The sequence below is a fragment of the Candidatus Limnocylindria bacterium genome, assembly GCA_036523395.1.
In the GTDB taxonomy this organism is placed as follows: Bacteria; Chloroflexota; Limnocylindria; order P2-11E; family P2-11E; genus CF-39.
In genome coordinates, this window is sequence record DATDEH010000044.1 from 1 (window position 1) to 57,671 (window position 57,671).

Here is a 57,671-nt window from a genome sequence, read left to right on the forward strand (position 1 = left end):
CGTGGCTTCGGCGCGTCATCGGGTCGGCGCGCCTACCTCGATCGCTGGTCCCAGTACCACGACGACGTCGAAGATCAGCTGACGGCGATCCGCAATGTGTCTGAACGTCTCCCCGTCGTTCTCTACGGTCACTCGATGGGCGGCCTCATCGCGCTCGGCTATGTGCTCGCCGACGTGCCGCGGCCGCAACCGGATCTGTTGGTGCTGTCGGCGCCGGCCATCGCGGGAAGAGTCGCGCAGTGGAAACGAGGCCTCGCCGACGTGCTCGGTCGGATCGCGCCTCACATGGAGATCGCCAACGACCTGCCGCCGGGTGGCCTCTCGCACGACCCGCAGGTCGAGGTGGCGTATCGGTCCGATCCGCTCAACGTGCATCGGACGACCACGCGCCTTGGCCTCGAGCTGTTCCGCGAACAGGCGCGCGTCGAGGCTGGCCTCGAGCAGATCCGCGCGCTCCCAATGGCGACGTACGTACTTCATGGCAGCGATGACCCGATCGTGCCGGTCTCGTCGAGCGCATCGCTCGAGGGCCGTGAGAACGTGACGCGCCGCGTCTATCCCGGTCTACGGCACGAGATGCACAACGAGCCGGAGGCCTCGGCGGTCATCGACGACACCATCGCCTGGATCCTGGCGCAACTCGGCACGTGAGTCCGGCGGCGTCGCTCGAGGCGGTGGTCATCGGCGCGGGCCATGCGGGCCTCGCTGTGAGCAGGCGGCTCACCGATATCGGCATCGAGCACGTTGTGCTCGAGCGCGGCGAGATCGGAGAGACCTGGCGGACGCAGCGCTGGGATTCGTTCAGGCTCAATACGCCGAACGCGATGATCCGCCTCCCCGGCGGTCCCGAGCACGCGCGCCCGGAAGGATTCCTCGGCTGCGACGCTTGGATCGCGGAGCTGGAGACCTATGCGCGAGGGGGATCTCTGCCCGTTAAGACCCATGCGAATGTCACAGCGGTGACCGCGGACGGGAACGGCGGCTTCCTCGTCACGATCGGCAGCGACGAGACCGTTCACGCGCGAAGCGTCGTCGTCGCGTCGGGGATAGCCAACACGCAGAAGCTTCCCCCGGCGGCCGCGAAGATCGATCGACAGATCGAGGTCCTGACGACGGGGACCTACCGGCGGCCGTCGCAGCTCCCGCCCGGCCCGATCCTCGTCGTCGGCAGTGCGCAGTCGGGTTGCCAGATCGCCGAGGACCTGCTGGACGCGGGGCGCGAGGTGTACCTCGCCACCGGCACTGTCGGCCGCGCGCCGCGCCGCCTGCGTGGCCGCGACACGCTCGTATGGCTCGCCGAGTCGGGATGGATGGCGCAGCGCCCCGAGGATCTTCCCGACCCCGCCGCGATCCGGACGCCGCAGCCCCAGATCTCCGGCGTCGGACCGCGCGGTCACACGGTCAGCCTCCAGTCGCTCGCGCGCCGCGGCGTCACTCTGCTGGGGCACTTTGAGGGCGCCGATGGAACGAGACTGCGATTCGGGGACGACCTCGCAAGACATGTGCGCTCCGGCGATGAAGGCTCGGCGAAGATCCGCAAGCATGTCGACGATTACATCGCGCGTTCTGGCATCGATGCGCCTGCGTCCGATCCCGATCCGGCGGACGAGCCGGCCGATGCGGAGACCTTTCACGCGCCGACCGAGCTCGACCTCGCCGACCGCGGCGTGCATGCCGTCATCGTCTCGACGGGCTTCGGTACGGACTACTCCTGGCTGTCGGTGCCGGTCGTCGGCCCCGACGGATCGATCGCGCACCGCGAGGGACGGACGGCCGTGGACGGTCTGTTCTTCGTCGGCCTCTTGTGGATGCGGGTTCGCAGGTCCGCGATCATCGCCGGCGCGATGGACGACAGCGAGCACGTGGCGGCACAGGTCGCCGCGCGTCGCGACACCGCGCAGGCCGCGCGCCCATGACGCCTCCCGTCACCCTGCGCACCGAGCGACTCCTGCTCCGTCCGTGGCGCAGCAGCGACCGCGTGCCGTTCGCGGCCATCAACGCGGACCCGAGAGTGATGGAGCACTTCCCGAGGACCAGCACGCGTGAGGAGACCGAGACCTGGGTCGACCGGATCGTCGCGCGCATGGAGCAACAGGGCTTCGGTCTCTGGGCCGTCGAGGTGCCCGGCGCCGCGGACTTCATCGGCTTCATCGGCCTCAATCCGGCGGACGCCGTCCTCGCGCGCCCGGTGCTCGAGATCGGCTGGCGGCTCGCCGCGGAGCACTGGGGCCACGGCTACGCGACCGAGGGTGCCCGCGCATCGCTCGCCCACGCCTTCGATGTACTTGGCAGGGATGAGGTCGTCTCCTTCACGACCACCGCGAACCAGCGCTCCCGTCACGTGATGGAGAAGCTCGGTCTCGTGCGGCGGCCCGAAGACGACTTCGACCATCCGGGCGTCCCGCCGTCATGGTCCGGCCGGCGCCACGTGCTGTACCGCATCACCCGCGAGCAGTGGCGGTCGTCGCGACACTGACTACGCGGCGCGCTCCGCGCGCAGGCTCACCGGCCGCAGGTACTCGTCGACGCGCGAGCGCGCCCACCAGGCGCGCGACTCGCGCCGCTCGCGCGGCGTCGTGAACCGATAGAGGTAGAGCGTCGCGCGGACGAAGCGCGGTCGAGCGCCGGCGAACGGGTCGGTGCGCAGGAGCCGCAGCGTCGGCGGATCGGCCTCGAGCAGCTTCACCACCAGCGGCACGAACCACGGGTGATACATCGGTGAGGACATCGCGGCGAACCACATGAGCCAGTCCAGACGCAGGTGGTACGGCGCGTACTGCGGCGGCCGCCGCCGCACATCGCCCGGCTTCGCTTTGAACTCGTACTCACGCCACGTCGTGCCCGGCGTCAGGACCACTTCTTCGGTGCCTTCGATCACGATCTCGTAGCGCTCCTTCGTGATCGACCCGAAGGCGCCGTACGTGTTCACCAGATGCAGCGGATCGAAGCTCGTGTTCATGAGCTGGTGACGTGATAGGAGGTTTCGCGCGGGTCGATAGCTCAGCAGGACGATGACGATCGTGACGCCGACGACGAGCCAGGCGTGCCAGGAGTCGGTCGCGATCCAGCGCGGCTCCAGCGTGAGGACGCGTCCGAGCGCCGCATCGTCGAGGCTCGCCACCGCGAGGGTCATCGTGAGCACGTTCAGCCACGAGAAGTTGCCGCTGAGGAGCAGCCAGCTCTGCGTGACCAGGATCACGAGGCCGGCCACCGTCGCGATCGGCTGCGGGAAGAACAGGAAGAACGGCACGACGAGCTGCGCGAAGTGGTTGCCGAGGACCTCGGCGCGGTGCAGCGCCTTCGGCAGGTGGTGGAAGTACCAGGACAGCGGATTCGGCATCGGCTGCGTCTCGTGGTGGTAGTAGAGACACGTGAGATCGCGCCAGCAGCGATCGCCGCGGATCTTGATCATCCCCGCGCCGAATTCGACGCGGAAGAGGAGCCAGCGCAGGAGCCAGATGAGCGTGAGCGGCGGGGCTGTCCACGCCGGCCCCAAGAAGATCGCCAGGAAGCCGGTCTCGAGTAGGAGCGTCTCCCATCCGAACGAGTAGAAGGTCTGGCCGACGTTCACGATCGAGAGGTACAGCGCCCACAGCGCTGCCCACAGCAGCATCGTGAGCGGGATCGGCCATCCGTCGGGCAGCCCGAGCAGCGCCGCCGCGCTGAGAACCACGCCGCCCCACGCGACTGCCGCGAAGAGACGGTCCGAGTACCGGAAGTGGAAGAGGCTCGGCGAGCTGCGGAATGGAACGGCGAGCACGAATTCGGGGACCGGCAGGAGGCCGCGCTCGCCGAGTAGCGGCAAGAACTGGCGCGCCGCTACCAGGAACGCGATGAGGTAGACCGCCGCGAGCGCGCGCTGGAACACCAGGCGCGCGAGCCAGTAGTCAGGTGCGTCGAGCCCGGTCACCGGGCGTCATCATCGCTCGGCTGGGCTAGTTCCTCCGGCGGGCCGTACTCCTCTTTACGACCTTCTTGCCGCCGCGCAAGCCGCGCTTGGTGCGGACGTGCCTGAGCGAGCCTGCGCGCCGCGCGACCGAATCGTCCTTCGCGACCTCGATCCCATGGCGCTTTGCCGCCGCGAGAATTTTGCGTCGGGCCTTCTCCTTGGCGTCGACGCTCTCGAACGCGGTCTGGTTGAAGCGCGCGATCGCGTTCCGAACGTGCTCCTCGTCGTGGATCGGAAGGTGCTCGGCGCCTTCCTTGTCGACGTAAGCGAAGTTCTTGCGCGCGATGTGCTTGCGACCGGTCTCAGTGAGTTGTGACATCTTCGCCTCCTTTACCGTGTGCGCTCGCGGCCGGCGACCTCGCTCTCGCGGCCGGCCTCGTCGGTCGGACGAGACGGCTCGGCCATGGGCGCGGTCTCCCTTTCGGTCACCGGGAAGAGATGGCTACCCGCCGGAAAGCCCGAAACGGTCGGCGCGACCCACTCCGCCGGTGGCGCGGCGTAGTCGGCTGACTCGTAGTGCGCCAGCTCGTCAAGCTCGTGTTTGCTGATGTTCAGAACGATGTCGTTGCGATCGCGTGCTTCACGTGTCCGGCGTCGTGGCCGTCATTGGGCCTTACCGTGGCTGCGTGGTAGATGGGCATGGCGTCCTCCCGCGACTACTTCGCGACTGCCGCCTTTCCCGCATAGCGAGTGCCAGCCCACGGCTGCAGCGCGACGATGACCGCGATCAGGACGACCACCGCACCGATGTAGGACTCCGGCGAGCGCTGCTCCTGCTTCGCGACGGCGCCGAGGATCACGGCCAGCACCGGCACCACAACGCCGACCATGCTCGCGTTCGTGACCGACCAGTGCTGGACGAGCCAGGTATAGAGGACGTACGCGCCGAGCGACCCGGCGAGCGTGAGATAGACGATCGGCCACCATCCCGCGAAGGTCGTCGGGAGGGCGTGATCCTCTCTCAGGGCGAGGCTCACGACGGCGCAGACCACGAAGCCGATCGCGGCACCGACCGCGTTCGCCGCGAACGCCGATGGCTGAGGTGCTCGCTTCAGGAACACGCTGGAGAGCGACGCCGCCGTCGCGGCGAGGAAGACCGCGACCAGGCCTTCCACCGGAACGTCCAGCTTCAGCTCGCCGGCGAAGATGATCGCCACTCCGAGGATGGCCACGACCGCGGCGAGGATCTTTCGCGGTACCAGGCGCTCCACACCCAACGCCGCTGCGATGAGCGCCGTCGAGAGCGGCACGGTCGCGTAGAGGACCGCGGCGATCCCGCTCGGCACAACGCGCTCACCCCAGTAAAGAAGCGACAGGTTCATGCCGAAGTTGAAGAACCCGAACAGGAGCGCGCCGCGGAGCGCGGGTCCTCGCGGGAAGTGCTGTCGGGTCGCGAAGACGAGTCCGGCGAGGAGCGGCGCGGCGAGCGCCAGGCGGATCGTCGCGGCCCAGACCGGCGGCACGGCCTCGTTGCCGATGCGGATCGCGAGGAAGGTGCTGCCCCAGATGAGGCAGCAGCCGATAAAGACGAGATACGGCATCGTCCGACCATATTCGCCCACGCCTCATTTGAACGCCGCTTGGCCGGGCGCTGTGAGACGGTATCCTCCCAAACATTCCGGGAGGTCACGATGCAGGAAGCCATGCGCCGCCTCGACGCGCTCACCCAAAAGCTGATCGAAGCCGACCAATCGGGTGCTGGCTTCGAGCCCATTGACGCCGCACACGAGCTCGGCAAGATCCGGCAGCTTCTCGCACAGGCTCCTGCCGTCATCCCCGCCACGGGCGGCCAGCACCATTTCCGCTGCGAGTCGTGCGGCACGATCACGCACGGCGCCGCGGCACCGCTGAAATGCGCGCAGTGCGGCGGCAAGACGTTCTTCTCTGCCGACCTCGAGCAGCCTGCCGTCGAGTCCGCCGGCGGCTAGAGCGCCCTCACGGCTAGCGCGCTTCGTTAGAAGAGATACGTTCAGCGAGGTTGACGCCAGACCCTATGGGCGGCGATACTTCGGCTTCCGAACTATTCAGGGACCGAAGGAACTGTGACAAAGATTACACCCAACGACGACCTCTCTCTAGCGCGTGCTGTCCTCGCGGTCATGCCGCGATTCGGCCGTGTCGCGTGGCAGGCTGCACAGGACTGCCGCATGACCTCCCCCGAGCGCGGCCGCCTGCTCTGGGTCATCGGTGACAAGTCGGTGCGCGCCGGCCTTGTCGCGCAGCAGCTGAAGCTCAGCGCGGGCGCGGTCACCGAGCTTGTCGAGATCCTGGTCCGCGAGGGCCTGGTGCGGCGCGAGACGGATCCGGATGATCGCCGCGCCGTCGTGCTATCGCTGACCGCCGAGGGTCGTCGCGTTTGCGAGCGTTACGAGCTCGCCGCTTCGGCCGCTCTCGCGCAGGTGCTCGGTCGGCTCACGCCGCCGCAGCGGCGCCGAATGCGCGCCACGTTCGCGGATCTCAACGCGGCCTTCGCCGCGGCGGACGGGGCGACTCCGAAGGTCCTCCGCCGCCCATTCATCGCTTCTTCATCATCCCGGCGCAGCGTGCGCCGCATCACCCACAAGGAGAACGCAGGTGCCCGCTGAGATGGACCGCACTGCCCGCATCCTCGCGTCGGTCGGGGTCGGCCTCGCCCTGTTCCTCGCTGCGCTCGACCAGACCATCGTGGGGACGGCGCTCCCGCGCATCGTGGGAGAGCTCAATGGACTCGAGTACTTCGCCTGGGTCGCGACGGCGTACATGGTCACGTCGACCACGATGACCCCGATCGCCGGCAAGCTCGGTGATCTCTTCGGCCGCAAGCCATTCCTGCTCGCGGGCATGATCGGATTCGTCCTCGCATCGGCGCTCTGCGGCCAAGCGCAGGACATGATGGAGCTCGTCATCTTCCGCGGGATCCAGGGCATTTTTGGCGGCGTGCTCTTCGCGAGCGTGTTCGCCTCCATCGCCGATCTGTTCCCGCCGCGGACCCGCGCGCGGATCCAGGGCCTCTTCGGCGGCGTTTTCGGCATCGCGTCCGTGGTCGGGCCGACACTCGGTGGCTACCTCACCGATAACGTCGGCTGGCGCTGGGTCTTCTACGTGAACATCCCCGTCGGCATCCTCGCGGTGGCGGTCGTGTTCCTCACCATGCCGCGTACCAAGCACGACGCGTCGTGGCGCGACATCGACTTCCTGGGCGCTGGCCTGCTCGCCGCGACGTTGGTGCCTCTCCTGGTCGGCTTCTCGATCACGCGCGACCACGACTTCGGCTCGCGCGAGGTGCTCGGGCTCATCGGCTTCGCCGCCGCGATGGCGGTGGTCTTCTTCATCGTCGAGCAGCGCGTCGCGCACCCCATCGTTCCGTTCGTGCTCTTCAAGAACGTCACGTTCGCCGTGTCCTCGATCACCGGATTCCTCGTCGCGTTCGGCATGTTCGGGGCGATCGTCTACATCGGCCTCGTGTATCAGGGCGTGCTGGGCATCGGGGCCACGAACTCCGGTCTGCTGGCAACGCCGATGATGGTCGGCCTCGTCGGCGCCAGCCTTCTGACCGGGCAGCTGATGACCCGCATCACGCGCTACCGGTACCTCGGGACCATCGGGCTGATGATCATGGTCCTCGGCTTGTACGGTCTCGCGCAGGTGCGCGTCGGAACGCCCGAGATCGATGTCGTTCGGGATCTGATCATGGTCGGCATCGGGCTCGGCGTGTCGATGCCCCTGTACATCAACGCGACCCAGAGCGCGCTCCCGCGCGAGTACCTGGGCGTGGCGACGAGCCAGATCCAGTTCTGGCGGAACGTCGGCGGAACCGTCGGGGTGGCGATCCTCGGCGCTGTCGTGTCACACGAGCTTCCCCAGCGGATCCAGGCGCAGGTGGCGGCGCTGAACCTGCCGCCTCAGATCTCCGCGTCCCTGCCGAGCGGCGGGAGCGCCCAGGCGATCTTCGATCCCGTGAAGATCGCCGCCACCAAGGCAGCGCTGCCGCCGCAGGTCCAGCTGCTCTTCGATCAGGTCCTCGAGGCGATCCGCAGCGCGCTCGCGCTTTCGCTCCACGATGTGTTCATCTACGCCGCGGCAGTCGTGAGCGTTGCCGTCGTTGCGTCGCTCTTCCTCAAGGAAGTGCCGCTCAAGGCCCGCGAGAGGCCGAGCACCGAAGAAGTTCGTGAGGGCGCGCCCGCTTTCGGCGACTAGATCCTGCGACGGGTGGCCGCCTGCATCTCGCGGGCGGCCTCCCGTTCCTTGATCACCTGACGTTTCTCGTAGCGCTTCTTGCCACGTGCGAGGCCGATCTCGACCTTCGCACGGCCGTGCTTGGTGTACATGCGTAGCGGGACGAGTGTGTAGCCCTTCTGCGAGACCGCGCCCGCGAGCTGGGCGATCTCCTCCTTGTGCATGAGGAGCTTTCTCGGGCGAAGGGGCTCGTGGTTGTCATGCGCCGCATGCGTCCACGGAGCGATATGCACGTTCCTGAGCCACGCCTGCCCCTTCTCGATGAGCGCGTAGCCGTCGCGCAGGTTCACGTGTCCAGCGCGCATCGACTTGATCTCCGTGCCGGTGAGGGCGATCCCCGCCTCGATGCGATCCTCGATCGAGTAGTCGAAGAGGGCCTTGCGATTGTCGGCGAGCTGAAGATCGCGCGGCTTCTTTTCCGTCGCGGCGACCGCGGGTGGTGATCTGCGATCGGGCATTCGCAGAGCCTACAGAGAGGAAAAAAGAGACAGCGGCGGCATTTCTGCCGCCGCTGTCACCGGGTCTCCAAAGACCGCGGGTTAGTTCGCGATCACCTCAACTGGTTTCATTACGAAAGGCCGAAGTGAGCACCCCTGGGTCTTTGGTTTCCCATAGGCATCACCCACTCCACATCACCTCCTTTCTTTCGCCATCCATGCTCACACGCGCGCCAAGGCGCCGTCAATGTGAGGTAAGTCGCAATAGGCGCGACCGAGCCGGATTCACTCCGGCGACGGAGCAACCACCAGCCCTGAGCCTCAGCGAGGAGCGGAGGCGAGCGCCGACGCTACGAGCTGGTTGTTCAGGGGAGGTAGGGGCGCGGGTTGACTGCCTGTCCGTTCACGATCGTCATGAAGTGGCAGTGCGGACCGGTGGTCCAGCCCGTCATGCCGACATAACCGATGACCGTGCCGGCTGCGACGAACTGCCCGACTTTGACCGGCGGCCAGCGGCTGTCGTCGAGGTGGCCGTAGAGCGTCGAGAAGTTGTAGCCGTGCGCGATGATCACGACGACCGCGGTGTCGCCGTACGCCACGTAGGGGCGACCGACGGTGACGACCTGGCCCGATGAGGCGGCGCGGATCGGCGTGTACATCGGAGCGGCGATGTCGATGCCATTGTGGAAGCCGCCCCAGCGCGGGCCGAAGCCAGAGGTGATGGGGCCGACCAGTGGCCACATCGCGAGCTTCGATCCATTGAATGCGCCGAGGCCGCTCTTCGAGGCCAGCTGCGACGCGAGCTGGGTGTATTGCGCTTCGGCCTGCTCGAGCTTTCGGTTGAGGTCAGCGGTCTCGCGGTTCGCCGCGGCGACGGCGCCGACGGCCTGATTCTTGTTCCGCGCCGCGTCGGCGCGCGCCGCATCGGTCTGCTCGAGCGCGGTCTGCATCTCGGCGATGAGCTGGTCGTACTTCGCCTTGTCGGCCGCCAGACCCTCGCGCTGCGTCGAGATCTGCTCCTGAAGGCCGAGGATCTCGCGCTGCTTGCCCGACGCGTCTGCGAGCTTCGTCGCCGTGTCGGCGCGCAGGCTGCGGATCTCGTTCGCGAGCTGCTGGTCCTGACGGTTCACGAAGATCATCTGCTGGACGCGGTTCGCGAATTCCGTGAGCGTGTGCGACGACAGGAGCATCTCCAGCGGGCTGATGAGCGCCTGCCGGTACGTGACGACGAGATGCTTCGCGTAGAGGTCTTCACGCGCGACGAGCTGGCGCTGCTGTTCCGCGGCTTGCGCATTCAGCGAGTCCGCCAGCGCTTTCGTCTCATCGAGCTGGAAGGAGACGAGGGCGAGCTGCTCTTCCGCGATCTGGATCTCGTAACCGAGCGCCTCGGCCTCGTTCTGCGCCGACGCCTGCTTCTCCGCTAGATCCGCGATGCGGGAGTTCGCGGAGTCCACCGCAGCCTGGAACTGGTTCGCGGCCGCCTTGTAGCGCTCGGCGTTCTGGCGCGAGACCGCGACCGCACGCTCGAGCGCCTCTTTGCGGCGCAGCGCTTCTTGGAGTGGGTCGTCTGCGGAGGCGGGGATCTGCTGGCCAACGAGCAGAGCAACGGCCGCCAGCGCGACGACGGTCGCACGCAATCCGCTCTTCCTCCACCCACCTCCCCGGCCATCCCGGGGAGCTCCCATGACGGGGGCATGGTCCCACCCTGGGTCGCTGGCGGTCAAGACGCGACGCAGTTTCATTTGGCGAGGTGGGAGCGCACCGACAGTGTCGCCCCTCCCGCGCCCACGAGGAGCGCCACGCCCAGCACGCTCGCGGCGAGCTGGAATGCGAACTGGGGACCAAGAGAGATCGGCAGCGTGACGAGGAAATCGAGCATCGCGCCGGTCACGGGCCCCGAGGCCGCGAACACGATGGAGAGCGCCACGACGGCACCGAGCGCGCCGACCAGCATGCCCTCGAGGATGAACGGCCAGCGCACGAACCAGTCGGAGGCGCCGACGAGCTGCATGATCTCGATCTCGTCGCGGCGCGCGTGCACAGCGATGCGGATCGTGTTCACGATCACGAAGAGCGCAACGAACAGCATCATCGCGAGGATCGCCACGCCGCCCACCGACAGGACGCGAGTGATCGTGAGCAGCTGGTCGACGACCTGCGGATTGTCGATGACGTCGGCGACCACGCCGCCGCCGATCTCGGCGCGCAGCTCGTCACCGACTCGTTTGGCCTGGCGCGCATCGCTCAGCTTGATCTCGAGCGACGCCGGCAGCAGGTTCGCGTCCACGTTGGCGAGAACGAAATCCTTGCGGCGCTCGCTGATGTCCTGGAGGCGCTTCAGGGCCTGCTCCCTCGTGACGTACTCGACGCGCGACACCGCAGGGTCGCCCTCGATGCGTGCCTTGAGCGCGAGGATCTCCGACACCTTCGCGTTGTCGTCGAGGAAGGATGCGAGCTCGACCTTCGACTCGAGCACACCCACCGCGGCCTGCAGACCCCGGTCGGCCGTGAGGAAGAACGCGAAGAGCAACAGCATCAGCGTGACCGTGAATGTCGAGGCAAGGCTCATGACCGGGTTGCGCCAGAAGCCCTGACCCGCGGCGCTGAGAACGTAACCGAGGCGTCTCATGCCGCGTACAGACCTTCGCGCTCGTCGCGCACGACCATGCCGTGATCGAGATGCACGACGCGACGGCGGAGCGCGTTGACGATCTCGGCGTTGTGCGTGGCCATGACCAGCGTCGTCCCGAGCTCATTCACGCGGGTCAGCAGCTTGATGATCTCCCAGCTCGTGACGGGGTCGAGGTTGCCGGTGGGCTCGTCGGCGATGAGGATGCGCGGCCGGTTCACGAGCGCGCGCGCGATGGCGGTGCGCTGCTGCTCGCCGCCGGAGAGCTGGCTCGGAAAGTGATCGCGACGCGCGGTGAGGCCGACGAGAGACAGAGCGCGCTCGGTCTCTTCCCGCACGAGGCGGCCTTCATGGCCGGTGACGATGAGAGCGAACGCGACGTTCTCGGCGACGGTCTTGCGTGGCAGGAGCTTGAAGTCCTGGAACACGACGCCGACCTTGCGGCGCAGGCGATGCACGCGCGAGCGCGGCATGCGTCCCACGTCCTCGCCGTCCACGACGACGCGACCGGTCGTGGCGAGCTCCTCGCGGATCACGAGACGGATCAGCGTGGACTTGCCGGCGCCGGAGGCACCGACGAGGAAGATGAAGTCGCCGGAGTCGACGCGCAGGTCGACGTCGCGCAGTGCGAATGTCCCGTTCGGGTAGCGCTTGCTGACGTCGTCTAGCGCGATCAACCCGATGCCTTCCCTCTCAAGAGCCCGGTCCCGTGGCGCCTGCCTGCTCGTTCTGATGGACAGGCGACACCACGACCCAGAGCTGTCGGGGAGACCATATCGGGCTGCATGCGTCGAAACAACGGCCAAATGGGCGCAATTGGTACTGCTGCGACCGAATTCGTACGCGTGATTGAAAGGTCCGGGAGGCTGCGCCAGTGTGGCTGTCGGAGCTATTTCACAGGGAGCTGCGTCTGGGTCGGCCGTGTCGTCGTGAACGTGGCGATGGACGCGATCTTGGCGTCGCCGGTGGTCATCACCTTCACGCCCATCGTAGGCCGGCCGAGGACGCGGATCTGGTCGAGCGGGGTGCGGATCACGACGCCGGTCGTGGAGATCAGGAGGATCTCCTGACTCCCCTCGTCGACCATCTGCATCGCTGCGACGTCGCCGGTCTTCGGGCCGAGCGACGCCAGAATGACACCCTGGCCGCCGCGTCCCTGGGTCGGGAACTCGTCGACGGAGGTGCGCTTGCCGTAGCCGTTCTCCGTCACCGACAGGACCTCGGTGCGCTGGCGCGCGATACCCATGCCGACGACCTCGTCGCCCTTCTTCAGGCGGATGCCGGTCACGCCCTGCGTCGACCGGCCCATCGGACGGGCGTCGGAGGCCTTGAACGAGATGCCCTTGCCCTTGCGCGTGGCGAGGATCACGCGGTCGTCCTTCGCGCAGGCCGCCACCCACGCGAGCTCGTCGCCCTTGCGGAGCGCGATCGCGATGAGCCCGGCGCGGCGAACGGTCGCGTACTCCGAGAGTGCGGTCTTCTTCACGAAGCCCCTGCGCGTCGACATCATCAGGAACTCAGCTGAGGTCGTGTCGCGCAGCGCGACGAGCGCCGAGACGCGCTCGCCCTGCTGCATGGCCTCGAGGATGTTCTGGATCGGCGTCCCCTTCGCGGTCCGACTGGCGTCCGGCAGCTCATAGACCTTGAGCGCGAAGACACGCCCGCGATCGGTGAACACGTACAGCTTGTCGTGGTTGCGCGCGATGACGAGGTGTTGGACGTCGTCCTCGTCGCGTGTCTGCATCCCGATGACGCCGCGGCCGCCGCGGTGCTGCGCGCGATACGTCGATAGCGGCATGCGCTTGGCGTAGTTGCGGCTCGACAGCGTGATGACGACGTCCTCGTCGGCCACGAGCTGCTCGTCGGTGAACTGGCCGGGAACGTCGTCGCGGATCTCGGTGCGGCGGTCGTCTCCGTAGGACTCGGCCAGCGAGGCAAGGTCGGCCTTGATGAGTGCGAGGATCTTCCGCGGGCTCGCCAGGATCGACTCGAGCTCCGCGATCAGCTTGATCGTCGCCTCGTACTCCTGGTCGATCTTGTCGCGCTCCAAGCCGGATAGGCGGCGGAGCTGCATCTCCAGGATCGCCTTGGCCTGGGCCTCGGAGAGGCCGAATCCTTCGCGGAGCTTGCCGATGAGGAGCAGCTCCTGGCCCTTGTGTGCGCGGATGAGCTTGATGATCGCGTCGATGTTGTCGTGCGCGATCTTGAATCCCTCGAGGATGTGGGCGCGCTCCTTCGCCTTCGTAAGGTCGAACTCGGTCCGCCGGCGGATGACCTCGCGGCGGTAGTCGACGTGGTGCTGCAGGACCTCCTTGAGCGAGAGGACACGCGGTCCCTGGTCGACGAGCGCGAGCATGTTCAGGTTGAAGGCGGACTGCATCGCTGTGTGCTTGAACAGGTTGTTCAGCACGCGGTCGGCGGAGTCGTCGCGCTTCACCTCGATCACCACGCGCATGCCTTCGCGGTCGCTCTCGTCCCGGATGTCGCTGATGCCCTGCAGCTTCTTGTTCTGCACGAGCTCGGCGATCTTCTCGATGAGTGAGGCCTTGTTGACCGCGTACGGTAGCTCGCTGACGACGATCGCCTCGCGTCCACCCTTCATGTCCTCTTTGTGGGCCCTTGCGCGCATGACGATGCGACCGCGGCCATTCGCGTACGCGCGGCGGATGCCGTCGATGCGCTCGGACTTGCCGGTCTCGACGTTCTTCTCTTCCTCGAAGCGATAGATGATCCCGCCGCCGGGGAAGTCGGGTCCCAGGATCGTCTCGCACAGATCGTCGTTCGTGAGGTCGGGGTCATCGATGAGACGCTGTGTCGCCGCGACGACCTCTCGCAGGTTGTGCGGCGGTATGTTCGTCGCCATGCCGACGGCGATCCCGGCGGAGCCGTTCACGAGAAGGTTCGGCAGCCGCGCCGGGAGCACCGTGGGCTGCTGGTGGCGGTTGTCGTAGTTCGGGATGAAGTCAACGGTGTTCTTCTCGATGTCCGCGAGGATCTCGGCGCTGACGGCCGCGAGGCGCGCCTCGGTGTAGCGCGACGCGCCGGGCGGGTCGTCGTCGATCGAGTTGTGGACGAAGATCCCCGCCGCCAGCGCGAAGTTCTGCGTGAGGTCGACCGTCAGGTCGTACACGTCGGCGCGGCCGGCCGGCTCGACCTTCGCGACCTTCTGCCCCAGGCTCGCTGGAATCGGGAACGCGCCGGTCCGATGGAGCCGCTCGGGGATCGAGGAGCGCGCGAACGGCATGAGCTGGTCCTTCGGCTTGAGCTGCTGCGCCTCGCGATACGTCCCGTCACGGAGCATGAAGCGGTGGTCCGGCGTGCAGACGACCTCCGCTCCGGCCTCGAGCGTGACCTTCACGACGGGGTCGTTGCGGCGGACGAGACGCGGCGCGCGCATCGGCTTGATGCGCACGTTGCGGTGCGCGTCGACGGTGAAGACGTCGACACGCGCGCCGCGGTGCGCCATGTCGACGAGCTCGGCCAAGGTCTTCTGCTCGCCGTTGTACAGCTCGACCTTCGTGTCGCCGGCGAAGCAGCCGAAGTTCCCCTGGCCCTGCACCAGCGGGTAGCGCGCGGCGAAGTCCTGCGCGAGGCGCACGAGCGCGTCATAGATCGGCACGTCGCCGTGGGGGTGGTACTTCCCCATCACCTCGCCGACGATGGCCGCGCACTTTCGGTACGGCCGATCGTTTCGCAGGCCCATCTCGTGCATGCCGTAGAGGATCCGCCGCTGAACAGGCTTCAGCCCGTCGCGGACATCGGGCAGCGCGCGCGCGACGATGACGCTCATCGAGTAGTCGAGGTACGCCTTGCGCATCTCGTCCTCGAGATCGGCGCCGATCACGCGGTCGTCCCCTGGTTGCTGCATCACGTCCGCAGGTGCTCCCTCTTCCCGTTCTGCTCGACCCGCTCTCGCTCGACCGCGTCGCGCACGCGCGCGAAGGCTTCATCGGTACCCGAGTAGCGCAGCGCGAGCTCGCGACGACGATCCTCCGGCATCACGAGGAACGTCGCGTCCGCCTCGGCGAGCACGGCGCCGTCGCTCGCGCGCGACACGGTCCCGTGCGTCTCGATCGCCCGGCTGCGCTTGCGAGCGACCTCACCCACGACACGCAGCTCTTCGCCCACCGGCACGGGCTGCCGGAACGTGACGTTGATTCGCGCGGTCACGCCCCAGATGCCCTGATGGAAGATCGCCCAGCCCATCGTCTCGTCAAGCAGCGCCGTGACGATGCCGCCGTGCACCGTGCCGTCGTATCCCTCGTGCTGCCGCTGCGGCGTGAACTGCGTCTCGGCGCGGTCGCGTGACACGTCGAAGTCGAGGTGCAGGCCAGACTCGTTGCGGCGGCCGCAGGCAAAGCACCAGTGCTCGAAGTCGATGCCGAGCTCCGACAGTCGCGCCACTAGATATCGAGCTCGGCTTTGGACGCGTTGGCCATGATCCACTTCTTGCGCCCCTCGACCTCGGTGCCCATGAGCTCGTCGAACGCGAAGTCGGCCTGCTCGGCATCCTCCAACGTCACACGCTTCAGGGTGCGCGTGAGCGGGTTGAGGGTGGTGTCCCAGAGCTGTTCGGCGTTCATCTCCGCGAGGCCCTTGTACCGGGAGATCGCGGGCTCGCGACCGCCCTTGCCGTCGTCGGTGCCCTCGTCGGTCGACGTCTCGGCGTTCTCGCCGTCGGCGGCGCCGTTTCCGTCCGCCGCGGGCTGCGCGGTGCGACGCCGGCCCTTCACCGGCTTTTCCTCTTCAGCCTCGCCCTTCTCAGTGCGCTTGTCGCGCTTCGCTTTCGCGAGCGCCTTGAGCTCCTTGATCGCCTTGTCGCGCTGGTTGTCGGAGTACGCCCAGCGCACTTCCTTCCCGAGTTGCAGCCGGTACAGCGGCGGCTGGCCGATGTAGATGCGGCCCTCATCCACCAGTGGACGGAAGTGCCGGTAGAGCAGGGTGAGCAGGAGAGTGCGGATGTGCGCGCCGTCAACGTCCGCGTCGGCGAGCAGGATCGTTTTTCCGTAACGCAGCTTCTTCGCGTCGAAGTACTCGCCGATGCCGGTGCCCAGCGCGACGATGAGCGCCTTGATCTCCTCATTGCCGAGCATCTTGTCGGCGCGCGCCTTCTCGACGTTCAGGATCTTGCCGCGCAGGGGAAGGATCGCCTGGAATCGCCGGTCGCGGCCCGACTTCGCGTTGCCACCGGCGGACACGCCCTCGACGATGATGAGTTCGCTCTTCTCCGGATCGCGCTCCTGGCAGTCGGCGAGCTTCCCCGGCAGTGAGAAGCCATCGAGCGCGCCCTTTCGCAGGACGAGGTCGCGCGCCTTGCGGGCGGCCTCACGCGCGCGGAACGCCGTGAGGCACTTGTCGACGATCTTGCGCGCATCCGGCGGGTTCTCCTCGAGGTACTGACCGAGCGCGTCGTTCACCGCGGCGGCGACCTGCCCCGCAACCTCGGCGTTCCCGAGGCGCGTCTTGGTCTGACCTTCGAACTGCGGCTCTTTGATCTTCACGCTGATGACGGCAGTGAGGCCCTCGCGAACGTCGTCCGCTGTGAGATTGGGGTCGGCGTCCTTCAACTGGCCGTTCTTGCGGGCGTAGGCGTTGATCGTTCGCGTGAGCGCGGTGCGGAAGCCGGTGAGGTGTGCGCCTCCGTCGATCGTGTTGATGTTGTTCGCGAACGTGTAGACCTTCTCGACGAAGCTGTCGTTGTACTGCAGGGCCACCTCGACGACCGTGTCGTTCTCGTACGTCTTCTCGGCGTAGACGGGCTTCGAGTGCAGTGCCTGGTGCGACCGATTCAGGTGTCGGACGAACGAGATGATGCCGCCGTCGAAGTAGTAATTCGCCTCGGTGTCGTTCCGCTCGTCGCGGAGCGCGAGGAAAAGGCCCTTGTTCAGATAGCCCGTCTCGCGCAGCCACTGCTCGACGATCGCGACATCCCACTCGATGATCGGGAACACGTCTGGGTCGGGCGTGAATCGGGTGATCGTGCCTGTGAGCCGCGGCTCTTTCCATTCGATGCTCGGCGGCGGGGGCAGCTGCGGCTTCGCGACGGTCTTCACCGGCCCGGTGGGTTTGCCCCGCGCGTAGGTCTGCGTCCAGACCTTGCCCTCGCGGTGGACTTCGACGACAAGCTCAGTCGACAGCGCGTTCACGACCGAGACACCCACCCCGTGCAGTCCACCCGAGACCTTGTAGCCGGCGCCACCGAACTTTCCGCCGGCGTGGAGGATCGTGTGCACGACCTCGAGTGCGGACTTGCCGGTCTGCTGTTGCTTGTCGACCGGGATGCCGCGGCCGTTGTCCGCGACCGTGATGTCGTTCGACTTATGGATCCACACATCGATGCGATCGCACGTGCCGTTCATGGCTTCGTCGATCGAGTTGTCGAGCACCTCACGCACCAGGTGATGCAGACCACGGATGTCGGTCGTGCCGATGTACATGCCGGGGCGGCGGCGTACCGCCTCGAGGCCTTCCAGGACCTGGATGTCTTTCGCGCTGTACGACGCGGGCGGCTTGTTGCCGTTTCCGGCGACGGTCTTGTCGCCGTTCTTGGTCTTCACGCCTTCATCGTCTTTCTTGACCGGCACTGGCTCTCCCTCACGCGCGACCGGCGCGGACCAGGAGCTCATAGAGACGCTCGAAGTCCTCGTCGGAGTAGTAATCGATCGCGATGCGACCGCCCTTGCGGCCGCGCAGGACCTCCACCTTCGTACCCAACGCAGCGCGAAGCTCGCTTGTCACTTGCGCGAGATCGGGGTCACCGCCGCGCAAACGCGGTCGCGATCGCCCGCGCCGTGGCGGGCGGACCATCTTCCGTGCGAGCGCCTCCGCGTCCCGCACCGACAGCTGCCTCGCGATCACTGTCGCAAGTGCGGTGAGTGCGTCCGAAAGAGGTAGCGACAGCAGAGCGCGCAGGTGGCCCTCGCTGATCTTGCCCTCCATGACCGCGTCCTGGAGAGGCTGTGGCGCGGTGAGCGTCCGGAGCATGTTCGCGACCTGCGAACGAGACTTCCCCACCCGCTCTGCGACCTGCTCCTGCGTGAGGTCGTACGTTTCCATCAGCAGCTTGTACGCGCGCGCTGTCTCGATCGCATTGAGGTCGGCGCGCTGCAGGTTTTCGACGAGTGCGAGCTCGAGTCGGTCGCGCACGTCGTCGCGAATGACCGCGGGGATCGTCGTCTTGCCGGCGACGCGGGCCGCGAGCACTCGACGGTGACCGGCGACGAGCTCGTAGCCATCGCCGTCGCGTGATACCACTATTGGTTGCAGGACGCCGTGCCGCTTGATCGACGAGGCGAGCTCAGAGATCCCATCCGCGGCGAAGTTGCTGCGTGGCTGCTGCGGATTCGGGCGGATCCGCTCGAGCAGGATCTCTGTGGTGCCGACGGGCTGGACCGTCGGCGTGGCGGAAGCGTTCGCGGGCGATTGGCCCAGAAGCACGTCGAGTCCGCGTCCGAGACCAGTGCGGGCCATCAGGCTATCGCCCCGGTCAGCGCGATCGGCTCGCGCGCTTTGAGCCTGGTGATGAGCTCGCGGGCCAGCTCGGCGTATGCCTTGGCGGCACGTGACTGCGGGTCGTAGAGGCTTATCGGCTTGCCGTGGCTCGGCGCCTCCGCCAGGCGTACCGTGCGTGGGATCCGTGAGCGGGCGACGAGCTTCGGAAAGTGCTTGCGGACCTCGTCGATGACCTGCATGGAGAGGCGATTCCGACGGTCCTCCATGGTGAGGACGATTGCGAGGACCTCGAGCTTCTCGTTGAGCCGCTCCCGCACAGCCTCGATCGTGTCGAGCAGCTGCGCCAGTCCTTCGAGCGCGTAGTACTCGCACTGCACCGGGACGACCACGCCGTCGCCGGCTGCAAGCGCGTTCACGGTCAGCAGACCCAGCGAGGGCGGACAGTCGACGATCACGGTGTCGTAGGCCGAGGCCTCGCGGAGCGCCTTGCGGAGGCGGTATTCCCGCGCCATCACTGGCACAAGCTCGACCTCTGCACCGGCCATCTCCGGACCTGAAGGCAAGAGGTCGAGGCCCGCGACAGCCGTCGGCACGACTGCTTCAGCAAGAGGACGATCTCGAAGCAGCACACCATAGATGCCATTCGCTCGCTCCTTGCTGATCCCAAGGCCACTGGTGGCATTCGCTTGGGGGTCCAGGTCAACAATCAGGACCCGCTGGCCGCGCTCGACCATTGCGGCGCCGAGGCTGATGGCAGTGGTCGTTTTCCCCACTCCGCCCTTCTGATTGCTCACCACGAGGACCGTCATTTCGCCCCCTGTCACACGTGAAACATGGGCCGCTAAACCTATGGAAAACTGGGAACGAAACTGCGCCTGTCCGTGGCCTCGATTCTATCCGAAACACACTAATGTCGTCTTGTATCAGTTCCTGCCCATCCTGCGGTACATCACTCTCCGCGCTTTACCAGCGTGGACTTGTCGGCAACTCCGTCGCATGTGCTCGAAGGGCCGCAGAACGGCAAAGTCCTGCCTGATAATTCTGCGCGGGATGGGAGCTCGCTGGAGCGTAGCCACAAAACGTGCGGTCGTGGTGGCGTTTGCCGCCCTCCTGATCCTGCTCTTGTGGCGGGCCGGCGAGGTCGTTCAGCCCTTCATCTGGGGCCTCGTCGTCGCATACGTCCTGCTACCGGTTGTGGGTGCGATCGAACGGCGGTTCTCCCTCCCGCGGACGGCGGCGGCGCTCGCCGTCTTCGTCGCCCTCCTCGCAATCATTTTTGGCGGCGGTCGCCTGGTGATCCCACGCGTCGTGGAGAACGCGGGAGATCTGCAGAAGAACTGGCCGGTGCTGGTGGCCAACGTCCAGCAGACGATCTCCAACACGTTCGACCAGATCGGCCTCAGCGACCTGGATGATGTGCTCATCGGACCGAACGTGGACGACATCGAGCGGCAGATCGCGGCGATGGCACAGCGGACGGCGCTGCCGTTCGCGATCGCCTTCGGCCACTTCCTGCTGGAGTTCCTCGTGTTCTTGATCGCGACGTTCCTGCTGCTTCGCGACGCCCCACGGCTCTACGAGTTCGTGCGGCGCAATCTGCCCGGGCGCCAGCGCCGTGAGATCGTGCAGGTCCTCGGCGAAACGAACGTGATGCTGGGCCGCTACATTCGGGGGCAGCTCTTCCTCGTGCTGCTCATGTCGACGGTGACGACGATCGCGCTCACGCTTCTCGGCATTCCGTACAGCGTCTTGCTCGGTGTGCTCACCGGTCTTCTCGAGACGATCCCGTTCGTCGGTCCGATCACGGCCGGCGCGATCGCGTGCCTCGTGGCACTCGGTCACCCGAATCCGTTCGGCTGGTCACAGCTCGTGTATGTCGGAGTCGTCGCCATCATGTACACGATCCTCCGACACGCCGAGGACTATCTCGTGATCCCGACGGTCATCGGTCGCGCCGTGCGACTGCATCCCGCGCTAGTGATCTTTTCGCTCCTCACCGGCGGCGCGGTGTTCGGTCTGCTCGGGATCATCTTGGCGGTGCCGATCGCCGCGACGGTGCGGCTCGTGCTCATCTACGTGGGCGCGAAGATGCGCGACGAGGACCCCTTCCCGCAGCTCGAGGTGGAGCTGGCGGAGGCGACCGAGGCCGGCGGCGACACGATCGAGGCGACACGCGTCCCGGGGCGGGCCCGTCCCTAGGGCCACTTACGCGTAGCGTCCTGAGGCCGTTCGCGTTCCGCCATTACCAGAGGAGGGCTCCGTGCGCTTCGCGCTCGCCATAGTCATCCCGCTCGCGGCGGCGCTCCTCCAGGGATCGGTGGTGCCGTTCATGTCCGTAGCCGGCGCGCGTCCCAACCTCCCCGTACTGGTGGCCGCCTCCTGGTCGGTCGCCGCCGGCGCGCGGGAGGCTGTTTGGTGGGCCTTTGTCGGCGGACTCACGGCGGATCTGCTTTCCGGCGGCCCGCTTGGCGCGCTCGCCCTGGCGACGCTGGTGCCTGTGGCGGCGGTCGGGCTGGGGGAGAGCACGGGCCGTCCGCGCTCGATCGTCGGCGGAGCCCTCCTCGTCGGCGTGGCGACGCTTGGCGCAGGCCTCCTGTACCTCCTGATCCTGCTCGTCGTCGGACAGCCGCTGTCGGATCCGCTACTTCTCGCCGGTGGAGCGGCTGCCGGTGCGATCTACAACGGCCTCCTCGCGATCGCTACCTATCCGATCGCCAGATCCATGCGCCACATGACCGAGAAGCAGGCATCCTTCGGACTATGAGACAGACGTCGCGCGACTTCGTCCGACCAAATCGCTTCATCGCGATGGGGATCGCGGTCGTGCTCGTCTTCGCCGGACTCACGGTGCGCCTTTGGGATCTGCAGGTCGTGACCGGTAGCCATTACCGTGACCTCGCCGAGCAGAACCGCGTGCTGCGTCTACCGGTCGAGGCGGAGCGGGGGACCATCGTCGACCGCAACGGCAAGGTGCTCGCGCGGAATCTCCCCGGATTCGCCGTCACGGTGATCCCAGTGGACGTGCCGCGCCCGAAACAGGAGGAGCTCGCGCAGCGTTTGGGCGCGCTCATCGCTCGCGCACCGAGCGATGTGTACAACGCGATCGATATCCAGCGAGCGCGCAACCCGTACGAGCCGGTGAAGATCTCGCTCCGGCCGGTCGCGCGCGACATCGCGCTGTTGCTGTCGGAGCGCGCTGAGATGTTCCCGGGAGTGCGCGTCGAAGCCGAGTCGATCCGGTCGTACGCGGACGCGGTCCTCTACTCACCACTCCTGGGATACGTCGGTCCGGTGACCGAAGACGAGTTCGAAGCGCTCCGCGACAAGGGCTACCTGCAAACGGATCTCATCGGCCGCACCGGTCTCGAGTACGAGTACGAGAACTACCTGCGCGGCAGGTATGGCTGGCGTGAGATCGAGCGCGACGCGGCACAGCGCGAGATCAAGCAGCTCGCGTATTCACCGCCGACGACCGGAAACAGCCTCGTGCTCACCATCGACGACCGCCTGCAGAAGCTGATCGAGGGCGAGCTGAAGAAGGGCGTCGACCAGGATCTCTTCACCCAGGCCGTCGGGATCGCGATGAACCCGCAGAACGGCGAGATCCTCGCGATGTACTCCAACCCCGGCTACGACAACAACTGGTTCATCAACGGCATCACGCCCGAGCAGATGGCGCAGCTCAATGGCGACGACCGCCATCCGCTGGTGAACAAGGCGATCGGCGACATCTATCCGCCGGGCTCGACGTTCAAGATGGTCACCGGCCTCTCGGCGCTGAGCGAGGGGATCGCGAACCGCAGCACGGTCGTGAACGTGACGTCGAACGTGCTGAACGTCGGCGGCTTCAACTTCTACGACTGGCGCGCGCACGGTTCGCTCGATTTCGTCAACGGGTTCGCGCATTCGAGTGACATCTACTTCTACACGCTGGGCGGCGGCAACCCGAATACAGGACGCGCGGGCGTCGGCCCCGAGGCGATCTACAAGTACGGGAGCGACCTCGGCTTTGGCGCCCGGACCGGCATCGATCTGCCCGGCGAGGCCACCGGGATCATGCCGAGCCCGGCGTGGAAGCTGCAGACGTTCGATGAGCCGTGGACGATCGGCAACACGTATCACGAGTCGATCGGTCAGGGCTTCGTCGCCGTGACTCCGCTCCAGCTGCTCAATGCGTACTCGATCGTCGCGAACGGCGGCACGTTCTACCAGCCGCACCTCCTGAAAGAGGTCGTCGGTCCGCAGGGGAACGTGGTCTTCAGGCAACAGCCCAACGTCGTGCGGAAGGTCGGCATCACGCAGGAGAACCTCACGCTGCTGCGCGAGTCGGCGCGGCGCGTGGTCACGATCGGGCACGCCTTCATGCCGAACGCGAAGCTGCCCATCGCCGGAAAGACCGGCACCGCGGAGTTCGGCTCCTCGGCGGGGAAGGACACCGCGGGCCGCAACAAGCTCGGCTTCCACAACTGGTTCGTGTCCTTCCTGCCGAAGGCGGACAACACCGACCCGACGGCCGAGATCGCGATGGTGATCTTCACCTTCGACTCGAGCCGCTCCCTGTGCGAGAACTGCTTCAATCCCGCCGTCGGTATGACGCAGCGGATCCTCGAGGCCTATGTGGTGGGGCCAAAGTGAGCGTCAAAGCGCTCGACATGCGGCGCTCGTCTGCGTCGCCGCTGCACGACCGGCCGCACGCCAGGCGGCTGGACCAGGTCGATCCGTACCTCCTCATCGCGACCCTGCTCCTCATCGGGTACGGGCTGGTCATGACGTACGCGGTCACCGTCGAGTCGCGCACCCTGACCGGCGACCCGATGCAGTTCGTCATCCGCGGCGCGCTGTGGGCCGCGATAGGCGTGGCGGTCATGGTGGCAGTCGCGATGTTCGACTACGCGTGGCTCGGCACCTTCGCGCCGCTCCTCTATCTGCTTACGCTCGGCCTGCTCGGCGTGGTGCTGGTCATCGGCACGTCGTCACTCGGCGCGCAGCGCTCGGTGAACTTCGGCGGGCTTTCATTCCAGTTCAGCGAGATCGCGAAGGTGCTCATGATCGTGGTACTCGCGAAATTCTTCGCCGATCGCATCGATAAGATCGGCTCGCCTCTGACGATCCTGGGTGGCCTCGTCTTCCTCGGGCCGGCGGTGTTGCTCGTCTACCGGCAACCTGACCTCGGGACGACGCTCGTCTTTGTCGCGATCTTCTTCGGCATGGCGTTCATGGCCGGCGCGCGCCTGTGGCAGCTCATCGGGATGGTCGCCGTCGCCGGCGCGTCGTTCCCAGTGATCTGGAACGTCCTGAAGCCCTACCAGCAGGCGCGCCTCACCGCGTTCCTCGATCCGTACTCCGATCCACAGGGAGCCGGCTGGAACATCATCCAGTCGCTCATCGCCGTGGGTTCCGGCGGACCGACGGGAAAGGGCCTCACGGCCGGAACGCAGTCGCCGCTTGGCTATCTCCCCATCGCCGAATCCGACTTTGTCTTCGCCGGGCTCGCCGAGGATCTCGGCTTCATGGGCGCGATGATCCTCTTCGGGGTCTACATCCTGCTGCTCGTGGCCGCGCTGCGCGTCGCGTTCCGCGCGCGCGATCCGTTCGGGATGCTGCTCGCCTCCGGCGTCGTCGCGATGCTCGTGTTCCAGATCCTGGTCAATGTCGGCATGGCGATCTCGCTCATGCCCGTGACGGGCATCCCGCTGCCGTTCATCTCGCACGGCGGCAGCTCGCTCGTGTCGATCTGCTTCGCGCTCGGCGTGTTGCAATCGGTCGCGATGCGACGCCCCGGACCGGAGATCGGCTAGTCCAGCTCCGTCGTAAGCGTTGAAGGCGGCAGGGTCTCGGCCCCCTCCGGCACCGCGTAATACGGACCGTGCTGATCGAAGAGGGGATCACCTGCCGCGATCAAACGACGCACCTCGTCTCTCGCTGCGAGCGCGAACTTGCGTTCCTCCGGCGGCAGGAAGATCAGCTGATGCTCGTCCTTCTCGCTCACCGCGCCCGACGGATCGATCATCACGTCGAGGAACAGATCCGTGAACTCGAGGACGTCGCCCACGGTGTGAAAGCGGTGCGCGACGTCGATGTAAAAGCGCTTCGCGCCGCTGGGACCGTGGCACGCGATCGTGAATGGCCGATCCGGATGGAGGATGGTGATGCCCTCGACCTTCGCCGTCCACCCGCCGAGCGGATTGGACCACCGCGTGCCTGCCGGCTGGTAGACGCGCGTCCATCCAGCCACCGGTGGCAGCAGGTACCCCCAACGGGTCTGCCAGATCGAGCCGTCGGGGATGCGCTTGTCGAGACGGATGAGCGAGTACATCCACCTATACTTTGCCCCGAGAGGCCGCGATCGGGAGCAGCACGCGGAACCCCTGACGAAGAGAGCCGGCGGTTGGTGCGAGCCGGTGTCCGGGAACGCGGAACTCGCCCGGGAGCCGCGAGCGTGAATCGAAAGATCTAGCGCTCGCCGGAGTCACGTCCGTTATCAGCGTGCTCGAGCGGAGAACGATCGGGGCTGTGGCGCAGTGGGAGCGCATCACACTGGCAGTGTGGGGGTCGCGGGTTCGAATCCCGCCAGCTCCACCAGATCGTTTCTCAACGAGGGGTGGTACCGCGGGAGTCGCCTTCCGTCCCCTGGTCCGGCAACAGCCGGCGGGGCGGAGGGCGTTTTCTATTCGGGCGAAAGGAGGCGCGAGATGGCAGTGGCGAAGCAGCGGATCGAGAAATACGACCCGGCGAGCATCGAGGCGAAGTGGCAGGAAGAGTGGGTGCGTTCCGGTCTCCACGAGACACCGGACGAAAGTGATCGCCCGAACTTCTATTTCCTGACGATGTTCCCGTACCCGTCGGGCGACATTCACGTCGGTCACTGGTACGCGTTCGCGCCACCGGACGCCGCCGCGCGCTTCCTGCGCATGCGCGGGCACAACGTGCTGTTCCCGATGGGCTTCGATGCGTTCGGCATCAACGCCGAGAACGCGGCCATCGATCGCAAGATCCACCCCGCCGTGTGGACCGAAAAGAACATGGCGCACATGCGCGACCAGTTCCGCCGGATGGGGACCGCGATCGACTGGCGCCGCGAGGTGATCACCTGCTACCCCGAGTACTACCGCTGGAACCAGTGGATGTTCCTGAAGCTGTTCGAGAAAGGCCTGGCCTACCGCGGCGAGGCGCCGGTTAACTGGTGCCCGCGCGACGAGACGGTGCTGGCCAACGAGCAGGTCATCGCCGGCCGCTGCGAGCGCTGCGATACGCCTGTCGTGAAGCGGCAGATGACGCAGTGGTTCTACAAGATCACGAAGTACGCGGATGAGCTGCTGAAGTTCGAAGGCCTCGACTGGCCGGAGCGCGTGCGCGTCCTGCAGACGAACTGGATCGGTCGCTCGGAGGGCGCCGAGATCGCGTTCCCGGTCGAGGGTCACGCCGGCGATGAGATCCGGTTCTTCACCACGCGGCCGGACACGATCTATGGCGCCACGTTCATGGTCCTGGCCCCGGAGCATCCGCTGGTCGCGAAGGTCACCGTGCCCGCGCGCCGCGCCGAGGTCGAGAAGTACGTCGAGCGCGCGCGCAACATGGCCGAGATCGAGCGCACGTCCGCGGAGCGCGAGAAGACCGGCGTCGACACCGGAGCATTCGCGCGCAACGTCTTCACCGGAGAGCGGATCCCGATCTTCGTCGCCGACTACGTCCTGTCGACCTATGGGACCGGAGCGATCATGGCCGTCCCCGGACACGACGAGCGCGACTTCGAGTTCGCGAAGAAGCATGGGCTGGAGATCCGCGAGGTCATCTCGCCCGACGGCAAAGAGCACGCCGTTCTGAGCGAGCCGTACATCGGCGAGGGCGCGATGGTGCGCAGCGGTCCCCTGAGCGGGACGCGCAGCGAGGCGGGGAAGCAGGCCGTCGCGGAGGACGCGAAGAAGCGCGGTATCGGGAAGCCCTCCGTCACCTATCGCCTGCGGGACTGGCTGATCTCCCGGCAGCGCTACTGGGGCACGCCGATCCCGATCGTCCACTGCGACACCGACGGCGCTGTTCCGGTGCCCTACGACCAGCTGCCCGTTGAGCTCCCACGTGATGTCGAGTTCACCGGGCGCGGCGGGTCCCCGCTGGCACGCGTCGCCTCGTTCGTCAACACGACGTGCCCGAAGTGCGGCAAGCCGGCGCGCCGCGACACGGACACGATGGACACGTTCGTGGACTCGTCCTGGTACATGTACCGCTACGTCGATCCCAAGATCGACACGGCGTTCATGAACAAGGCCATCGGCCGCAAGTGGTTGCCGGTCAAGCAGTACACCGGCGGCGTCGAGCACGCGATCCTGCATCTGCTGTACATGCGCTTCATGACGAAGGCGCTTCGCGATCTGGGCGAGCTGCCATTCGACGAGCCCGTGCTGCGGTTCCGCTATCAGGGGACGATCGTCTTCAAGGGTCGCAAGATGTCGAAGTCGCGCGGCAACGTGCAGACGCCCGACGAATACGTCAAGCAGTACGGCGCAGACACGCTGCGGTTGTTCATGATGTTCATGGGCCCGTGGGTGGACGGCGCGGATTGGGACGCCTCCGGGATCGAGGGCACGTACCGGTTCCTGTGGCGCGTGTGGGAGCTGGCGTTGACCGATCCCGCACCGGCGCGCGCGCGCGACGCGGACGTCGATGGTGCGGTGCATCGCACGATCAAAAAGGTCACCGAGGACCTGGGCGACTATCACTTCAACACCGCGGTGGCCGCGATGATGGAGCTGGCCAACACGCTGCAGCACGCCACCGGGACCAGCCGCAATGAGGGCATCGCGACGCTCGTGCTGCTGCTGGCGCCGTTCGCGCCGCACATGACCGAGGAGCTGTGGCACCGCCGCGGGGGTGCGGGATCGGTCCATCAGCAGAGCTGGCCGACATACGACGAGACGGTCGCCGCGCCGCGCGAGGTCACGATCGTCGTTCAGGTCGACGGCAAGGTGCGCGATCGGATCCCCATGGCCGCTGGCCGGCCGGACACCGACGTGCAGCGCGCCGCCCTGGCGAGTCCAAAGGTGCAGGCCGCGCTGGATGGAGCGAAGCCGACCAAGGTGATCGTCGTGCCCGACCGCATTGTGAGTATCGTGACGAGGTGAGCGGGGAGATCAGGTTGGGTGCGTTGTGCGATCACGCACTGGTTGGGCAGGACGGCAAGGTGAGCCTGATGGGGATCTTCCGCAACATCAGCGTGAGCGGGCTGCCCGCGCAGCATCCGCGGATGTTCCTCGTCGCGATCCTCGGTCTCGACGTCGGTGCGCACAACGTCGTGGTGCGTCTGCTGCGGCCCGATGGGCAGCAGTCGATGCCGAATCCGCCGGAGATCTCTGTCCACGCCGTCGCCGGACAGGACGTGAACGTCATTGTCGAGCTCAACAACATGAGCTTCACCGCCTACGGGACACACAAGTTCGAGCTCACCGTTGATGGCGAGGCGGTCGGCAGTCTCCCTGTCTCGATCGTGCAGATGCAGCCGCCCGGGGAGCGCCGTCGCGCGAACTAGTCCTTATAGAGCGAGGGCCTGGACGGGCAGGCTCACGTGGTCTTCGCGGACGGCATCCCGACGGCGAAGCTCAAGGTGGTCGACACCAAGAAGACGACCACTGGCGTCGTGATCGCCACGTACCAGCCCACCTGAGGTCCAACTGCACGATCACGCGCATGATCGCGGTACCTCGTTTTCACAGGCTCCGTCACACGAACGTGTGACGGCCGCGACGACCATGAGGCCTTCCCACGGCGACGCGAGCCAGCCACGCTCGGCAGATGCCCCGGCCGCTTGTCATCGCCGCGCTCGTCGCTGTCGCCGCCGGCGCGTTCGTGCTCGTCGCGCGTGCCCGAACGCCTGCGCCGGTGCCGGTCGAGGTCGTGGAAGCGACACCCGAGCCCACCCCGCCTCCGCTCATCGTGGTGGATGTCGAGGGCGCGGTCGCGCGGCCCGGCGTGGTCAGGCTAGCCTCTGGCGCGCGCGTCGCCGATGCACTTGCGGCGGCCGGCGGAACGACCCCTGATGCCGATCCGGCGGCCCTGAACAAAGCCTCGACGCTGCGGGATGGCGCGCGTGTGTACGTGCCCCGCTACGGCGAGACGCCGCCTGCGGGCAGCGTCGGAAGCGAGTCCGAGCGCAAGATCGACATCAATCACGCCACGCCGGCGGAGCTGGAATCGCTCCCCGGCATCGGGCCGAGCACCGCCGCGCGAATCGTCCGCGCGCGCGAGCTCAGGGCGTTCGCGAAGGTAGAGGAGCTCCAGACGCGCGGGCTCGTAACCGGGCGCGTCCTCTCCGATATCCGTGACCTCGTCACGACGCGGTAGCGCAGGTCGTGAGCGCCCTCTTCCTCTCGCCACTGCTGCCCGCCGCCCTGCTCGCTGTTCTTGTCGCTCTTGCCGGGCGCGCATCGTTGCCACTCGCACTCGCGCTCGGCGCGGTCAGCGCCGTCGGCTGCGCGGCGCTCGCGCTCGCGAGCGCCAACGGGCCGCGCCGGTCGCTGTGGGCGTGCGCCTGCGCATCGGCTGTGGGCGTCTCCCTGCGGCTTGTGCTCGGTCCGGTGCCCGGGGTCGACCTCGCCCAGCTCGTGTCGTTCGATGCGCTTCGCGCGGATCTCGCGCGTCCGCTTCGACTTCTCGTGCCCGAACCGGAGAGCGGCATCCTGCTTGGCATCGTTCTCGGTGAACGCGCGAGCGTCTCGCCGGATCTCGCGTACGCGTTCGCCGTGAGCGGCACCACGCACCTTCTCGCGATCTCTGGTTTCAACATGACGCTCGTCGGCACCGCCGTCGCCCTTGCCCTCCGTGGTCGCGCGCGTCCCACCATGCGTGCTGTCGCGACCGTTGCCGCGATCGTCGCGTACAGCCTGCTCGTCGGTCTCGGCCCGAGCGTCATGCGCGCGGCGCTGATGGCGTCGGTCGCGTCGGTCGGTCTCGCATCGGGCCGCCGCGCAGCGACCGCGAACGCGCTCTGCGTCGCCGTGACGGCGATGCTCTTCGCCGATCCCGCCGCGATCGCGGACCTCGGCTTCCTGCTGTCCGCAGCGGCGACCGCGGGTCTCGTGCTCTGGCAGGCGCCGCTCTCCGCGCGCTTCGCCCTCCTGCCCGGCGTGCTGCGCGAGGGACTGGCGACGACGCTCGCCGCCAGCGCGCCAACGCTGCCCATCGTCGCGGCCGCCTTCGGGCGCGTGTCGCTCGTGTCACCGGTCGCGAATCTCGTCGCGGTCCCGCTGTTCCCGCCGCTCATGATCACCGGCGCGGCGGCGAGCGTGCTCGGCGCGCTCTCGGTCGACGTCGCGCGCCCGGTCGCGCTCGTCGCGTATGGATGCGCGCTGGCGCTGCGCATCGTCGTCGAGACGTTCGCCGCCCTGCCCATCGCGGCGGTGGGCGTTCCATCCGGGCCTGTGACTGGCCTCGTCGTCGGCCTGGTGATCGTCGCTGTGGTGCGTGGCGCGCCGCGGATCCGTGGACAGCTCCGCCTCCCGCGGATCGCGCTGCCATCGATGCACGCGCCGCGTGGCGCTCTCCTCGCGGTGCCCGCGCTCGTCGTCGCGGGCGTGCTCGCGTGGCCGGGAGCCGATCCGGAAGTTCGTGTTCGCGCGCTCGACGTGGGTCAGGGCGACGCGTATCTGGTCGAGCTTGGCGGAGCGATACTGCTCATCGACGGCGGTCCCGATCCCGCGCGCCTCATGGAGGAGCTCGGCGCGAGCCTTCCGCCGTGGCGGCGGCGCATCGATGTCGTCGCTCTCACACACGCGCACCTGGATCACGGCGCGGGTCTGATCGCTGTCCTCGATCGCTACGAGGTTGGCATGACGCTGGAGCCGGTCGGTCTGAACCCGGGTGCCCTGACGGATCTCTGGGCCGCGGGGATCTCGCGCGCGCACGCCGCGCGCCACGCTGTCCGCGCGGGGCAGCGACTACGTGTCGGCGACGCGGTCATCGCGGTGCTCTCGCCGGAGAGCGATCCGCGTGTCGATACGCCGTCCCTCGTGCTGCGCGTCGAGCGCGGTCGCTTCTCGGCGCTCTTCATGGGAGACGCGACCGATGAGGCTCTCGCCGATCTGCTGCTGCACCGAGAGGGTCTTCACTCGCGGGTCTACGTGCCGCCGCACCAGCGTGACGGGACGCACCTACACCACGTGACTGTCGATGGTCTGGCCGAGTGGATTGCGTGGTGGGACGCGCGGGAGGCGAGTGCGTGAACTAGACGCATCCTCCGGGCTAGCCTCGGCGCGCTTTCCAGCTCGACGTGACGCCCCCTAATGTTTCGTTAGCGGTCAGATCGCCGGCCCGACTCGGGTCAAAACCGCCAGACTGTAATCGGCGGCAGTCGCGTCGAGGGCGTTGAGCATCGCGGCATCCTCAGGGAGTCGACGAATAGATAGTCCACTGGAGATGTTCATCCGCTGATCGATCTTCGTATCGTCGCGTCGTGCTCGAGGACATGATTGAACGGCAGCTCCCCATGCACTGTCTGTGTCGGCGCGGAACACCTGAATAGAGGTTCTATCGGTGTCAACCCGCTCCGGCGACGGCCAGCGCGAGGACGGCCAGCACGAGGTTACGCGCGATGACTTCAGGTCCAGATCCGGCTCCGCTCTTAGCGACAGCCAGTCTCCCGAAGCACCCGCATCCGGCTCCACCTAACGAGTCGAGAACTGCCGCTCTGCCTATGAGCACAGAGAAGATCAGGAAGAGAGCAGTACTGAGTGACGCCACTACTTGCACCATGATCCCGGCTAGCAGCAGCGCGCCCATCATGGCCTCAGCCGGGGGAAGTCCCATCGCGATCAGCCCGACCGCCCACGACGGTCCGCCCACCAGACGCCGGACGCTGTCGCGCGTCGCCGCTGGCGAAGCCAGCTTTGCCGCTGCGGCGACCAGCCATACGAGACCGATGGCCACTCGGAATACCTCCGCGAGAACCCACCGCAGATCGCTACTGCCGGGTATTAGGTCGTGGGCCATCACGTCAACAAATCCGAGGACAGCCGACCCTGCCCATGACGAAGCCCAGCCACGCGTAGAGCGTGCCCCAGCCTCCCCACGCCACTGCCGCCGCTATGCCGCAGGGAAGGCCACCGAAGATCGCCGCAACGGCGACGAGGATCGGCGCCACCACGGCAATGATCCAGAACAAGATGCAGTGCATCGTCTGCATCAGGCTGCAAGGTGTCAGCGCCGCGCAGAAGATTACCCAGAGAATGAACAGGATCAGCCCGATGGCTCCGATGATCGCGCCAACAATCCAAACCCACGGGACGGCGATGCAGACTCCGATGACCACCACGACCGCGCCGAGCAGCAGCAAGATGATCGCGAGCACGAGGAGGATCGCGCACGGGGAAATCGATCCGCCGCCTCCGCCACCACTGCCGGTCTTCGGCGTCGAGCAGCTCGTCGTCGCTGTCGACGTCATCACCAGACCGGTCTTTCCCTTGACGCCCTTGACGGTCACATTGGCGGTGTCACCCGGGTTGATCGAAAGGCCACTGATTGTCGCGGTCTTCGTCGAAGCGTCGTAGGCGACTGACCCCACGCCCGGCGTCATAGCCGCGCCGCCGCCGATCGAGACGGTGTAATTACTCGCGTCCTCGGCGGAGGTCTTGTCGACGTCCTGATCGAATGTCACCGACACGCTTCCGGCGCCACTCGCCCCAGTCTTGATCGAGCAACTACCCGTGAGCGTCGGCGCGGTTGCGGGCTGAGTGCAGCCAGGTACCGTGACGTCGACTGTTCGCGTGAACGGTGCGCACGAAGACCCGGGCACGCGAACGGTCACCGTCACCGTGTGGGTCTGCGTCGTGCCGGGCGTGGCGTTCGTGAAGGTGAAAGGCTGAGACGAGGTGCCGCCGGCCACGGATGTGCCACCCGGGAACGTCCAGTCAAAGACGAGGTCGCCAGGTGCGTAACTGCCAGGGTCGACAAAGAGGCCGATTTGTACGGCGGCCGTATCGCAGGGGAGCGTCTGGAACTTGTTGGGGCCGAGCGGCGCGGTCGTGTTCGTCACAGTCCATTCGGTTCCCGCGACAACAGGCTTGGGGCATGTGCACGCCGGAACCTGGAACGGCGGAACCGTCGTGGAAGTGGCGTTGCAACTGATCGTCGGCGAGACGCCGCTGATCAGAGCCTGCACTGTGAGTGTGTAGCTTCCGGGTTTGCTTAGATCGACGACGCCACCGGATGCGCCGTTCCCGGACCAACCTGGATCATTCGACTTGATGGAAGGCGTCAACGTCGGACCGAGCGTCGAGTTCTGCGCCTTCCGCGGCACGGGTGGGCTGACCGATTGGTCGAGCCACTCGAGCGACCAGAGATACGCGCTCACAGGAACTGCCGCCTGGCCCGTTTGCCAGCTCAGCGTCGCGTTCAACGTGGCGACGGCGTTGTTGGGCGCACATCCGGTAACCGTCGGCGTCGCCACGACGAAGGTGGGGCAATCAGGCGGGCACGCGGCCGCGGTGAAGCTCAACGCGACCCCAGGACAGTTCTGGAACGGATACAGGAAGGAAAGCGTCGCCTCGTAGTCGCCCGGATCCAGATCGACGACCTGCGGACCCGCGGGGATTTGGGCAGCTGGTCCAACTACCTGGCCGCCCGGGCATCCGAACGACGGACCCGGAACAACCGGTCCGAATGCGCCACCCGCCAGCTTCTGGCGCAGGCTCCACGTTGCTGACGCAGGGCTTGGCGTCGTCGTAACCGTGACGCTGAGCTCGAAGCGACGCTTCTTTCCTTGTCCGGTGACCACGACGCAGCCTTTGTCCGTCGCCGACGCGCCCGAGGCGCTTGGGCAGGTCGGGGCACACTGGACTTTGATCGGCAGCGGGAAGGGACCGCATTCGTTTGGGGGTGGAACGATCCGAAGCCTGGGGACGTAGTTACCAGGTGGGTAGTTGTAGGGCGGCTCGACGTGGTTGAAGACCGTATTCGCCGTGGTCGTGTTATTGGTGACCGTGAAGACCGCTCCGGTCGCGCCCCCATGGTCATAGTCGAAATAGAACTGCGTCGACTGCCCCGGCACGAGACCGATCTGTGCCGATAGGGTGACCGGCTGGAGTGGCGGGTTCCCGATGCACTGACCCTGCGCGGCACTTACGACCGCTCGTACGCACTGCGTGCAGGGCAGCGCCAACGTCTTCGTGTCCCTGCACGCCGGATCCTGGTCGCACCAGGCTTCGACCAGGATCTTGTCCTCGCAGCTGGTCGGCACCGTGACTGGGAGCTCGATGGTAGCGCCCGTCGCGCCGACAGCTGTGGGCGGACTCTGCCCGGTGTGGTCCGTTCTGACGACGACGTTGCCACCAGGACAGTTCGCGAGCAAGACGGCGACTCGGATCGCGATCGGGTTCAGACCCGCGACGATGGAGTCGATGAAGTAGATCTGGACGGAGCAGTTAGGCAACGCCTGTCCTCATGTACGAGAGCCTCACGGTTCGGTGACCGCGAAGTAATAGGTGCTTCCACCGACGACCCGCTCGTTGAGCCGCTGCATCACGTCGAGACGGTACATGTCGCCAGCCCGGGCATCGCGCGCTGGTGTCCAGGTGAACGCCGCGGTCACGCGGGAGTTGCCGGCGAGGCTCAGTGCGAACGTAGGCGCCGCTGACTCTCCCAATACGTAGCAGCGGTCAGGTACCAGCTCCGCGAGCTTGCGCAGCCGATGGATCCCCAGATCCACATCGGCCCGCAGCTCCTTCGGCTCGGAGATCAGCTTGCGGTACTCATCGATATTGCCCTGGAGCGCCTTCCACCACTGACTCCATTGGCGGCGCGCAGGTGGCGGGAGCTTGTCGGTCGTGGTCCGCGTCCAATCTCGCAGCTCGAGCTTCGCGCCCTTGCCCAACCCGCCAAGCATCATCGAAAGCTCGCCCCTGAACGAGCGTCGTTGGAAGATGATTTCGAACCTCGCCTCACGCCTGAAAGGGTTGTGCACATCGAGCATGAATGTCTGCGGCGGCGGACCACCGCCCGCGGGAGGTGTCGGCTTCGTGCCCACAGCGACCACATGCAGGTTGCGATGCGCGGCGTGACGATCACTCATCGTAAGGAGATCAAGAGAGCTCTGAGTTGACGTGAGCTGGTCCAGGGCGGAGATCGTTGTAGCGAACGCCGCCGCGCAAACGTGCACGTGCGTTGCAGGCAAGGCGAGCGGCGTCAGGTCGACATTGAAATCCACCACGCGCGCCATGCGCGCTGTCAGCGCGCCGTTCACGGTCCTGTATGGCGTCGTGAAATCCCCGGCCCACCACTGGCTGCCCGCGAGCCAACCGGCCGGACGATTGGGATTGTCCCCCGCGACGATGTGCGTGGCGTAGTTGGTCGGCAGGACCGGCAACCCGAGCGCGGCATCCGTGATCAGAAGGAGCGTCCTCACATCACCGCTCGCAACCTCGGTCAAGCTGCGGTTGTGCACCTGCACGAAGATCCGATTCGTGGCGGGATCGGTGGTCTCGATGTTCCCCGTGTCGACGTAGTCCCCAACATTGACGGCGAAGTCGAGCAAGTCCGGCGGCGAGCCGACCGCGGGTAGCCCGACGAGGGAAGGGCGTCGCACCTTGATGTCGGCGCTCATCCAATGCCACACGTTGAAGCCCGCTCGAGTCGGATCCTGATGGTTCTCCACCCAGGGGCGCCGGCTTCCTCCCGAGACCCGGCCCGCGTCGGCGGTATTCACGCGCAGGTAGATCTCCGGAGAAGGCAACGCTGCCGCGTCGATCTCGATTTCCCACAGACCCCGGCCGTGCGTGGCGGCGCGGAGCAGGCGTGCCCGAGAGTGCACCGCGAGATCGGTCACGGCTGCCTCGGGAAGCCCTTGCGAGAAGAGCGCCCAGGTCCAGGTTATGGCGCCGGTCTTCTGTCCGCGCCAGACGCCGACATCGCTTCCGACGAAGACGATGCTCGTGTTCGCAGGGTCAACCGCAACCCCGTGACAAGGAACGTTCAGCGTGATGCCCGCCGCATTCAGATTCGTGTCGTTCCAGGTCGTGGCCGCGCCGCCGGCAAAGAAGAAGATGTGCGAGCCGCTACTTCCACCGAGCGCCGCATACACGCTCCCGGTCGCGGCGTCGGCCACCGCGAGCGCGGTAATGACGCGACCTGCGGGCAACCCAGTCGTCGGAAGAGCCGTTATCGAGAAGGGGCCGCCGCTTCCGCCGGTGTCGTCGAACCGCCATACCTGGTTGCGCGTCGAGGCGAACGTGCGCGTTCCGGCTGCGAACGCGATCGCCGTGACGGGACTGGGAGGGGTGCCGCCGCCGGTCCATAGGACGGTCGGTGCGGCATCGTCGAGAACGTCCTGAGTGAGATTGCTCCCACCGGCCGCATACGGATTCGTGCCGGTCGGCAGGGTCACCCACGATGCGCCCCAGTCGCGCGTATACCAGAGGCGATTCGTCCCGAATGCCGCGACGGTCGTTCCCGCGTTGTCGGCTGCGGCAAGTGGTCCGTAGAACCCCGTGCGACTGTCCTCGACGTTGACGGCGGTCTTCTGCGCCAGTGTCGGCGCCGCGCCAGCAGGCGGGAAACCCAGACCGCTCCATGAGAGCGCGCCTGCACCGCCATCGATCGCGACGGAAAGGCCGGGCTGAAAAGTCGGCAGCGTAGCCCCGCCGCTCCACGTTCCCGCACGCACGTACTGCCGCATGACGCGGTACTGATTGTTCGGGTCGATAGTCACCCCCCCGCCGTCGCCACGCGGCGATTCGAACCAGGCCGGCTCGCCGCGGAAACGCACGGTGCCGTTGTCTTGGGAACCCGCCAAGACGACGGCATCTGTGTCGGGCCGCTGCGCGATGTAGTTCATCTCCGTGATCGCGAGCCCAGTGTTGCGAGGTAAGAAGGTGCCGTTGGCCCCCGTGGCTGAGGAGAACGTTCCGCCATCGCACCCGATCCACACCGGTGTCGCGAGCGCATTGCTCGGGAACGCGATCGCGTGACCATCGGCATGGATGTTGAGTCCGCGGTACGTGGCATCGGCCGAGGGCGTCGCAGTGTTGGTGAAGCCGAAGCTTGGGGTCGCCCCACCCGTGCCGGTCAGTCCGCCACGCCAGAGCGAGAGGTTGTATTGACCGCTCGTGAACGTGAAGTCACCAGCGACCCAGACAGAGTCCGCGGTACCCGGCTCGATCTCGACAAAGAGGTCGTACCAACCCTGGCCGCCGGCAACGACCGCGCTGACACCAGCACTGTTCGCCGGCATTCCACTGACTTCGACGAATGCCGTGGTACCCGGCGCGAGGCGGAACAACCGTCCTGCCTGCGTCAGCGCATACACGACCCGCTGGGTGGCGGCTCCTCCCGGAACACGCGTTGCCGCGAGCGTGACCCACTGCCCGGCTGCGGCGACGACACCGGTGAGCTGCGTCCATGTGGTCGTTGAGGGGTCGAGCATCCACACGACGCCGCCCGCATACGCGACGTAGTAGCGACGATCAGCGCCGGTGCTCGCCGCGGCGAGATCAGTTGCGCGCAGGTCGGCCGGAACTGTCGGCGGTGTCAGCGCGGTCCAGGCAACGCCTCCGCCCGCAGGCCGCGTAAAGAGCCCGTTGCTGGCGCTGGCATAGACCGTTGCCGGCGTGTCGGCATCGATGATGACGCGCGAGATCCAGCGACCTGCGAGGTTCGTCGCTTCGAGCGTCCAGGCAGGTGCGCCCCCACCGGTCGGCGGGCCGAAGCGTCGAATTCCGACGCCGAGGTATGAATCCGCTGACTGATTCGACTCGCCCGTGCCGACGTAGATGACATCTGCGGCCGCCGTCGCCCCAAACTGGACCGCGAGTGCTCCGACCGCAAGTGAGTCTGCCTCGGTCGGCTGCGGTGAACCGCTCGCGAAGTAGTCGTCGATCGGTACCCAACTCGCCCCCGAGTCCTCGGTACGCCAGACGCCACCATTAGCGGAGCCGGCGTACACACGCGTGCCGCTCGGTCCGACAGCAAGCGCAGTGATGCGCCCACTGACCGCGGGGTCGGTGGTCGCCTGACCAAATGCAACCACGGTTGGACCGATGGGTGTCCAATTCACGGCCGTCGGCGCAGCACCGGGCGGGGCCGGAGGGGCCTCGCCGCGCCGTTCATCACGTTCGCGCTCGATGCGGTGACGAAGACGTGACGCTTCGAAGTAGATGCCTGTCCTTAGGGCGCCTTTGCGGTCTACTCGCGTCGAGTAGAAGTGCGCAAGGCGCTCGTCCCGCTTGTCTTGTTCTCCGCCAAGCACCCGCCCACCGTCAGCCTTTGCATATCTGGGGGATCGCTTAGTTGAACTCCTCGCGGGACGCTTAGGCGGCCTGGGCATTGAGTGCTTCTCCTCCGGCATCCGTAGCGACGGATATTTTGGGAGACGCTCCTCGAACTCTTGCTGGGATTTCGCGATTACCTCTACACGCCACCCCCGGCGTGAGCTGATCGCGGTCGCACTCATGACGCTCAGACAGGAAGCTCGACAACGTCACAGACGGCCGTTGACCAACCTCGTGCGCAAGAGACTGGACGAAGGCGAGAGTGCTCGCTCTTGCTTTGGGACTCCTCGCATCTTTCGACATGCCGCGTGAACTACTCCCGCCCGCCTCCGGAACGCCGAAGACTTCAGGCCGACCAGCGAGGTCGAGCATCAGTCGGCGCATCGGCGGACACTCGGGGACTCAATACTCATCTACTGCAGCCTTCTTCCACTTCGCAAGAGCCGAACCCCCGTGGACGCTAAGTCAGGTCTTGGTCAATGGCGCCAGCCGCCTCAGTGCGGATGACACGGATGCCGTTCTTCGCTGAGTCCTTGCTGCTGTAAGCCTCGGACTGAGCCACGATTTCGCCCGTTCGTTGCGCGGAAGCGAAAGCGGAATTTGCTGGGGTCGGCTTTGTCCTTAAAGATCTCGAACTGCGCCTTGTCTGCCACGTGAGCCCTCCCCGCCTGGATTTGAGCATCGGTGTACAGCGATGAACGCCGCTTGACAACAGCCTGATGATTCTCGTCCGCTCGCGAGGCGGGCCACGATTCGCGAGAAAACCGGCGGCGGCACCGAACGAGTTAAGTGGCGGCCGCCAAAGTTGAGCGAACGGCCGTTCTACAATGCCAGCTAACCGCTCAGAATTGCAGGAGCCGTGAGCAGGGGTCTCGCTGACTGCCTTCGCTACGACAAGTGGGGGAACCTGCGCTTGATGGATGCGTGCCTTGCTCTGACGGATCAACAGCTCGACTTGCGAGCTACGCCGTCGTCACGCTCGGTGCGCGAGCTGGAGGTGCAGTACCTCCTCGGGACACGCGGCATCGGCCTTCGCGAGTGTACGAAGATGTTCGCGACGGCGAACGCGGAAGACCCAGCTACACCGCGTGCAGCCGCAGCCTCTCAGAGACCAACCGCTGTCGCGGTCGCGCCCATACGCCGATCGGTTGACTAGGCTGCCTCGATCACGACAAGCGCCGATCGTTCGACCCGAGCGCCGAGTTGCCGGTACGTGCGGTCGAGCTCACGCAAGCCGTCGAAGGTCACGCGGGTACGAATGAGGAGGTTCGGGTGGCCGAACAGTTCTTCGACGCGTGACTCCTCGCGGAGGAGGAACAGCGGGAGCTGCTGGAACCTCGGCGCCTCACGGTCGCCCGCGAGGGCCATTCGGCGCACTGCCTCGTCATGGGCCCGAACGCGCTCGTCGAGCTGGGGGCGACGCTCCGGATCGGGCAGGTCGACCAGCAGGTAGGCCTGGTAGAGCGGCGAGATCAGACTGCGTCGGTTCTTGTCCACCAACCCACGATCCTGGAGATTCGTGATCCAGTCGCGCGCACTCTGACGGGTCGCCTCGTAGCCGCGAGCGCGCAGCTTCGACGCCACCTCTGCAGGCTGGGCCCCGCCGTGATCGGCCAGCACGCGGTGGGTCGCGTCGAGCATCGGATAGTTCGGTCGGTTATGGGACCCGCCCAATGTTCCTCCCTGCCGTGGCGACGGAGAAAGATGGTTTCTTCGTCGCAAAACCCATGCACGACGATGATAAATGGCGACCGCCCTAGGGCGGCATGCCACTATTTCGGGGACATCGCCGACCTAGTATTTGTCGACTTGCGACGGTAAGATGGCGTTTGTCCGTCGGTCGAGCAGGCGCGTCGTGGAATGGGTGGTACCGGAATGGCCAATGTGGGCAGTCGTTCCAGGTCTTGGCGCCGAACCTGGTTATCCACACGCTGTGGACAGATGAGCTGCGTCAACTGCCCCGTACACTCGCCGCTTCACGCGGGGGGAGTGGGGGTGGGGGCCACATGGGGAGCGGTGTGCTGATGGCCGAGACGCGCGCGCCGACCGCACCGGAGGCCACGGCCGTGGCGGCATCCGATCTTGCGCGGATCTTGGTCATCGCAGATGAAGCTGCTCAGCAGCAGCAGCCGCTCGCACCCAGAGATCTCAGCGCTTTGTGTTATCTCCTCGGGACTGATCCGGACGCAGAGGTGCTCGGTTGCGCTTATCAGTACCGATTCAGCCCAGGGCCCACGTCCGGAGAATTCGAGATCGACCTTGCCCAACTCGAGGCGTCGGGGTACGCGGAACGGCACTCCCCGCTGACGGTATCCACGCGCGGCCGCGCGTGGCTAGACGAAGCCAGCAGGGCAACCGCTGTCGTGGAACTGCGAGCAATCGCGAAGCGGGTCTTACCGCGGTACTTGGTCGACCGCGATCTTGTCGAACGCAGCGTGCGGCGCAGTCAAGAGATCACGCAGCGTGCGCTTGACCGCGACCTCGCGGAGATGCGCGAGTTGGAGCGGCCCGCCACGACCTAGCTGCGCCGGCTGCCCTCGGTGGGAAATGCCTCTGAGCGCAGCCACTTCCTCAGTTGCTCCGCCGCCTCCTCGAACGATGTGTCCCAACCGCCCGGCTGGGTGGTGACTTCGGCAGGAAAGTTGTTGGCGCCCTGCACCTCCGTCCACAGGCCGCGGAGGATGGGTTCGAGCTTGGCTTTGTACGCATCGTCGCACGCTCGGGCGCGTGCCTCACCTTCTTGGTCCCGGATCAGCCCATGGATCTCCTCGAGGAACTCCGGCGGAACGAAGAACAGGACGACCTGAATCTCCCGCATGTACTCGAGGTGCAGGTCGCGCTTCGTACCGCTCTCCCACTCCACGCCGTGTCTTCGGCGTAGGTGCGGCAGCAGCTCAAGCAGCGAGTACCCGACACGCGCGGATTGTCGAGGCGCCGGCGTATCGCCGGACTTGCGATCGTCGGTGAATGTGACGACCTGGCCGTCGCCACTCCAGAACATCCTCGTGCGGTAGGCGAATTGGTCGACGACGGGTGTGTCTGTCACGTCGGTGATGACGCGACCCGGTGAACGGCCCACCCACTCGATGCCGACTGCGGCCGTGACCGCCTTCATACGCTGGCGCAGGCGGATGCTCCCAGCGCGCCGCAGCTCACGCAGCTCGGTGAGCGCGGCTTCCGGCCACCCCGCGACGCGCAGCGCGCAGCCGATGGGCTCGTACAAGCGGCGTTCGCGCAAACCGGTGTACAAGCGATGCAACAGCGGGTCCGTCTGGTCAATGGAGCCGAGCAGTTCGGCGTCGGTCATCTCGTCGAGGTCAGACGGCGCGGTTCCCGTGTTGGCGCCGGTTTCCGGCGCGCGATCGGTGAGCCGCTGCATCGCGAGGATGAGCATCTCCTGTACCGCGCGGTTCGTGCGGTGGTAGTACATCGCGCGGTAGGCCATGTCGCGGGTGGAGAGCATGCGCTCGACAGCCGGTGCCACGTGCTGCTCGAGCTTGAGAGTCCAACGCGACGCGCCGCCCGGCTCTGGGTCCCCCGACTTCCATGGCTGCTCCGCGTTGGAGTACAGGTACTCACGCTCCGACGCGGAGACCTGTGCCAGGGTGAACGCTGCGATCATCTCTCCGGGCTCGACGCCGATCGGCACGCCGGTGTGAAACGCATCGCGGCGCAAGTAATCAAGGCGGTCCACGTCCACGTCGGCTTTCACGATGCTGCCGAGGAACGTCCAGGGCTCGAGTCCACTGGATGGTTCCTGCGCCTGCGCCAGCGCCGCGACGTTGGCTGCGAGCACCAGCGCCGCCTGGGGGTCGTCGTCTCGAATCTCCGCGAACACTTTGAACAGGAAGAGCTTGATGTCGCGTTGATCGGACTTGATGATCGTCAGGCTGCGCTCCTCGTGGCGCTTGCCGAGCGCGGGCTCGCGCTTCTGATACTCCTCGTGCGTGTGGCTATAAGGCCCGTGCCCTACGTCGTGGAACAGTCCGGCGAACATCACCGCAAGCTTGGTGGCGACACCCAGCCCCGGCCACTCGGGCTGGCGTCCCTCGCGGAGGCGGGCGTTCCGCTTGTGCGCGAGCGTGTCATGGGCTTGTCCGGCGAGCCACATGACACCGACGCTGTGCTCGAACCGCGTGTGCGTTGCGCCAGGAAACACGAGCTCGAGCCCGGAATTCTGGCGGATGGATCGTAGGCGCTGGACGGCGTGCAGATCCATCGCCTGTCGCAGCAAGGGCGGCAGCGAGAGGTGCCCCATCACGGGGTCCTGGTAGCTCCCCCATCCGCGCGGGCGCGGAGTATCGGTGAGACCTTCCCACACCGGGTGGTCACCGAACCCCACGCCGCTGCCCACTACTTGCCCGCTCGTCATCCCTACCCCCAGCTCGCCTTCGCGGACCGAACCGTCGAGCGACGACAGTAATGCTTGGCTTTTCTTGAGGTTGGGGCGTCGCGCCAGGAAGTCTCTCGCGCAGCGCACCGGCAGCCGTGCGTGCCAGTTTGGCTCTCCACGCTCGACTCAGCGCACCGCGTCCGCTGGGCGCGGCCAGCGACAGCCCGAACGTCCGAGCGCTTGACAGTGCTACTACTACTAAAGCGCACTAGACCCAGGTAGCCACCGAGCGTCAGGCGTGCAGGAGGAAGGGTGACGCGCATCGCGGTGATCTCGCCCGGGCGTGCACGTGGTGATCTGGCTGCGGCCTATCGCGACGTTCAGGGCTACATGCCACGTGTGGGGAAGCTGGTCCAAGTCTGCAGCTTGCGTCCGCAGTGGGTGCGCCTCATGGGCGAGGGCATGCGCTTCACACTCGAAGCCGGGACGCTCTCTCGCGCGGAGAAGGAGCTGCTGGCGGTCGCTACCTCACGCGCGGGGGCGTGCGCGTACTGAATGCAAGCCCACAGTTTGTTCCTGCAGGCTGCAGGAACCCGACCAGGAACGATCGCCCAGATCATCCGCGACGGCGATGCGGCCGCCGTTTCGCCCCGCGAGATCGCCCTGATCCGCTACGCCGACCGCCTGACCCGCGCGCCCGCCACATTCGACGGACGTGAGCGTGCGGCGGTGAGCAGGTTCTTGACTGACCAGGGCGAGGTGGTCGAGGCGGCCACGGTCGTCGCGGGCTTCAACTTCGCGAACCGCGTCGCCGACGGGCTGGGTGTGCCGTGCGAGATCCCGGACATGATCGATGGTCATCGCATCGTTGGGCGTCTGGCGCGCTGGGCGGTGAGCACGGCGATGCGCGTCCGGATGAACTTCGCTCCGCTCGACCTTCGGTCTGACGAGCCGGCGGAGGTGCTCGCTACGCTCTCGCACCAGTTGCGTGAGAGCGGCGCCGGCCCGCTCCCCTCCTACTTCGCGCGACTCGCTGTGCGGCCGCACATCCTGGCTGGTCAGGCCGCGCTCACGCGCGCGCTGCTGACCGCCTCGAGCGTGCCCCGACGCCTGCGTTTGGCGATTCAACTCTTAACGGGGACGATCAATGGCGACGGCGAGGCGACCGCGACCGCGGGGGACGCGCTCGGCGGTGCGCCGGAACTCCGTCGGTGCGTCGCTGCGATCCTCCGCGGCGATGCGATCGCTCCTGACGCGATGCGATGGGAGGCCCTGCGAGAGGCGCGGCACTTGGAGTTTGCGCGCGACCTGACGCGCAGCGCCAGCACGACGACTGATGCGCAGGTCCTGCGACTCAAGCAGCTGGGCACGACCGACGTAGAGATTCTCGACCTCGTGCTGCTGACCGCGGCGCAGAACGCGGCCAACCGGCTGAACGTGGCGCTGGCTCGATGAACCCCGCGCGCGCACCCTACGCCCTGCGCCTGCCCAACCCGGGCAAACACCTGTATCCGCCTCCGCTCACCGACATCGAACCCTCGGTCGCGAGCGCGCTCCTCGCAGAGGCGCCGCAAGGCGGGGTTCGCGCCCAGCTGTACATCCACCTTCCCTTCTGCGCCACCATCTGCACGTTCTGCCCGATCTACAAGTTTGAGCTACGAAGTGCCGGCGCCGTCGACACCTACCTCTCCGCGCTGACCACCGAGCTGCGTGACCTGAGTCAGCGCGCGCTCATCCGGGCCCTGCGCGTCGAGAACGTCTACTTCGGCGGCGGCACGCCCTCGGTCGTTCCCGACCATCACCTCGCGGCGCTCGTCGCGCTGATCCGTCGCTCGTTCGACGTGAGTCCCGCGGCGCAGTGGACGTTCGAAGGGCACGTGGGCTCGCTGACAAAGGACAAGCTCCGCTTCGTGCGGTCGCTGGGATTTGATCGCGTGAGCACTGGTGTGCAGACGTTCGATCCCACACTGCGCGCCGCGCTGAACCTGACGCCCACCGAAGCCGACATCCGTCGCTGCGTTGACGACGCGCGCGCGGTCGGGCTGACGCATTTCAACCTCGACCTCATGTACTCGCTGCCGGGCCAGGACGAGCGTGCCTGGGAGCAGGACCTCCGCACGACGGGGGACATCAATCCGCAGGGCGTGGACGTGTACGAGACGGTGGTAGCACACGGCACACAGCTGTACGGGGAGGTTGCGCAGGGTGCGCGGCGGGTCGAGCCCGATCCGCGCCGCCGCGCTGCCCAGTACACCCTCGCCGAGGAGGTCCTCGCTAGCCACGGCTACCGGCAGCGCAACCTCTTCGTCTGGGACCAGCCCGGTTACGAGAATCGACTGCTCGGCCGTCAGAGCGAGCTCCGCGATCAGCATCTGCACATCGTCGGCGCGGGCCTGTCGTCCTACAGCCTGCTGAACGGGCGGCCGTTCATCAACGCGATCGGCCGCAAGCGGTACTTCGATCAAGTCGCCCGCGTTGGCCATGGGATCGCTGCGTACCACGATCCGACCCCGCGGCAACGCATGGAGCGCTTCATGGTCATGTCACTCGAAGACTTCACGATCGACGCACGTCGCTTCACCGCGTCCTTCGGGCAGGACGTAGAGGACGCGTTCGGCGCGCAGCTCGACTCGTTCGCAGACCGCGGCCTCCTCACGGCGAGTGGGGACGGGTACGACCTCACGCCACGAGGGCGCGCCTGGGCATCGACCATGGCGGCCGAGTTCTTCGATGCGCCCGTGATCGCGGAGATCCTGCGCACGCGACTAGCCGGCCGACCGTTCTATCCGCTCACGCACGAAGAGGCGATCGAGTTCCCGCTCTTTGCCCTATTCCATCCGCAGCTGATCTTCCCTGCCAGATCCGACCTGCGGCTGTTCGCCCGCTACCTCTGGTATCTGTTCCGACACGAGCGCGACTGGCTGCGACGGCTCGTGGCCAGTGCTCGAGTGGCTCTCCTCGTGTACGGCCCACCCGATCTCGGCAGGGTGCTGCCCGGCACACGAACCATGCGGCGCGCGCGCCGCGACGCCGATGCGCCGGAGAGCGCACGTGCCGTCCGCCTCAGCTGACGCCGGGGCCGCGGTGGTTCAGATCGGTGCACGACCAGCTCATGCACGGGACGCCTTCGCGCTCGGAGCGCTGATTCTCGCTGGCATCGTTGTCGCGTGGTGGTCCGGTTGGCCCTGGCTGTTCACGAACCTGCTCATCCTCGCCGGTCCACTCCTGTATCTCGTGCGGCAGCCAGCGGTGCGCCGCGGGATTCGATTCGAGTTCGTGCTGCTGCTCGTGTTGCTCGCGGTGGTCGCGTTCGATTCGCTCGCCGAACGGTACGGTGGCTGGCGCGCGCACAGCCTGCTCCCACGACTACCGGCAGAGATTGCGTTCGAGGAAGCACAGTGGACGGCGCTCTACTTCCCGCTAGTGCTTGCCGTCCATCGCCGCTTCTTCGCGCGCGTTGTGCCACCGGTCCGACCCGCCGCTCGCGGCTTGTTGGAAGGAGCGTTCTTCCTTGCCATTGGGACGGCCCTCGCGCCGTTCGCGCAACCGCTCTTCGTCGACTACGTGTACCTCAAGGCGGGTCTCGCGCTTGAGCTGCCCGTCATCGCGCTGGCCATCGCGCTCGATCGGCGCCTCATCGGTGAACTCGTGCGCGTGAGCGCGGCGGCCGCGGCCTTCGTGTTCGTCTACGAACTCCTCGCGCTCGAGCACGGGTACTGGTCGTTCGCTGGGACCTACATCGGCAGTCTCCAGGTCGGGCCGTACGTGTTTCCGTTCGAGGAGCTGTTGTTCCTCGTGGTCTTGAGCGCACCTGCCGTCGTCAGTGCCGCGTTCATCTTCAACGCTGGGCCGCGCCCATGGGAGTTGTGGCACAGCCTTGTCGAGCGCCTCCCCGCGTCGAGTGCGCAGCTGTCAGCGCGTGTCGCCGACGGTGTGCTGCGCGCCAGGGTGATGCGAGCGCGCAGCAGCAGCCGCCTGCCATGACCGGTGCGGACCCGCCCGACCCCGTGTACGTGATCGGCGCTGGACCGGCGGGACTAGCCGCGGCGCTCGCTCTTGCGCGAGGCAGCATCCCCGTGCGCGTCGTTGAGCGCGCGGGCCTGCTGGGTGGCAAGGTCAACAGTCATCGCGCGCAAGACCGCTCGCTCGAGCATGGCGTACACGGCTGGTGGGTCAACTACATCAACTTCGATCAGCTCTTGCGCTGGGCTGACGTTGATCCGTCTGCGGCGCTCGTCGAGGCGAGGTCGAGTACGTTGGTCGAGCCCAACGGCACGCGGCATTCCCTCACAACACTGGCGACGGATCTTCCGAGTCCACTCTTCCTCATCGTGCAGTTCTTTCGTGCCCCGTTCCTGTCGAAGCGCGACTTCTTCAGTCTGTTCTCCTTCTTCATCCACACCTTGGCGTTCGACCATCGCACCGACTACGGGAGGTACGACGATTTCTCCTTCCAGGCGCTGATGGACTTCTGTGGCGTGTCGCCCACTGTTCAGCGTCTGCTGCTCACGCCGTTCATCCTGTCGTTCGACTTCACCACGCCCGACCGCGTATCGGCGGCCTGCGGCCTCAGCGGCTTGCAGCTGTACATGATCCGAGACCAGCGGTCGGCCTTGGCGCGGTGGGCGCGGGGGCTGCCCGCGGAGGTGCTCTTTGCCCCGATCGGTCGAGCGATCGCCGCTCGCGGTGGCGAGCTCCGGTTCGACACCGCACTGCGCAGCGTGCGGGTCGAGGACGGTCGGCTGACGGGCGTGCACCTGTCGGTGAGCGGTGCGCCTGCCGTCGAAGCCGCCTCAGAAGTCGTGCTGGGTCGGGTCCCCACCGCGTCAGTGCCGAGCCAAGGGTTCGTCCCCGTGACCACATCCGGCGGGCCCGTCATGGTCGGGCGTGTCGGCTCGGCGGTGCGCGCCCTGAGCGCGATGTGCACACACCAAGGCTGCACGGTGGCCTGGGATGCGGCCGCGAGCGGGTTCAGCTGCCCCTGTCACGGTGGGCGCTTCGACCAAGCGGGCGCGGTCGTCAATGGACCGCCGACGCGTCCGCTGCGCGCTGTGCGATCGACGGTCGAGGGTCCGGACATCGTTCTGTGGGGTCCATCGGCCCCGCGGGCGGAGCCGTGCTCCGATGTGATCCTGGCGACTGACCTCGCGTCAGCGCAGGCCGTTGTGGCCGAGAGCGTGGACCTGGCGACCCGGTTGCGACACGACATCGGCCACCTCGACACCACACCGGAGCTGATCGTCCGGCTCTGGTTCGATCGCTCCTGCGATCCACTACCGGAGATCGAGTCCGCGTTCACTCCCGAGTTTGCGGTCATCGACAACTTCTTCCGGATCAACAGCTTCGACGCGCAGATCGACGCTGAAGGCACCGTCATCGAGGTGCAAGGCTACCGACCCGACGCGTTGTTTGGAGCCAGTGATGAGACCGTGCTGGACACGGTATTCGCCGATCTCGCGCACATCAGTCACGGGTACCGACGGGAGGCTCTGCGCTCGTACACCATCAATCGCTTCCAGCGACTGTTCACCCGCTACGGACCTGGACAGCATCCCTTCCGGCCCGGGGCGGAGTCGGGCACGCCAGGGCTGTACCTTGCCGGGGACTGGACCCACGACGAGCGTGGCGCATGGATGATGGAACGCGCCGTGGTCTCCGGGTTCCAGGCGGCGAACGCCGTACTCCGGCGGCGCGGGCGCCCGGAGGTTCCGGTCCTGCTCCTTCCCGCCGAGAGCGTCGTCCTGCGCGTGGCCCGTCTGATCGCGCTCGGCATTCGCCTCACCCTGCTACGGAGGTTACCGATGACCGCCGAACCCACCGCACACGAACTCCATCACCACATGGAAGGAGATCACGCCATCTTGGGATGGGTCGCACTGTGCGTGGCGGCCGGGAGCTTCCTCGCGCTGCTGTCGACCGAACTGCGTGGGCTGCTGGCGATCTGGCCCGTGCTGTTCGGGCTCATCGGCGTGTACTTCTTCCTCCACACCGAACCCGACGTGCGCTACCGCTACGGTTCGTGGCTGCGCGCCTGGGCCGACCATGGCACGCTCGATCACCGGCTCATGAACGCAGGTGCGGCCGCCGTCAGCGTCGCGGAACTCGGGCGGGTGCATGGGTACCTCACGGGCGCCTGGTCGGACGCAGCGTTTCCGACCGGTCTCGTGGTTGGGGGCGTGCTCATCCTCAGTCACCACCACGGCGATGCGGTGCTCATCGAACGGCAACACCAGATCATGGGTGCGCTCGGGATACTCACCGGCTTCACGTGGCTGGGAGCGCGGCTGATCCCCTCGCTGCTCGGGCTCAGCTACGCCTGGCCGCTCATCTTTGCCGTCCTCGCGTTCGTGTTCATCACCTACATCGAGCACACGCACGACGCGATCGAGGACGGCCACGATCACGCCGGCGAGCACGCGCACGTGGACGGGACCCCGAGCGCATCGCACGACCACTAGCGGCGCGACGTGTTGGCCACCACAGGCGCTCGACCCGATGGCCGCCAGTCCTCCGGTGCGCCTGGCGACCGGGGGCTTGATCGACGCGCGCGTCGCTCACCGACGCGTCCGGTCGGAGCTCGCCTTCATCACGGCTCGTCCTCGGCGAAGGCACCGTAGTGCAGGTAGAAGCCGCCGAGGCCCAGCATGAGTCGCGCTCCGATACCACGGATCGCGTGCTCGACTGCGCGGAGTTCATCAAAGCGCGCAGTGGGTACCGGGACGGTCATCGATGGCATGTTCGGACCACGGACGTGCAGCGGCGCCCATCCTTCGGCAGCAGGACGACATGCACGTCCGTCGCGATCGCTGCCGCCAAGCCGAAGAGCAGCTCCAACGCGTGCGCACGAGCGTCCGCCGCGGCGGGGCTCATTGCTTCGTCCGCGCCCGACGCGGGGCGACGAAATCCACGTGCGCCGGGGCGGGAATCCGCTGCGCGGCATCTCCGGCCTCATCCGTGATCGAACTAGGCACGACTGCCCGCCTGGCGATCAGCAGTCGGCGCCGACCACCGGCTCGCTTGCTCGTTCGATGAATCCGTCACGTCGCAAGCCGCGTCTAGTGCGACTTGCACGGACGCACTAGCGTGCCGCTCGTGCCACGGACGACGCAGCCTCCGTCCGAGCACGGTGGCCCACCTCGGCGAGGGTTCGCCCCCGAGCCCACGCCCTCGGGCGCGTCCGAGCGAGTGGTCCGCCTGACGCTCGTTCGTCGATGGTCCTGCGAAGGCTGTCATGAACCGATCGCCAAAGGCCAGCCAGCCTACGTGCATATCCAGGTCGGCCAGGCGCATAACCGTGTCTATCACGAGCAGTGCGAGCCGCCTCCGCGGCGCTAGGCAAGTTCACCTGCCCCATCGATCACGGCCCGCCGGGCCTGCCTCGGTCCCCCTTGACAGGCGCATAAGTACGCTCTAGTAACACTTGACTTCGTGCTTCTGGGGCGACCTTTGGGGAGGAAGCGATGAGCGCGCGCACGAGTGCCGACGCGGTCGGGTCACGCATTCACCTACTCGATGTCGGCGAGAAGCAGTACGGCGACTCGATCTTCTGTCAGCTAGGCGACAAGCAGATCCTCATCGACGGCGGCCACCTCACGCTGCGAGGTCGACGATGAGGACACTCGGGCTGGCTGAGCTGGTGCATCCGCTGTCCGTGGACACGTTCATGTCTAAGTACTGGCAAAGGAAACCGTACGTGCGCCACGGTTCGCTAGAACGGTTCAAGGAGATTGCCACAATTCCGGCGCTCCGCAGTATTGAAGCAATCTTGGAGGTGTGGCGCGGTACCGCGGAGGCTTGGCCACCGCGGACCACCAAGAATCCAGTCATTACGGCTGAGGCGCGCCAGGTGTCTGACTTTTTCGAAAGCGGATACACGGTCTACTTGTCCCATGTTGAAGAACATGTCCCTGCCCTGAAACCTCTCGCACGCCGTATGGAACGCGACTTGGGCTTGAGAGAGTACGAGGTCTTTTTCGAAGCGTTCGCGGCGAAGGGAGCTGGATCGGCAATTCATTTCGATCCAAACGTCACCATCAACCTTCAGCTAATCGGCGCCAAACAATGGACAGTCGCCGAGAATACGCATCTCAAACATCCGCACGAGGGCTGGAATGTCGGCGCCGACGTCGACGACGAGATGAAGGCCTATTCGCGAATGCCTCTCCCCTCGAAGATGCCGAGAGGCTCCAAGAGCTTTGAAGCCCGACGTGGCACGCTCGTCTATCTGCATCCAGGCTATTGGCATGCGACTGTCAATCACGAGCCGTCTTTGTCGCTTCTCTACACGATCAATCCCCCTTCATGGGCCGACCTGCTTGTCGATGAATTCAAGGCCCGCTTGAACACGATTGATGACGCTCGAGAACTAGCCTTTGGTCTTGGGTCAACTGGGGGACTGGACCAGAAGCGACAACGTCTCAAGAAACTGATCCATGAAGTCTCTATCTCAGCGGATCGGATGAGTCCCGAGAGCCTACTTGCGAAGTGGAAGAAGGCTGCAGTAGATGAGTATTGAGTCCCCGAGTCTCCGCCGATGCGCAGGCGTGTGCATCTCGTAGATCCCGCGTCGCCCAGTACACGTTGCTGCGCTGAGCCCAAAGTCTGCGGATGGCGTGCCGCCCCGCCATCACGCGCTTTGCGGCGGCGATGTCGTCCTCGAGCAACGCGAGCCACGCCGGTGGTCGTGTAGGCGCAGTCGGGTCGATCGCCCCAGTCCTTCTCCGAAGTGGCGTTCTGTCGGCTCGTCGCCCCGGCAGGCGAGCGCGGCTGGTCAGTGGACGTTGACGATCTGTTTAAAGGTTGGCGCAGCCAGCGGGCGGCCGGTCGACGCGGCGATGAGGTCGCCCTCGATCACGTACTGACCGGGAGCTGTGCCGGCTGGGGGCAGGATTGAAAAGAGGAAGAAGGCGATCTGGCCGGGAGCAACGACCGCCTGCGTCGTGCTCGCGTACGTCGTCGCCGAGAGCCAGTTGGAGTTCCATGCCGCGATGGCAGCGTGCGGGCACAGCTGTCCGAGGTTCACCTGTCCCGCCGTGCCTTTGACCCACGAGGTCGCGCCGATGTTTGTGAAGCAGGCCGAGATCTGCGCGAGCTGGCCGGGGCTGACAGTCATCACCGCATTGGGTGGACACGCGTCCGCACTCTGCCCCGGGCTCTCGTCGTCATACATGTACCCCATGCAGTGGTGGTCGAGCGTGCTCGCCGGCGTGATCCCAGGCGCCCCGAGGTCGAACATGGCGTCGTTGAGGCTGTGGCCGGGGGGACCGCCCGCGGCGGGTGCATACGGCACGGTCGGGTGCGTCGCCCGCCACTGGGCCCAGAGACGATCGACGTTGGCGTGGTGCAGGAAGAAGACGGGGTCATTGGGCGAGGTGCCGGGGAGCATGTCGCCGCCGACCCACAGATGGACACGGTTGTGCATCCGCCCGTTGGGCGTCTGATCGCCGGGACGCAAGAGCCAGCCCTCGAGTCGGTTGCGGAAGCTTGGTGCCGAAGTCTGACTCTCACTCCAGGGCAAGCTGTCGTAGGCGCTCTCGCTGAAGCTATTGGTGACATCCAGCACACGCGGCAGCGTCGGCGCGCCCTGCGCGTCGCGGCCGAGGCGGCGGATGATCCCCGGGACCCCGCGAGGGACCAGTGTCATAGACGGCGTCATGACCAGCGCCATCCAGTTCTGAAACGGCCCATTGGCCACGAAGTCGTTGGGTCCGGTGCCATCACCGCCGATGTAATTCGCACTCCAGAGCGGGGCCGCCGCGGGGTTCGGCAGGGCACCATCGGCGGACCAGCTCCAATAGGGAAGCGTCAATCCTGGCGTGACTGTCTGCAGTTGCAGCTCGAGATCGCGCAGGTACCACCGATGCCACGGGCCGAAGGCAGGCCCTCGGTGCGCGCTGTTGCGGAGCGTTCCGGTCTCGTTCGTCATGAGGCTGGCGCGCATCATTGCGTCGTGATGACGGTGAATGAACATGTCGTACGTGCCGTTGGTCTTGAGCGTGTTGAGCGCGCTGGTCAGCCGCGTCACCTCCGCCGGAGTGAGGTTGTAGATGTTCCTACGAACGTCCACGGCCCGCCTTCTTGGTGACGGTGCGCCGACGCTTCGGCTGTGTCTTCGTGTCGAGCATGAGCGTGCTGCCGACTTGCGACGCCAGCGCGCGAGCCAACTCCGTCGCCGACGCGTAGCCGCGGAACGGCAGGAACAGCGAGTGGTACTCGCCGGACGCGATCTTGGCCGCGCCAGGGATCGTTTGGCCATCGATGGTGATCACCACCGCCTCGGCTGATTCCTTCACCGCGACGCGATGGCCATGCGCCGTGAACGTCTTCGGCCCTGAGCTGGCCTGGGGCTTCTTCTGAGCCGCGCCACTCGGCGTCTTCGCCGCTGCGCGTTTCGGCTTCTTCTGAGCTGCGCGCTTTCGCGCCGACATCGCATCTCCCCCGCTGGTCACGTCCCTTGATCGCGGTCCAGTAAGTGCAAGCGATACTAATACCGACCGAAGTGCGACCGCTCGGATTTCAGGCGGTAGTGCTAACGATCGATGAGCGATCGCGCTACGTCGCCTTCTACCTCAGACATCCTGAGCTCATCGCCAGTCGCGTCCAGGGCGACGAAGTAATCGCCAACGGCGGGCACGGAATCCGGGCGTCGCCCCTCAGCCAGCGCTCGAAGCAGGGGCAACGGATCGTGGCGGAAGGGAGTGATGGCGACCCGTGGATGGAGACGCCGGCGACGAACCTCGCTCTCGGTGACGACCGCCGTGGTCGCGGCCAGTGCGTCGACGGCTGCGCGAACGCGTGCCTGCAGCCGATTGGCCGCAAGCTCAAAGGTGAGCACTTCGTCGAGGTACGGATCGCGCAGTTCCTGATCGATCAGGCGCTGACGGAGAAAGCTGGCGAAGCGTTCGGTCTCTGGGCCGAACTGCAGATTGGCGGGGCGGGCGATCGTCCAGAAGAGCTCTGTCTCTCGCATCAGATCGTTGCCGAGCAGCAGGCACGTCAGCGGGAGGTATGAGTAGATCGGGGTCATCCGGTTCACGCGGTGCAGCGTGCAGCTGGTCGACATGCCCGGTTGCAGCGCGACCGCAGCCAAGCGTCGTCGCTCCCGTGCCGAGAGGTCGTAGCTGGCCAGAGCCGCTACGGGGTCGCTGCGCACATGCAGGCACAGCTCGGGCGAGGCGATCATGGTCGTGAGCGCGCGCTGATAGCCGAGAAGGGTCATCGCTCAGGCTCGACGGCACCGCTCCCAGATAGCACGGGCGCGATCGAGCTCGGCGTTGATGCCCGCCGCCTTGAGCAGGGGATAGTACGAGTCGTGGAACTCGAAGGTGATCGCGGCCAGCTGAGGTAGTTGCGGTGCGATCCACTCGAGGAGTTCCCACACCGCCGGCGGACATGGCCCGGCGTGTGAATCCGTGTACATCCCCGCGAGCATGCTGCCACCGGCGATGTGGATCTCGACCACGCGCTCCTTGTCGAGCGCGTCGATGAAGGCGAAAGCGTCGAAGCCATGATTGCGCGCGTTGGCGTAGACGTTGTGGATGTCGAGCAGCAAGCCGCAGCCAGTGCGACGGCCGAGCGCGTTGAGGAACTCCGGCTCGCTCATGTCCTGCTCAGGAACGTCGATGAAATAGACGTTGTTCTCGATCATGAAGGGGGCGGGCACGGCACGCTGCACGCTGGCGATCCGACCGCAGATGAGCTCCAGCACGTCCCAGTCGTACGGTACGGGCACGGCGAGGCCGGCATTGTGATCGTGGCCATCGGCCGCCGTGATCCGAACGAAAGACAGGTGATCGCTGTGCCACGGAAACTGGTACCGGGCCTGCCACGCGGCGATGTGATCCGCGTACGAGAGGTCGAAGTCATCCGCGCTGCCGAGTGACAGACCGATGTTGTGACAGATGATCGGCGCCACTGCATGCACGCGGTCGAGCTCGCGAATCCACCCATCGAGCTCTTCGAAGCGAGGATGAGCGCCGACACCGTGATCGGTCCAGAACATCTCCGGGATCACCTCGACGTAGTCGAAGGTCTCCGGGCGCTCTCGCATGTAGCCTGGCAGCGCCGGGTTGTAGAGCAGCCCGACGCCGAGTGCAGGCAGCGCCGCGAGCCGGTCAACGCCCTGCGCTGCCGAGACAACGGAGCCAGAGTCCGCCACCCCCACTAGGTCCGCCCGATAATCTCCATGCGTTCGAGATCGATCTGCAGCACGTGCTCGAGGCGCTCGCGGACGATCAGCGACTCACCTGACAGACACGCCTGGCAGCCCCGGGGAAGGCGTGCGATGAAGTCGCCCAGGAGCTTGCCACTGATCTTCCCGAACTCGGCTGTCTTGGTTCCGTGCGGGATCACGAGCTCGATCTTGGCGTACTTCTCCGAGTACCCGAGTTCCGCCATGCGCTTGGTCGGCTCCATCGTGTTCTCCCCCCGCGCCGGTAGCGGCGCACACGTCTCAGGAGAGTTTGTACGACCCGTGTCAATCCCCACTTATCCACATCTCAAGTCTTACTAGCAGACCGCTAGATAATCGGCGGTCCGCACCGGGCACCGGAACGGGGCAGATGCGACGACCTGGGTGATGTTCGACGAAGGGCGCACTCCGGGCACAGGCCCGGCCTCTCGACAGAGGTAGTCGCGTGGTCCAGCGGAATCGAGGATCGGCGGACGGGTCGCATCGAAGATGATCACGATACGGTCGTCGGCTGGACGCTGAACCCGTGCTATCGACGGCGTGCGTCCCGACACGATCACACGGAGGCGCAGCTCACCAAACTGGAACGGATTGCGGCCTGCCGACGCATGGGCCTGCGCCTCGATGAAGCTGGCTGCATCGCGGGCGCACATGTGGCTGGCGAGAATCCAAACCTGGATCGTCTGCGCCTTCTCGCGCTGGCCAAGATCCAGCAGAGCAACGCCGAGGTGGGTGCCTTGCTGTATGGCGGAGAGCACAAGCGTCGTGGCGGCCGTCGACGCTTGACGGTCGCACGTCACTGCCGCGCTGCGCGCTACCCGCGCGTGGCGGTTGGGCCAGCGACCCGAATGATGTCGCGTCATGCCTCCGGCGCTGGCCGAGAGCGCCTCGGCCGCCCATCGGCCATAGATCGCAGGACGTTCTTCTGTGCAATCGAGCTGGCATTCGAACCGAGCGACAGCCAAGCGCACGAACGAAGTGGTTCAATCGCTCAAGTGACCGCTAGTGATGCTTGACAACAGGAAGTCCGACTAATTACCTTCGCCGCGGCCCCGCGTGCGGGGCTGCACGACCGTCGAGTGAGAGAGCGGACGTTCGGGCAGCGTGAGGAGGGGGACGGTCATGTTTGGCGCCGCCGTATTCGTCTACGTCTTTGTACTGGCAGCGATCTCGATTGGCATCGTTCTGAAGCCCCTTGGTGCGAGCCGGCACTGGCGCCCGGCAAAGCTGCGAGTGCGCGTACTCGTTGGTTTCGCGCTCTTTCTCGTACTGCTGCCGATCGTCGCTCCGGCATTCCCGAGCGCACCGTTGCCGTGGCTGTTCCCGGGTATCGCACAGGCCGCCGAGACCGTCAACTCGCCTCAGTACATCGCTCCGGCGATCATGCCAAACGGCCAGGTCGGAATGGTCTTCAAGAATGACGCCGGCGCCGGTGTCGTCGAGATCCGCTTCAAGCGCTACTTCGTCGAGTGGGGCATGGACCCGTCGGTGCAACTGTCGACGGCGACTCCGAACTATCCGCAGCTCGCGTCTTTCCAGGGCAAGACCATCGCCGCCTATGTCGATGACCGCGGCGGACCGAATCAGTTCCGGCTGCTCTTCCGCGTCAGCACGGATAACGGCGCCACCTGGGGCAGCGAGTACGCGCCTTTCGGCGCCGAGACCTTCGACTCCGGCAACAGCGCACCGCTGCTGATCACGTCTCGGGACGGCAGCACGCTCTACTTCTTCCACTGCTGCGTCTCGAGCCTGCCGCAGTACCGCTCCACGACCGACCCTGCGCTGGTCACGTGGACCAGCTCGGCACCCGCTGGCGATGCCTCGATCCGACCGGTGTCCAACAACAACTGCGGCAACGCCGCGGCCGAGTGCTACCGCGCGCACACCTTCGAGTTCACCGAGACCGCAACGGCCGGCCAGTGGGTCTACATCACCAAATCGGACTCCGGCTGGGGTCAAAGCGGCCGCGGCACGCAGGTCGGCACGCTCGGCGGCGCATGGAGCGCGCAGGTCGACCACGGCGGATCCGGCGGTCTGTCCGGTGGCGGCGAGTCCCGTGCGACGGCGTTCCTCGATCGCGGCGGAAACGTGATCTACGTCCGTGCCGGCGAGCGGGGCGACTACCTCTACTACAAGAAGTCGACCGATGGTGGATTCACCTGGGGACCGGGAATCAGCGCGTACACGAATGCGCTCGACATCTACACCGTCGGCTCGCCGGTCGGTCTGTATGACCCGAACTACACCCGTGGCGAGTACGTCTGGTACGCAGGGTTCGGCGGCGTCGGCGCTGGCAACAGCCAGAACGCCGTGCGAGTGATCCCGCTCTGGCCTGGCGCCGCGCCATATCAGGAGACCGGCAGCGTTCGTCTGTTCGGCTCCCTCGGCGGCGACTACGATTTCGGCGCCGCCTACCCGTACACCTTCGGTCGCCGCGACATCCCGACCGGCATCGGCGCCTACAAGACCTCGGCCGAAGACCTCGCGATCCCCGGACGCCTGCTCAACCTCTCGTTCACGCGCGCCTACAGCTCGGCGGACACCGAGATCGGTCTGATGGGGCCCGCCTGGACGCATAGCTTCAACTGGGCGCTCACCGACGCGGGCTCGTTCGTGCAGGTCCGCCGCGGGGACGGACGGCGTGACTCATTCACCAAGAATCCCGACACCTCGTACGCACCACCGCCCAACGTCTTCGATGTATTGACGAAGAACGGTGACAGCACCTTCACGCTCACCCTCAAGAACCAGACGCAGTACGAGTTCTCGACCGCCGGCAAGCTCACCCGCATCCACGAGCCTGCAGGCAACCAGATCCTGCTGAATTACATCAATGGGAAGCTGGGGAGTGTCACCGATACGGTCGGTCGGCTGACCACTTTGAACTACTCCAGCGGCCACAACCTGGCGATGGGCAAGACCTACACCGAGTCGGTCGCCCCGCACCCCAACTATCCCGACAACAACAACAGTGAGCTCACCGACGGGACGATCGCGAGCGGAACGAGTTTTTATGACAGCGGATGGCAGGGCCATCTCGGGATCGGTTCCCTGGATGTCACGATCGACCTCGGCAGCTCGCAGTCGCTCGATCTGTTCCGCTCCTACTACTACGACGACCCTGGATCGGGCATCTATAGGCCTGCGAGCGTCGAGATCCTCACCAGCCCGGACAACCTGAGCTACACAACCCGCGGCACCACACTGGCGGCCGGTGCG

At 66.4% G+C, this 57,671-nt stretch carries 48 protein-coding genes and 1 tRNA gene (1 of these 49 running past the window's edge); 24 read left to right on the top strand and 25 right to left on the bottom strand.

All coding sequences use genetic code 11. The features are described from left to right. The 3 genes from VI056_05210 to VI056_05220 form a co-directional block, all read left to right on the top strand. A partial coding sequence (locus tag VI056_05210) for an alpha/beta fold hydrolase (protein ID HEY6202422.1) occupies positions 1 to 651 on the top strand: 651 nt, incomplete at its 5' end. Continuing rightward, positions 648 to 1,916 carry an NAD(P)-binding domain-containing protein gene (locus VI056_05215; protein HEY6202423.1) on the top strand — a complete coding sequence of 423 codons (1,269 nt, stop codon included), beginning with the start codon at positions 648 to 650 and terminating at the stop codon, positions 1,914 to 1,916. The genes VI056_05210 and VI056_05215, both read left to right, overlap by 4 nt. Next, complete coding sequence (locus tag VI056_05220; GenBank protein ID HEY6202424.1) at positions 1,913 to 2,476, top strand: GNAT family N-acetyltransferase; 564 nt, start codon at positions 1,913 to 1,915, stop codon at positions 2,474 to 2,476. Before VI056_05215 ends, VI056_05220 begins: the two co-directional genes overlap by 4 nt. Here the strand turns inward: VI056_05220 and VI056_05225 are convergent, their stop codons facing one another. The 3 genes from VI056_05225 to VI056_05235 form a co-directional block, all read right to left on the bottom strand. Next, positions 2,477 to 3,910: a lipase maturation factor family protein gene (locus VI056_05225; GenBank protein HEY6202425.1), complete on the bottom strand. Its 1,434-nt coding sequence runs from the start codon at positions 3,908 to 3,910 to the stop codon at positions 2,477 to 2,479. A 25-nt stretch (positions 3,911 to 3,935) separates the two neighbouring features. Then, entirely contained in the window at positions 3,936 to 4,268 is a 333-nt protein-coding gene (locus tag VI056_05230; GenBank protein ID HEY6202426.1) for a DUF6582 domain-containing protein, read from the bottom strand. Positions 4,269 to 4,605: 337 nt separating this feature from the next. Then, the gene (locus VI056_05235) at positions 4,606 to 5,490 is read right to left on the bottom strand and encodes an EamA family transporter (protein ID HEY6202427.1); all 885 of its coding nucleotides are present in this window, start codon (positions 5,488 to 5,490) and stop codon (positions 4,606 to 4,608) included. Positions 5,491 to 5,580: 90 nt separating this feature from the next. On the opposite strand from VI056_05235, the gene VI056_05240 reads away from it, so the two are divergent. From VI056_05240 to VI056_05250, 3 genes are all read left to right on the top strand, one after another. After that, positions 5,581 to 5,877, top strand: coding sequence for a hypothetical protein (locus VI056_05240; protein ID HEY6202428.1), 297 nt, complete (start codon positions 5,581 to 5,583; stop codon positions 5,875 to 5,877). Positions 5,878 to 6,048: 171 nt separating this feature from the next. Beyond that, positions 6,049 to 6,534 carry a MarR family transcriptional regulator gene (locus VI056_05245; GenBank protein ID HEY6202429.1) on the top strand — a complete coding sequence of 162 codons (486 nt, stop codon included), beginning with the start codon at positions 6,049 to 6,051 and terminating at the stop codon, positions 6,532 to 6,534. Continuing rightward, the gene (locus tag VI056_05250) at positions 6,524 to 8,125 is read left to right on the top strand and encodes an MDR family MFS transporter (GenBank protein HEY6202430.1); all 1,602 of its coding nucleotides are present in this window, start codon (positions 6,524 to 6,526) and stop codon (positions 8,123 to 8,125) included. The genes VI056_05245 and VI056_05250 overlap by 11 nt, the downstream gene beginning before the upstream one ends. On the opposite strand, the gene smpB is transcribed toward VI056_05250, so the two are convergent. From smpB to VI056_05295, 9 genes are all read right to left on the bottom strand, one after another. Then, on the bottom strand, positions 8,122 to 8,622 hold the full coding sequence (smpB, locus tag VI056_05255) for an SsrA-binding protein SmpB (protein ID HEY6202431.1): 501 nt from the start codon (positions 8,620 to 8,622) through the stop codon (positions 8,122 to 8,124). The genes VI056_05250 and smpB overlap by 4 nt on opposite strands. Positions 8,623 to 8,966: 344 nt before the next feature. Next, a complete protein-coding gene (locus VI056_05260; GenBank protein HEY6202432.1) occupies positions 8,967 to 10,238 on the bottom strand; it encodes a peptidoglycan DD-metalloendopeptidase family protein in 1,272 nt (423 codons plus the stop codon). 101 nt (positions 10,239 to 10,339) lie between these two features. Beyond that, complete coding sequence (locus VI056_05265; GenBank protein HEY6202433.1) at positions 10,340 to 11,230, bottom strand: permease-like cell division protein FtsX; 891 nt, start codon at positions 11,228 to 11,230, stop codon at positions 10,340 to 10,342. After that, a complete protein-coding gene (gene ftsE / locus VI056_05270; GenBank protein ID HEY6202434.1) occupies positions 11,227 to 11,907 on the bottom strand; it encodes a cell division ATP-binding protein FtsE in 681 nt (226 codons plus the stop codon). Before ftsE ends, VI056_05265 begins: the two co-directional genes overlap by 4 nt. A gap of 212 nt (positions 11,908 to 12,119) precedes the next feature. Beyond that, a complete protein-coding gene (gene gyrA / locus VI056_05275) occupies positions 12,120 to 15,098 on the bottom strand; it encodes a DNA gyrase subunit A (protein HEY6202435.1) in 2,979 nt (992 codons plus the stop codon). Further along, positions 15,098 to 15,634: a PaaI family thioesterase gene (locus VI056_05280; protein HEY6202436.1), complete on the bottom strand. Its 537-nt coding sequence runs from the start codon at positions 15,632 to 15,634 to the stop codon at positions 15,098 to 15,100. The genes gyrA and VI056_05280 overlap by 1 nt, the downstream gene beginning before the upstream one ends. Next, positions 15,634 to 17,787 (bottom strand): DNA topoisomerase subunit B, encoded by a 2,154-nt coding sequence (locus VI056_05285; protein ID HEY6202437.1) that lies wholly within the window; start codon positions 17,785 to 17,787, stop codon positions 15,634 to 15,636. Before VI056_05285 ends, VI056_05280 begins: the two co-directional genes overlap by 1 nt. A gap of 37 nt (positions 17,788 to 17,824) precedes the next feature. After that, positions 17,825 to 18,700, bottom strand: coding sequence for a ParB/RepB/Spo0J family partition protein (locus tag VI056_05290; GenBank protein ID HEY6202438.1), 876 nt, complete (start codon positions 18,698 to 18,700; stop codon positions 17,825 to 17,827). Next, a complete protein-coding gene (locus VI056_05295; GenBank protein HEY6202439.1) occupies positions 18,700 to 19,491 on the bottom strand; it encodes an AAA family ATPase in 792 nt (263 codons plus the stop codon). Before VI056_05295 ends, VI056_05290 begins: the two co-directional genes overlap by 1 nt. Before the next feature lie 283 nt (positions 19,492 to 19,774). On the opposite strand from VI056_05295, the gene VI056_05300 reads away from it, so the two are divergent. From VI056_05300 to rodA, 4 genes are all read left to right on the top strand, one after another. Further along, a complete protein-coding gene (locus VI056_05300; protein ID HEY6202440.1) occupies positions 19,775 to 20,881 on the top strand; it encodes an AI-2E family transporter in 1,107 nt (368 codons plus the stop codon). Positions 20,882 to 20,942: 61 nt separating this feature from the next. Then, the gene (gene mreD / locus VI056_05305) at positions 20,943 to 21,446 is read left to right on the top strand and encodes a rod shape-determining protein MreD (protein ID HEY6202441.1); all 504 of its coding nucleotides are present in this window, start codon (positions 20,943 to 20,945) and stop codon (positions 21,444 to 21,446) included. Next, positions 21,443 to 23,317 carry a penicillin-binding protein 2 gene (gene mrdA / locus VI056_05310; protein ID HEY6202442.1) on the top strand — a complete coding sequence of 625 codons (1,875 nt, stop codon included), beginning with the start codon at positions 21,443 to 21,445 and terminating at the stop codon, positions 23,315 to 23,317. Before mreD ends, mrdA begins: the two co-directional genes overlap by 4 nt. Then, a complete protein-coding gene (gene rodA, locus VI056_05315; protein ID HEY6202443.1) occupies positions 23,314 to 24,480 on the top strand; it encodes a rod shape-determining protein RodA in 1,167 nt (388 codons plus the stop codon). Before mrdA ends, rodA begins: the two co-directional genes overlap by 4 nt. On the opposite strand, the gene VI056_05320 is transcribed toward rodA, so the two are convergent. After that, positions 24,477 to 24,998, bottom strand: a complete 522-nt coding sequence (locus tag VI056_05320) for a DUF402 domain-containing protein (GenBank protein ID HEY6202444.1) — start codon at positions 24,996 to 24,998, stop codon at positions 24,477 to 24,479. The two genes, rodA and VI056_05320, sit on opposite strands and share 4 nt — an antisense overlap. A 191-nt stretch (positions 24,999 to 25,189) precedes the next feature. Here VI056_05320 and VI056_05325 point away from each other — a divergent pair. The 5 genes from VI056_05325 (at position 25,190) to VI056_05345 (ending at position 30,894) form a co-directional block, all read left to right on the top strand. Continuing rightward, a tRNA-Ala gene (locus VI056_05325) sits at positions 25,190 to 25,264 on the top strand. 110 nt (positions 25,265 to 25,374) lie between these two features. Beyond that, the gene (gene leuS, locus VI056_05330; GenBank protein HEY6202445.1) at positions 25,375 to 27,801 is read left to right on the top strand and encodes a leucine--tRNA ligase; all 2,427 of its coding nucleotides are present in this window, start codon (positions 25,375 to 25,377) and stop codon (positions 27,799 to 27,801) included. Continuing rightward, positions 27,798 to 28,205 (top strand): hypothetical protein, encoded by a 408-nt coding sequence (locus tag VI056_05335; protein HEY6202446.1) that lies wholly within the window; start codon positions 27,798 to 27,800, stop codon positions 28,203 to 28,205. Before leuS ends, VI056_05335 begins: the two co-directional genes overlap by 4 nt. 263 nt (positions 28,206 to 28,468) lie before the next feature. Then, positions 28,469 to 29,017 carry a helix-hairpin-helix domain-containing protein gene (locus VI056_05340; GenBank protein HEY6202447.1) on the top strand — a complete coding sequence of 183 codons (549 nt, stop codon included), beginning with the start codon at positions 28,469 to 28,471 and terminating at the stop codon, positions 29,015 to 29,017. 8 nt (positions 29,018 to 29,025) lie between these two features. Continuing rightward, positions 29,026 to 30,894, top strand: coding sequence for a ComEC/Rec2 family competence protein (locus tag VI056_05345; GenBank protein HEY6202448.1), 1,869 nt, complete (start codon positions 29,026 to 29,028; stop codon positions 30,892 to 30,894). A gap of 770 nt (positions 30,895 to 31,664) precedes the next feature. On the opposite strand, the gene VI056_05350 is transcribed toward VI056_05345, so the two are convergent. The 4 genes from VI056_05350 to VI056_05365 all read right to left on the bottom strand — a co-directional run bounded on the left by VI056_05350 (position 31,665) and on the right by VI056_05365 (position 39,570). After that, positions 31,665 to 34,097 (bottom strand): hypothetical protein, encoded by a 2,433-nt coding sequence (locus tag VI056_05350; GenBank protein ID HEY6202449.1) that lies wholly within the window; start codon positions 34,095 to 34,097, stop codon positions 31,665 to 31,667. A 24-nt stretch (positions 34,098 to 34,121) separates the two neighbouring features. Further along, positions 34,122 to 37,688 (bottom strand): hypothetical protein, encoded by a 3,567-nt coding sequence (locus tag VI056_05355; protein HEY6202450.1) that lies wholly within the window; start codon positions 37,686 to 37,688, stop codon positions 34,122 to 34,124. A 701-nt stretch (positions 37,689 to 38,389) separates the two neighbouring features. Continuing rightward, positions 38,390 to 38,611: a YegP family protein gene (locus VI056_05360; protein ID HEY6202451.1), complete on the bottom strand. Its 222-nt coding sequence runs from the start codon at positions 38,609 to 38,611 to the stop codon at positions 38,390 to 38,392. A 470-nt stretch (positions 38,612 to 39,081) separates the two neighbouring features. Continuing rightward, complete coding sequence (locus VI056_05365; GenBank protein HEY6202452.1) at positions 39,082 to 39,570, bottom strand: hypothetical protein; 489 nt, start codon at positions 39,568 to 39,570, stop codon at positions 39,082 to 39,084. Positions 39,571 to 39,953: 383 nt separating this feature from the next. On the opposite strand from VI056_05365, the gene VI056_05370 reads away from it, so the two are divergent. Continuing rightward, a complete protein-coding gene (locus VI056_05370) occupies positions 39,954 to 40,451 on the top strand; it encodes a hypothetical protein (protein HEY6202453.1) in 498 nt (165 codons plus the stop codon). Here the strand turns inward: VI056_05370 and VI056_05375 are convergent. Beyond that, positions 40,448 to 42,301: an HD domain-containing protein gene (locus VI056_05375; GenBank protein HEY6202454.1), complete on the bottom strand. Its 1,854-nt coding sequence runs from the start codon at positions 42,299 to 42,301 to the stop codon at positions 40,448 to 40,450. The genes VI056_05370 and VI056_05375 overlap by 4 nt on opposite strands. A 273-nt stretch (positions 42,302 to 42,574) precedes the next feature. Between VI056_05375 and VI056_05380 the strand changes: the two genes are divergently transcribed. The 5 genes from VI056_05380 (at position 42,575) to VI056_05400 (ending at position 48,720) form a co-directional block, all read left to right on the top strand. Further along, complete coding sequence (locus VI056_05380) at positions 42,575 to 42,817, top strand: hypothetical protein (protein ID HEY6202455.1); 243 nt, start codon at positions 42,575 to 42,577, stop codon at positions 42,815 to 42,817. Positions 42,818 to 42,991: 174 nt separating this feature from the next. Beyond that, positions 42,992 to 43,717, top strand: coding sequence for a hypothetical protein (locus VI056_05385; GenBank protein HEY6202456.1), 726 nt, complete (start codon positions 42,992 to 42,994; stop codon positions 43,715 to 43,717). Then, positions 43,714 to 45,333, top strand: a complete 1,620-nt coding sequence (locus VI056_05390; protein HEY6202457.1) for a coproporphyrinogen-III oxidase family protein — start codon at positions 43,714 to 43,716, stop codon at positions 45,331 to 45,333. Before VI056_05385 ends, VI056_05390 begins: the two co-directional genes overlap by 4 nt. Beyond that, positions 45,314 to 46,246, top strand: coding sequence for a hypothetical protein (locus tag VI056_05395; protein ID HEY6202458.1), 933 nt, complete (start codon positions 45,314 to 45,316; stop codon positions 46,244 to 46,246). Before VI056_05390 ends, VI056_05395 begins: the two co-directional genes overlap by 20 nt. Beyond that, positions 46,243 to 48,720 carry an FAD-dependent oxidoreductase gene (locus tag VI056_05400; protein HEY6202459.1) on the top strand — a complete coding sequence of 826 codons (2,478 nt, stop codon included), beginning with the start codon at positions 46,243 to 46,245 and terminating at the stop codon, positions 48,718 to 48,720. Before VI056_05395 ends, VI056_05400 begins: the two co-directional genes overlap by 4 nt. Before the next feature lie 128 nt (positions 48,721 to 48,848). Here the strand turns inward: VI056_05400 and VI056_05405 are convergent, their stop codons facing one another. After that, positions 48,849 to 48,989 (bottom strand): hypothetical protein, encoded by a 141-nt coding sequence (locus tag VI056_05405; protein HEY6202460.1) that lies wholly within the window; start codon positions 48,987 to 48,989, stop codon positions 48,849 to 48,851. 733 nt (positions 48,990 to 49,722) lie between these two features. On the opposite strand from VI056_05405, the gene VI056_05410 reads away from it, so the two are divergent. Both VI056_05410 and VI056_05415 read left to right on the top strand, forming a co-directional pair. Further along, entirely contained in the window at positions 49,723 to 49,875 is a 153-nt protein-coding gene (locus tag VI056_05410) for a hypothetical protein (protein HEY6202461.1), read from the top strand. After that, positions 49,872 to 50,777, top strand: coding sequence for a cupin domain-containing protein (locus tag VI056_05415; GenBank protein HEY6202462.1), 906 nt, complete (start codon positions 49,872 to 49,874; stop codon positions 50,775 to 50,777). Before VI056_05410 ends, VI056_05415 begins: the two co-directional genes overlap by 4 nt. Before the next feature lie 255 nt (positions 50,778 to 51,032). On the opposite strand, the gene VI056_05420 is transcribed toward VI056_05415, so the two are convergent. The 6 genes from VI056_05420 to VI056_05445 form a co-directional block, all read right to left on the bottom strand. After that, complete coding sequence (locus tag VI056_05420; protein HEY6202463.1) at positions 51,033 to 52,328, bottom strand: tyrosinase family protein; 1,296 nt, start codon at positions 52,326 to 52,328, stop codon at positions 51,033 to 51,035. Then, the gene (locus VI056_05425; GenBank protein HEY6202464.1) at positions 52,315 to 52,689 is read right to left on the bottom strand and encodes a hypothetical protein; all 375 of its coding nucleotides are present in this window, start codon (positions 52,687 to 52,689) and stop codon (positions 52,315 to 52,317) included. Before VI056_05425 ends, VI056_05420 begins: the two co-directional genes overlap by 14 nt. Before the next feature lie 101 nt (positions 52,690 to 52,790). Next, a complete protein-coding gene (locus tag VI056_05430; protein HEY6202465.1) occupies positions 52,791 to 53,480 on the bottom strand; it encodes a hypothetical protein in 690 nt (229 codons plus the stop codon). Positions 53,481 to 53,483: 3 nt separating this feature from the next. Next, positions 53,484 to 54,425, bottom strand: a complete 942-nt coding sequence (locus VI056_05435) for a DUF692 family multinuclear iron-containing protein (GenBank protein HEY6202466.1) — start codon at positions 54,423 to 54,425, stop codon at positions 53,484 to 53,486. Next, on the bottom strand, positions 54,425 to 54,676 hold the full coding sequence (locus VI056_05440) for a hypothetical protein (GenBank protein ID HEY6202467.1): 252 nt from the start codon (positions 54,674 to 54,676) through the stop codon (positions 54,425 to 54,427). The genes VI056_05435 and VI056_05440 overlap by 1 nt, the downstream gene beginning before the upstream one ends. A gap of 93 nt (positions 54,677 to 54,769) precedes the next feature. After that, positions 54,770 to 55,423, bottom strand: coding sequence for a hypothetical protein (locus VI056_05445; GenBank protein HEY6202468.1), 654 nt, complete (start codon positions 55,421 to 55,423; stop codon positions 54,770 to 54,772). A gap of 151 nt (positions 55,424 to 55,574) precedes the next feature. Here VI056_05445 and VI056_05450 point away from each other — a divergent pair, with 151 nt between their 5' ends. Next, on the top strand, positions 55,575 to 57,671 hold the start of the coding sequence (locus tag VI056_05450) for an RHS repeat-associated core domain-containing protein (protein HEY6202469.1). Its footprint extends 5,004 nt past the window's final position; the window shows 2,097 of its 7,101 coding nt (coding positions 1–2,097); its start codon is at positions 55,575 to 55,577; the stop codon falls past the right edge of the window.

What these genes read in the sequence shown, in the direction of transcription:
- VI056_05290 (HEY6202438.1), bottom strand. Translation starts at nt 18,700, where the DNA reads ATGGCCCGCACTGGTCTCGGACGCGGACTCGACGTGCTTCTGGGCCAA.
- VI056_05220 (HEY6202424.1), top strand. Translation starts at nt 1,913, where the DNA reads ATGACGCCTCCCGTCACCCTGCGCACCGAGCGACTCCTGCTCCGTCCG.
- VI056_05365 (HEY6202452.1), bottom strand. Translation starts at nt 39,570, where the DNA reads ATGCTCGACGCGACCCACCGCGTGCTGGCCGATCACGGCGGGGCCCAG.
- VI056_05245 (HEY6202429.1), top strand. Translation starts at nt 6,049, where the DNA reads ATGCCGCGATTCGGCCGTGTCGCGTGGCAGGCTGCACAGGACTGCCGC.
- VI056_05235 (HEY6202427.1), bottom strand. Translation starts at nt 5,490, where the DNA reads ATGCCGTATCTCGTCTTTATCGGCTGCTGCCTCATCTGGGGCAGCACC.
- VI056_05320 (HEY6202444.1), bottom strand. Translation starts at nt 24,998, where the DNA reads ATGTACTCGCTCATCCGTCTCGACAAGCGCATCCCCGACGGCTCGATC.
- VI056_05390 (HEY6202457.1), top strand. Translation starts at nt 43,714, where the DNA reads ATGAACCCCGCGCGCGCACCCTACGCCCTGCGCCTGCCCAACCCGGGC.
- mrdA (HEY6202442.1), top strand. Translation starts at nt 21,443, where the DNA reads ATGAGACAGACGTCGCGCGACTTCGTCCGACCAAATCGCTTCATCGCG.
- VI056_05415 (HEY6202462.1), top strand. Translation starts at nt 49,872, where the DNA reads ATGAGGACACTCGGGCTGGCTGAGCTGGTGCATCCGCTGTCCGTGGAC.
- VI056_05430 (HEY6202465.1), bottom strand. Translation starts at nt 53,480, where the DNA reads ATGACCCTTCTCGGCTATCAGCGCGCGCTCACGACCATGATCGCCTCG.
- VI056_05370 (HEY6202453.1), top strand. Translation starts at nt 39,954, where the DNA reads ATGGCCGAGACGCGCGCGCCGACCGCACCGGAGGCCACGGCCGTGGCG.
- gyrA (HEY6202435.1), bottom strand. Translation starts at nt 15,098, where the DNA reads ATGCAGCAACCAGGGGACGACCGCGTGATCGGCGCCGATCTCGAGGAC.
- VI056_05360 (HEY6202451.1), bottom strand. Translation starts at nt 38,611, where the DNA reads ATGCTCAAATCCAGGCGGGGAGGGCTCACGTGGCAGACAAGGCGCAGT.
- VI056_05425 (HEY6202464.1), bottom strand. Translation starts at nt 52,689, where the DNA reads ATGTCGGCGCGAAAGCGCGCAGCTCAGAAGAAGCCGAAACGCGCAGCG.
- leuS (HEY6202445.1), top strand. Translation starts at nt 25,375, where the DNA reads ATGGCAGTGGCGAAGCAGCGGATCGAGAAATACGACCCGGCGAGCATC.
- VI056_05230 (HEY6202426.1), bottom strand. Translation starts at nt 4,268, where the DNA reads ATGTCACAACTCACTGAGACCGGTCGCAAGCACATCGCGCGCAAGAAC.
- VI056_05240 (HEY6202428.1), top strand. Translation starts at nt 5,581, where the DNA reads ATGCAGGAAGCCATGCGCCGCCTCGACGCGCTCACCCAAAAGCTGATC.
- VI056_05375 (HEY6202454.1), bottom strand. Translation starts at nt 42,301, where the DNA reads ATGACGAGCGGGCAAGTAGTGGGCAGCGGCGTGGGGTTCGGTGACCAC.
- VI056_05340 (HEY6202447.1), top strand. Translation starts at nt 28,469, where the DNA reads ATGCCCCGGCCGCTTGTCATCGCCGCGCTCGTCGCTGTCGCCGCCGGC.
- VI056_05405 (HEY6202460.1), bottom strand. Translation starts at nt 48,989, where the DNA reads ATGACCGTCCCGGTACCCACTGCGCGCTTTGATGAACTCCGCGCAGTC.
- VI056_05400 (HEY6202459.1), top strand. Translation starts at nt 46,243, where the DNA reads ATGACCGGTGCGGACCCGCCCGACCCCGTGTACGTGATCGGCGCTGGA.
- smpB (HEY6202431.1), bottom strand. Translation starts at nt 8,622, where the DNA reads ATGCCCGATCGCAGATCACCACCCGCGGTCGCCGCGACGGAAAAGAAG.
- VI056_05265 (HEY6202433.1), bottom strand. Translation starts at nt 11,230, where the DNA reads ATGAGACGCCTCGGTTACGTTCTCAGCGCCGCGGGTCAGGGCTTCTGG.
- VI056_05410 (HEY6202461.1), top strand. Translation starts at nt 49,723, where the DNA reads ATGAGCGCGCGCACGAGTGCCGACGCGGTCGGGTCACGCATTCACCTA.
- VI056_05440 (HEY6202467.1), bottom strand. Translation starts at nt 54,676, where the DNA reads ATGGAGCCGACCAAGCGCATGGCGGAACTCGGGTACTCGGAGAAGTAC.
- VI056_05295 (HEY6202439.1), bottom strand. Translation starts at nt 19,491, where the DNA reads ATGACGGTCCTCGTGGTGAGCAATCAGAAGGGCGGAGTGGGGAAAACG.